Below are 57,671 nucleotides of genomic sequence, written 5' to 3' on the forward strand. Positions count from 1 at the left end.
TGGCGCAGGTCGACCTGCCCGGTCAGGTCGATGGTGGAGGTGAGCAGCCGCATCATGGTCGGCCAGGACAGGCCGGCCTCGTGGGCGACCCTGCTCACGGCCCGAGGTTCGGCCCGGCAGGCGCGGATCACCTGCCCTGCGAGGCGGGTGGTGACCCTGGCCCGGGCCGGCAGCTGGTCGGTCTGCTCGGTGAATGTTCCTCTGGGGCAGCCTTTTTCGGCGCAGACGTACCGGCGCTTGCGCACCAGGACGTCAGGCCGGTCCCCGCCGCAGGACACGTCCTTGACGTGCTGGACCGGCCGCGCCTGCACCCTCGCGGAGAGGACCCCGCAGGACGGGCAGGCCCCCTCGGCAGCGATCGTCTCGATGACCACCCGCCGCGGCTGGTCACCCGTAGCAGGGGTCGCCGAGACAACTCGGTAGTCGGGCAGGTTGAACAGGATCGACGCCGCATCGGCATCGAACGTAGGGTGGTGCACGCTCGCGGTCCTCGCTCTGGGATGTCTAGGCAACACCCATGCTGGCGTAGGGCCGCGAGCCCTCGTTCAGGGGCTCACCACGCTAAAGATCGAAGAGCCTGTAATGCTTGGCCCAGCCACGGGAACCGCTCGTGAGGAAATCCAGGAGGTCTCCAAGCGGGGTGTATTCACCGCCTTGCTGCCGCGCCACCTCGCTGAACCGGGACGACTTCAGTCCACTGAGCTGGGCGAGGACCTGGCGGCGCTTGGTGCGGATGGCGTCGGCCTGGTCCAGGATCGCCGCGATCCGCCGCTGCTCTCCTAGTGGCGGCAGGGGCACGGTAATGGCTTGCAGGGCAGCCTTGTTGAGGGTAGATCCCATCGCTGCTCGGTTTGACCCGCCAGTGAGGTCCTGAGCCTGAAGCGCGCGAAGCAGATATGCCGCGTCGACTTTCCCAGGGTCCCTGACAGGGAGAGCGGCAATCGCTTCGTTGGTGTAGAGCGGCATGCCGGCGCGCGCCACCTTGCCGATGCTCAGCTTGAAGCTGAGCAGCACCGTGCCCGCAGGAATGAGCCTTCCTTTGGCGGCCCCCGCAGTGCTGATGCGCTCCTTAGTGGAGGTGATACTCAGCCCCTGGTTCATATCTGCGATGGATACCCACGGGGCGTCGCCACCCCACGTGGACGGATCGGCGCGAGGAGGCGTGCGGCCAACAATGATGTCGCAGACTTCGCCGAGCTTGATATGCCTCATCCCAGCATCGCCTCCAGCTCGGTGAGGCCGGCGTCGATCTCGGCGTTGAGCTGCTTGATGTCGGCGATGATCTCGGCGGGTGAGCGGTGTTCGACCGCTTCGTACTCGATCTCCTTGTACCGGTTGAGCGACAGGTCGTAGCCCTGGTCGGCGATCTCGGACTTGGGGACGCAGAACGACTGTTCGGTGCGGGCGCGGTCCTTCTCAGCACCGTTCCGTTCGGCCCAGCGGGCGCGGACGTCGGGGAGGTCGTTCGCCTCGACGGGGTTGCGCTTGTCGTCGAGGGAGAATCCGTCGGCGCGGACGTCGTAGAACCACACGTCGTCGGTGCCGCCCGAGTCCGTCTTGGTGAACAACAGGATCGCCGTGGACACACCCGCGTACGGGCGGAACACACCCGACGGCAGCTTGATGACCGCGTCGAGCTTCTGCTCCTCCACGAGCTTTTTGCGCAGGTCCTTGTGGGCCTTGCTCGACCCGAACAGCACCCCGTCCGGCACGATGACCGCCGCGCGCCCACCCGGTTCGAGCAGGCGGAGGAACAGGGCGAGGAACAGCAGCTCCGTCTTCTTGGTCTTGACCACGCGCAGCAGGTCGCTGGAGGTGGTGTCGTAGTCGAGCGACCCCGCGAACGGCGGATTGGCGAGGATCAGCGTGTACCGGCTCTCCTCACCCGCCGCGCCCTCCGAGAGGGAGTCGCGGTAGGCGATCTCCGGGTTCTCCACGCCGTGGAGCAGCATGTTCATGCTGCCGATCCGCAGCATCGTGGAGTCGAAGTCGAACCCGCTGAACATCGAGGAGTGAAACGCCATGCGGTCGCTGGCATCGGTGAACAACTCCGCGTGGTGCTCCCGCAGGTACTCCGACGCCACGACGAGGAACCCCGCCGTGCCACACGCCGGGTCGACGATCCGATCCGCCGGCTTCGGCGCCATGAGATCGACCATGAGCGAGATGATGTGCCGCGGCGTGCGGAACTGCCCGTTCTGCCCCGACGTGGCGAGCTTGCTCAACATGTACTCGTAGAGGTCGCCGTTGGTGTCGCGCCGCTCCATCGGCACGTCGTCGAGCATGTCGACGACCTTCGTCAGCAGATCCGCCTTGGGGATCGTGAACCGCGCGTCCTTCATGTGGTGCGTGAACGTCGAGTCGTCCCCGCCGATCTGCGCCCCCAACCGCTGCAAGTACGGGAAGACCTCGTCCCGCATCCGGTCGTACATCTGATCGGGCGAGAGGTTCTTCAACCGGCTCCACCGCAGCTCCTGCTGATCCGGCAGGAACATCGGGTTCTCGACGACCCCACCGGTGAACCGCGCCTTGCTCTCCGCGTTCGTCTGGATGTCGTCCAGCCGCCGCAGGAACAACAGGTACGTGATCTGCTCGATCACCTCGATCGGATTACTGATCCCCCCGGACCAGAACGCATCCCACACCCGATCGATCCTGTTGCGCAGCTCACCGTTGATCACCTATCCAGGTTACGTGGGGCTCGGGCTGGAGCCGCGGGCGACGAGCATGAGCCACGGCCTCGGCGGACCCGATCAGTGGCGGCCACCACCTGGCAACGAGAACCCGCGTCGACCTCGCGGGCACCCTCCCCACCGACAGCCTGCTCACACGTGGCGCTGGGATGCGCTGGTCCTGAGACGACAGTTGCCGCGACATGCCGAGAGGGCCGACCTGTGCACCGGAGACCGAGAACTCGGGCCCTGACCCGGGGTTTTCGGTCATGGGGGGTGGTGTGCGCGGCCGGTGCCGGCGTCGGGGTGGCGACGGCCTCCTCGTCGGCGTCGGGGCTGAGGTCGCCGCACGTGAGTGACGGCGCTCGCGGTTGTGGCGAGTCAGCGATGCGAATGCGTGCCGGCGGCCATCAGCCTCGTCGGCGGAGCAGCGGTCGTCACGCAGCACCTCGCGTGTGAAGGTGGCATTGAACGACGCCGTCATCGCGTTGTCGGCGCTCGTGCCACCGCCCCCATCGACTGCGTGACCCCCAGGTCGGAATGGCCGGTGACGAACTCGACGCGACTCACCAGCGCGTCTCCCCGGCGACACACATGGCCGACAAGCCCAATGGGTCTCTCTCACAGGTGGTCCGGCGTCCAGCAGGCCCACCCAGCCTCCCGGCGGCGCGAGCAGTCGCCCACTCCTGGGCTGATGCGACGAAACTCCCGCCCGAGTAACCCCGGGCGGGAGTTTCGTCGTGATGGTCGGCACACTTTCGTCGACCGTCCCATGGTGCGCGAGGGGGGAGTTGAACCCCCACGCCCTTTCGGGCACACGGACCTGAACCGTGCGCGTCTGCCTATTCCGCCACTCGCGCGCGCCGACCAATCCTCCCAGACGCCGGCCCGAACTGCCAAACCCGTTCCTCTTCACCGCCCGAAACCCCCCACACCGTCCGGCGGCCCCGCCCGCCACACCCGAGATGGCAGATAGGATGGCAGCTCGGGTACTGCTGGGGCAGTAGTGGCGGTGCCATCCCATCTGCCGTCTCGGGGTCGCGGCGTCGCCCGAGGGGCTGGTGGGGCGGGGCGCTGCGACACTGACCCCATGGCCCGATTCACGGTGCGTCTCGACACCCCCGTCCCGCCCGCCGAGGCGTGGCGGCGGGTGTGGAACCTCGACGCCCACACCCGGCTCATCCCCCTCACCACGCTGCGTGAGGACGGCACCGGAGGGACGTCGCTCCAGGCCGGGTCCCGATTCGTCGCGCGCACGGCCCTCGGCCCTCTCCACGTCGACGACGTCATGGAGGTGCGACGGTTCGACGCACCGGGCGCCGATGAAGGCGGGACCGCCGCAGGAATCCGAGGATCGAGCGACGGTGCGGGAGCCGCCGGGAGCAGCAGCACCGCGGGAGGCGAGGGGCGGGCCGTGGTCGTCAAGACCGGACGCCTGATCGGTGGCCAGATCGACGCGACCGTCTCGCCGCTCACCGGGAGTGGAGATGGGGAGGCGGGGTCACGGCTCGAGTGGACCCAGGACCTCACCCTGCGCGGCGTGCCGGCCCTCGCGGATCCACTCGTCGCAGCGGTCGGCAGACTCGCCTACGGCACGGTGCTCCGGGCGCTGCTCCGCAGCGAGAACTGACCGGGGCGGTTTTCCCCCTGTGTCGGTGCCCCACCACGGGTCGACGGCTTCTGAGGTCGAGGCAGCGGTCGTAAGGATCGCGTCTGGCGTACGAAGTCACGCCGATGACCAGCTCGCACTCACACAGCCCGCGCCAAGACCGCCGACGGCACGCGGGTGAGGAGCACGGACCCGCTCACCCAGAACGAGGTGCCGGATGCGGCGGCGCGCGACGACTCCGCCACCAGGGACCCACACCCACCCCACATCAGTGCCGCACCCTCGGCGACGGATGACATCATCTCGATGACATCACCCGCGAGGGGGGCCGGTCCGATGTCGTCCGGGAGGGGGCGCGTTCCGACGTCGTCCGCGGGGTCGGATCCCTCTGTGAGGATGCAGGGGAGGATGTGGGCTCGTGGTCGTCGGGACGACGAGCGGGGTGCATCCTCGGCTGCGATCCCGGCCCGCACGACCGCTGATGCGCCGCTGCACGACACCAGGATCGGACGCATGTCGAGGTCACGTCCCGGCGACTGTCAGTCACGACCTATACCCTGGAACGGACTTGGGTGAGGAGGGGAAGACCATGGGCCTGTTCGATCGGGTCGAGCAGAGGCTCGAGCGCGTCGTCAACGGTGCGTTCGCGCGCGCATTCAAGGCCGAGGTGCAGCCCGTCGAGATCGCCTCCGCGATGCGCCGCGCGATGGACGACCGGGCCGCCGTCGTCGGCCGCGGGCGAACCGTCGTCCCCAACGCCTTCTGCATCGAGCTCGCCCCCACGGACTACCAGCGCCTCAGCTCCTACGAGGACGTGCTCCACACCGAGCTCATCGCCTCCGTCGAAGAGCACGCCGAATCGCAGGGGTACACCCCGGGAGGCCCGTTGTTCGTCGAGTTCGTCGACAGCGACGACCTCGACACCGGCGTCTTCCGAGTCCTGCCCACGAGCGCGCGCGATCCTCGCGGCACACCCCGTCGCTCCGCCGGAGCGCACCTGCCGCGCAACGAGATGCTGTTGCCGCAGGCGAGCTCCCCCGCGCAGGGCGAGGTCGGTCTCGCGGGCAGCGCCGCCGCGGCCGCCGCAGCCGCCGTCGCCGGCACGGCCGCCGCCGCCCGTGCCGGTGGCGTCCCCGTGGGCCACCCTCACGACGACCCCGAGGCCGACGGACGCGCTGGGCACGCTGGACGCGGAAGCGAGGACGAGCGCGCCTCGCTCGCGGGTGACGCGTCGGTCGAGCGCGGCGGACGCGACGCCCAACGCGCCCGCGACCTCGCCGCCTGGGGCGACGACGACGACGATCCCCGCGCCGGGTACGACGAGGCGGCCGACGATCCGTGGTTCGGGCAGACGCCCCACCGTCCCGAGGCCGCCACCTCCCGGAACGAGCAGGTCCCACCGGCGCCGACCCCCGTCGGGCGACGCCCCTGGCTCGAGCTCAACCACGACTCCTACCCGCTGCTCTCGGCCATCACAGTCATCGGCCGCGATCCCTCGGCCGACATCACGCTCGACGACACGGGGGTCAGCCGCCGCCACTGCGAGATCCGGGTGACCCACGACGGGCCGCACCTGCTCGCCAGCATCCGCGACCTCGGGTCCACCAACGGCACCTACCTCAACGGCGAACGCCTCACCACCGCCCGTCTTGCGGAGGGCGACCGCATCACCATCGGGCGCACGAGCCTCCTCGTGCGCCTCGGGGAACGCCGATGAGCGAACTCACCCTGGCGGTCGTGCGACTCGGCCTGCTCGCCCTCATGTGGCTGTTCGTCTTCAGCATCGTCGGCGTCATCCGCAGCGACCTCTACGGCACCCGCATCGTCCAACGCGGCGACGGCGGCCGGCGGCGTGTGCGGCCCACCGAGAACGCGCCCCGATTCCGCGGCCGTCGCACGTTCTCCGTGCTCGCCGTCGTCGACGGCGCGATGCGCGGCTCCACCGCGCCCCTCAAGGAGTCCGGCGTGCTGCTCGGCCGCAACCCCGAGTGCACCCTCGTCATCGACGACGACTACGCCTCCGGCCGCCACGCTCGCGTGTACGCCGAGGGGGGCTCCTGGTACGTCGAGGACCTCGACTCCACCAACGGCACGTTCGTCGACGGTCGACGCATCACCGAACCCACCCCGCTCAAGGAGGGCACGCAGCTGCGCATCGGAACCACGGTCCTCGAACTGGGCCGGTGACGATGACGCTCGCGATCGACTACGCGGCTCGCACCGACGTCGGACTCGTCCGCAGCCGCAACGAGGACTCCGGCTACGCCGGTCCGCACCTGCTCGCCGTCGCCGACGGCATGGGCGGGCACGCCGGCGGCAACGTCGCATCCTCCCTGGTCATCGCCCGTCTCGCGCCTCTCGACGGCGACAGCCACGGCGCCGACGACGCCCTCGAGATCCTCGCCCGCACCCTCGCCAAGGCCAACGCCTCACTCGCCGACGCGATGGACAGCGACCCCGAGCTCAAGGGCATGGGCACGACCCTCTCGGCCCTCATGCGGTGCGGCTCCACCGGCCTCGCCCTCGTGCACATCGGCGACTCCCGCGCCTTCCTCCTGCGCGACGGCGTCGTCACCCAGATCACCCGCGACCACTCCTTCGTGCAGAGCCTCGTCGACACCGGCCGCATCACCGAGGAGGAGGCCGAGCACCACCCGCAACGCTCCCTCGTCACCCGCGTCCTCACCGGCGCCCCCGAGGACGAGCCCGACCTGTCCATCCGGCAGGCCCGCCGCGGCGACCGCTACCTCATCTGCTCCGACGGCCTCTCGGACTACGTCGGCCGCGACACCATCACCGAGGTCCTCGGCTCGGGCATGAACCCCGACGACACCGCGGCCAAGCTCGTCGACCTCTCCCTGCGCGCCGGCGCGCCCGACAACGTCACCGTCGTCATCGGCGATGTCGTCGACGCCACCGCGACCCCCTCCAGCCAGCCGATCATCGTCGGCGCCGTCGCCGAACGACGCCCCGAGATCACCACGCAGAGTGCCTCCTCACCCGCCGCCAAGGCCGCCGCCCTGCGCAAGGAGGCCCTCGGGACCCCGGACGACGAGGACGACACCGACCCCGACCGCTCGCCCCGCGCCTGGTGGCGGTGGGTCGCCGTCGCCGCCGTCGTGCTCATCGCCCTCGCCGCCGCCCTCTTCGCCGCCTACGACTGGACCCGGGGGCAGTACTACATCGGCGACGACGGCGCGAACGTCGCCATCTACCGGGGCATCCCGCAGGATCTCGGCCCCATCCGCCTGTCCTCCGTCGACGAGGTGACCGCGATCCCCCTCTCGGACCTGCCGCCGTTCGAACGCAGCGCCGTCGACGGCACCATCACCGTCGCGGACGAGGCCGAGGCGCAGGCCCGTGTCGAGACCCTGCGCCAGACCGCCGCCGCCTGCCGGCTCCAACGCAGCCGGGGCACGGCCTGCGGATCGGGGGGACCGTGACCACCGTCAGCCAGTTCGTCCCCCGCACCCGACGAGGCGTCGAGCTCGCGCTCCTCGTCTTCGCCGTCGGTATCGTTCTGCTCGCGTACGTCTCCGTCGGGCTCGGCGTCAACCAGTCGCTGCCCCTCGACCTCGCCACCCACGGCGGCGCACTGCTCGCGATCGCCGTCGCCTTCCACCTCGTCCTGCGCTGGCGCGCGCCCTACGCCGACCCGCTCATGCTGCCCATCGCCGTGCTGCTCAATGGCCTCGGGCTCGTGATGATCCACCGCCTCGACCTCGCCAAGGGCCCCGACAGCGGCATGGCCGGCCGTCAGGTGATGTGGAGCGCCCTCGCCGTCGCCGTGTCGATCGGAGTGCTCGTCCTCCTGCGCGACCACCGCCGCCTGCGTCGCTACACGTACACGATCATGGCCGCCGGTCTCCTGTTCCTCCTGCTGCCCCTCGTGCCGTTCCTCGGCCGATCGGGGTACGGCGCCCGGATCTGGATCGGCATCGGCCCGTTCTCGTTCCAACCGGGCGAGGTCGCCAAGATCCTCCTCACGATCTTCTTCGCCGGCTACCTCGTGCAGACCCGTGACGCCCTCGCCCTCGTCGGCCGCAAGATCCTCGGGTTCCCCCTGCCACGGGCCCGCGACCTCGGCCCCATCCTCATCGCCTGGATCGCGAGCCTGCTCGTGCTCGTCCTCGAACGCGACCTCGGCTCCTCGCTGCTGTTCTTCGGTCTGTTCGTCGCGATGCTCTACGTCGCGACCGAACGGCTGAGCTGGATCGCCATCGGCCTCAGCCTCTTCGCCGGTGGCTGCTACCTCGCCTACCTCTTGTTCGGCCACGTGCAGCAGCGGGTGTTGTTCTGGCTCGACCCGTGGTCCCCCGAGGCACTCGCCCAGAGTGACCAGCTCGTCCGCGGACTCATGGGCATGGGTGCCGGTGGCCTGCTCGGCACCGGGCTCGGGCAGGGCCACCCGTACCTCACCTACTTCGCCGAATCCGACTTCATCATCCCGAGCTTCGCCGAGGAGCTCGGACTCGTCGGCCTCTTCGCGATCCTCGTGCTGTACGGCCTGCTCGTCGAGCGGGGGCTGCGCACCGCCCTGGGCACCCGCGACGGATTCGGCAAGCTGCTCGCCACCGGCCTCGCGTTCTCCATCGCGTTGCAGGTGTTCGTCGTCGTCGGCGGCGTCACCCGGGTCATCCCGCTCACCGGCCTCACGACGCCCTTCCTGAGCCAGGGCGGGTCCTCACTCCTCGCCAACTGGGCCATCGTCGCGATCCTCCTGCGCATCAGCGACCACGCGCGACGCCCCCTGCCCCCGCCCCGGCCGATGGCGCCCACCACGCCCCCGACCGGTGAGGAGGTGAGGCAGCCGTGAACAACCCCATCCGCCGCCTCGCGCTCGTCATCGCGATCATGTTCTGCTCGCTGCTCGTCGCCTCGACCTGGATCCAGTTCGTCAAGGCCGACGAGCTGCGCGACAAGCCCGGCAACCGCCGCACCCTGCTCGCCACCTACAGCCGCGAGCGGGGGCAGATCCTCGTCGGCAACCAGGCCATCGCCCGCAGCGAGAAGACCGACGACGAGTTCATCTACCAGCGCAGTTACCCCCAGGGCCCGACCTACAGCCACATCACCGGCTACCACTCGTTCATCTACGGCGCGGGCGGCGGCCTCGAGAGCGCCGCCGACACGCTGCTCACCGGTGACGACCCCCGCCTCTTCTTCCGGCGCCTCGGCGACATCCTCACCGGCCGTCAACCGAGCGGCATCAACCTCGAGCTCACCATCGACCCCCGCGCGCAGAAGGCCGCCGAGGAGGGCCTCGGCGATCAGCGCGGCGCCGTCGTCGCCCTCGACCCGCGCACCGGCGCGATCCTCGCACTCGTCAGCCACCCCGAGTACGACCCCAACAGCCTCGCCGGTCACAACAGCACCGAGGTCCAAGAGGCGTGGACGCGGCTCAACGACGCGAAGGGCCGCCCCCTCGTCAACCGTGCGATCAGCGGAGACACCTACCCGCCCGGGTCGGTGTTCAAGGTCGTCACCGCGGCCGCCGCGCTCGAATCCGGCCGTTGGACCGAGGAGTCCACACTCCCCGGCCCCGCCCGGCTGCGCCTGCCGCAGACGAACATCGACCTGCCCAACGCCGGTGGGGGCGCCTGCGACGGCGGCACCGTCACCCTGAAGCGGGCTCTCGCCAAGTCGTGCAACACCGCCTTCGCGAGCCTCGGCATGGACCTCGGCGCCCAGGCCCTTCGCGACGAGGCCGCGAAATTCGGCTTCGGCAGCCAGCTCGCCATCCCCATGCAGGTGACCCCCTCCACCGTCCCCGCGGAGATGAACAAACCGCAGGAGGCGCTCTCCGCCATCGGCCAGTACGACGTGCGCGTCACCCCGCTGCAGGTTGCGATGGTCGCCGCCGCGGTGGCCAACGACGGCAAGGTCATGCAGCCCTATCTCGTGCGGCAGACCAAGGGCGCCGACCTCTCCGTCCTCGACCAGACCCGCCCCGAGGAGATCGGGCGCGCCGTCTCACCCGGCACCGCCGCCTCCCTCACCCGCATGATGGAGGCGGTCGTCACCGAGGGGACGGGCACCCGGGCCCGGATCGACGGGGTGTCCGTCGCCGGGAAGTCCGGAACCGCCGAGCATGGCGAGGGCCGCGCGCCCCACGCCTGGTTCATGTCGTTCGCACCCGCGGACGACCCCAAGATCGCCGTGGCAGTCGTCGTCGAGGACGGTGGCAATGCCGGCAGTGAAGCGGCCGGAGGAAGGGTCTCCGCGCCGATCGCCCGCGACGTGATGAAGGCTGTGATCGCCCCATGAAGTTCCAGACGGGAGCCGTCCTCGGAAACCGCTACACGCTCGGCGAGCGCATCGCCGTCGGCGGGATGGGCGAGGTGTGGGAGGCCACCGATCAGGTCCTCGGCCGCATCGTCGCGATCAAGCTCCTCAGCCCGGGGCTCGCCGATCAGAGCGGGTTCGCCCAACGCTTCCGCGAGGAGGCGCGCAACACCGCCGCCCTGTCCCACCCCAACATCGCCGCCGTCTACGACTACGGCGAGGACGCCGGGGCGAACTGGCTCGTCATGGAGCTCGTCAAGGGTGAGCCGCTCTCGCAGACCATCTCCGAGCAGGGTGCCCTGAGTCCCGAACGCACGATCTCGGTGATCTCGCAGGCGGCGCATGCGCTGCAGGCCGCGCACGACCGCGGCGTGATCCACCGTGACGTCAAGCCGGCGAACATCCTGCTCAAGCCCGACGGCGAGGTGAAGCTCACCGACTTCGGCATCGCCCGCGCCACCGACGCCGCCCCCATCACCCGTACCGGCGAGGTCATGGGCACGGCCCAGTACATCTCGCCCGAGCAGGCCACCGGGCAGCCGGTCTCGCCCAAGAGCGACATCTACGCCCTCGGCTGCGTCGCCTACGAGATGCTCACCGGTCGGCGCCCCTTCGACGAGGGCAGCCCCGTCGCCACGGCCATGGCGCACGTGACGACCCCGCCGCCCGCGCTGCCCACCTCCGTCCCCCCTGCGCTCGCCCAGGTGGTCATGGCCTGCCTCGCCAAGGACCCGGCGGACCGCCCCGAGAGCGCCCGGGCTCTCGCCGACACTCTCCGCGGGGCCCCGACCGGCGGGTTTCCCGCCACGGCCCCGATGGCACGCACCGAACGTCTCGGTGCGGCGACACGCGTGGCGCCGGCCGCCGGTGCCGCGACCGCTCCGCCTCGACGTCCCGACCCGGCGACCGGAGCCGGCGCCCCCGTGCCGGCGAAGGAACAGCGTCGGCGCGTCAACCCGCTCCTGTGGATCGTGCCCTTGATCCTGGCCCTTGCGGCGATCGGGTTCGTCGTCGCGCGATCGTTGGGTGACGACGACGGAACGCCCGCACCGTCGCCGACGACCGCGACGCCCACGGCCACGGAGACGGCCACCGAGACCCCGACGCCGACGACCGAACCCGCCGACGAGACCGTGCAGGTCACGGCGTCGGACTACATCGGGACGTCCTTCGACGAGGCCCGCGCCCGACTGCGCGGCCTCGGTCTCGACGTCACGCGGGACGACGTGGAGAACTCGGCCCCCAAGGGTCAGGTCATCGCCGTCTCCCCGAGCGGCGCCGTCAAGAAGGGCGCGACGATCACCGTCCGCGTCTCGAGCGGGCCCGCCCAGACCCAGGAGCCGCAACCCACGCCCACGACCCCCGAGCCCACCCGGACACCGGATCAGCCGCAGACCAGCGAGCCGGCACCCGCCGAGACCCAGCCCGACACCCCGGCGACCGGCGCCGCGGGCCGGGAGAACACCCATCAGCACGGGCCCGCGGGGGCGGGCGCCGGCATCCCGACCGCCCCGGCACCCGCCGCGACCGGCGCCGCCCCGGGCGGTTCCGCCGACAGGCACGACACCTCTCAGGAGTGAGCGTGAACGACGAACGGCGCCTGCTGGCCGGGCGATACGAGGTGGGCGAACTCATCGGCCGCGGGGGCATGGCCGACGTCCACCTCGGCTTCGACACCCGCCTCGGACGCGAGGTCGCGATCAAGATCCTCCGCTCCGAACTCGCCCGGGACCGCTCGTTCCTCATGCGGTTCCGACGCGAGGCGCAGTCGGCGGCGAGCCTCAACCACCCCAACATCGTCGCGGTCTTCGACTCCGGGGAGGAGTCCGTCAGCGACCTCCGCGGCGCACCCGTCTCGGTGCCGTTCATCGTCATGGAGTACGTGCGGGGCCACACCCTGCGCGACGTGCTCTCCGAGGACGGCCCCCTCGACCCCTTCGAGACCGGACGCATCATGGCCCAGGTGCTGCGGGCCCTCGACTACAGCCATGACCACGGCATCATCCACCGTGACATCAAGCCCGCGAACGTCATGCTCGCCCAGAACGGGCAGCCCAAGGTCATGGACTTCGGCATCGCCCGCGCGATCGCCGACACCGCGGCGACGATGACGAACACGAGCGTCGTCGTCGGCACCGCCCAGTACCTCTCCCCGGAACAGGCCCAGGGGCACGAGGTCGACGCGCGCTCCGATCTGTATTCCGCCGGGTGCCTCCTCTACGAACTCCTCACCGGCCGACCCCCGTTCGTCGGCGACAGCCCCGTCGCCATCGCCTACCAACACGTGGGCGAGCCTCCGCAGCCGCCCTCGGTGCACGCCTCGAGCATCCCCGCCTCGCTCGACGTCGTCACCCTCCACGCCCTCGCCAAGGACCCCGCCGACCGCTACCAGAGCGGTGGCACGTTCGCCGACGACCTCGACGCCGTCATCACCGGCGGCACCACCCTCGCCGCCCGCGAGGCCGTCGCGGCCGGGCGCCTCTCCGAACCCTCCCGCGACCGGGGCCCCGAGGCCACGGGCGCCACCGCCGCGGTCCTGCCCGCCGACCCCGCTCCGGCGGAGTCGGCGGTCGTCGTCGACGAGGTCGTCGAGGACGAGAAGCCCCGCCGCAAGGTGCCGATCTGGGCCGTCGTGGCCTCGACCCTCGCCGTCCTCGGCCTCATCCTCGGCGTGCTGTGGAGCCAGGGGGTGTTCGACCGGGGACCCGACCTCGTCGCCGTCCCCGCCGTCGTCCAGAAGTCGCAGGAGGAGGCGACCAAGACCCTCGGCGACGCCGGATTCACGGTGCAGACCCAGGCGGTGCGCAACCGGGCCAAGCCCGGTCTCGTCGTCGAGCAACGCCCGGAGGCGCAGAGCATGCAGCCGGCCGGCTCGGCGGTGACGCTGATGGTCTCGAACGGCCCCGGCAGCGTCGCCGTGCCCAACCTCGCCAATTACGACCCGCAGTCGGCCTACACGAAACTCACGAGTCTCGGGCTCGTGCCCGGCGAGATGGAACCCGTCGACAGCGCCAACGTCGACCAAGGCAAGATCGTCTCCACCGAGCCGAAGGCCGGGGAGAAGATCACCGTCGGTTCCACCGTCAAGCTCAAGGTGAGTTCCGGACGAGTGGCGATGCCCGACGTCATCGGCCTCTCCCAGTCCGCCGCCGTCGAGGCCCTCGCCAAGGTCGGGCTCCCCGCGGAAGCGGTGAACGTGCGCAGCTCCCGTAAGTCCGGCACGGTCATCGCCCAGTCCTACCCCGAGGACATGCCGGTGCCCGTGGGCACGACGGTGCGGATCTCGATCGCGGTGCCGATCCCCAAACCGTCTCCCACCCGCACGCCGACGCCCACCCCGACGCCGACGACACCGAGGCCGACCACCACGCAGCCCGAGAACACCGAGACCTCGCCTCCGGAGAGCCCACCCACGTCTCCCACCGACACCGAGGCCCCGCCGAACGGATGAGGCCGGGCGCCCGGGGCGTGCGGGTGACGCCTCTCGTGGTCGTGCCCGGTGCCGTCGGGTCCCGTCGACCCCGATGCCGGTCAGGCGCGGGTGCCGAGCTGGTCAGCTGCGGGTGCCGACGAGCGGGCTGAGCCCCTCGGACGCGGCGACCGCGCCGGGCTCCCCACACATGGCAAGCCAGTTGGCGAGCATGCGGTGCCCACCCTGGGTGAGCACGCTCTCGGGATGGAACTGCACCCCGTGGAGGGGGCGGTCACGGTGCCGGACGCCCTGGACGATGCGTCCGTGCGGTGAATCGACCCAGGCGTTGGCGACGAGCTCGGCCGGCATCGTGCCGTCCTCGATCGCGAGGGAGTGGTAGCGGGTCGCGGTGAACGGATCCGGGAGCCCCGCGAGGACACCGGTGCCGTCGTGGGCGATCCGGGACGTCTTGCCGTGGAGGAGCTCGGGGGCGCGCCCGACGACCGCACCGCAGACGACCGCGAGCGCCTGATGCCCGAGGCAGACCCCCAGCATGGGGACTTCCCGGTCGCGGCACTCGCGGATGACGTCGATCGAGGACCCGGCCTCCTCCGGCGTGCCCGGCCCCGGCGAGACGAGGACACCGTCGTACTCCCGCACCCGGGCGACGTCGACGGCGTCGTTGCGCCGCACCTCGCACTCGGCGCCGAGGCGCCGTAGGTAACCGACGATCGTGAACACGAAGCTGTCGTAGTTGTCGACGACGAGGATGCGGGTCATGTGGTCTGTCCTCAGGGAGTGGTCTCGGGCATGGACGTGGGGTGGCCGGGCGTTCCCGGCGACGAACCGGTCGGGCCCGTCCCCCCCTCGGTGAGCGGACGGGCGTGGACGGGGCGGACGTTGCCGCTCTTGGCGCCGAACTGCGCGTGCAGCGACTCGACCTCGTAACCGAGCCCGAGCCTGTCGACGTACTCCCGGTACACGGCGACGGCGGGGTCGTTGTCGAGACCGGCGAGGAGGGCGTTCTGGTCACCGATGGCCGTGATGACGAACGGCGGTGAATACACCCGCCCGCCGAGGATGAGGGTGTTGCCGACGCACCGCACCGCGCTCGTGGCGACCACGCGCTGGTCCTGGATCGTCATCGCCTCGGCCCCGGCGGCCCACAGCGCGTTGACGACGGCCTGGACGTCCTGCTGATGGACGACGACGTCATCGACGCTCACCCCCTCGGGCAGCGAGGCCGCGTCGAGCTTGGCGTCCTCGAGACTCACCCGCACCGCGGGCCCCTCGACGGCGGTGAGCCCGGCCTGCCGTGCGAGCTCGGCCTCGCGCTCCCGGAGTCCGCGGAGAGTGGCGTCGGCGGGAACGGCGGCCTCTTTCTCGGCGATCTGCTGACGGAGCACGTCGTTGCGGTGACCCGCGCGGGCGACCTCGGCCTCCCGCGCCCGGATGAGCGCGGGCAGATCACCGCGATCGCCGCGGATGTCGGTGCCCTGGGCGGTCAGTGCGCTCGTCGCGAACAGCACACCGGCGCACGCCGTGACGATCGGCACGACCCACGTCCACACCGAGCGGGGACGGGGCGGTGTCATCGGGTTCTCCTCTCGCTCGGGTGCCGTGCCGGGTGGGGGTCGTGGTCGGGAGGATCGTCGTGGGTCGGTTCGAACGACCGCAGCGGTGCGGGGAGCACCCGTCGAGGTGCGGCCCGGCCGAGGCGCCGGTCGCGGCGGCATGGCGATGCCTGAGCCACCAGTATGAAGCCCTACCCTGGAACGAAGGCGAGGCCACCTCGCGCGCACCGGATGTCGAGACGCCAGGAGAAGCACGTGCCGTCCAGCAAGAAGCCCAAGAAGCCCTCCGACGCCACGGCCACCGACGCCACCCCCACCGGTCTGCCCCCCGCCAAGACGAGCCCGACGTGGTGGGCGCCGGTCATGGTCGCCTTCATGGTGATCGGGCTGCTGTGGATCGTCGTCTACTACCTCACCGACTACACCTTCCCCGTGAAGGCCTGGGGCAACTGGAACCTCGGCGCCGGTTTCGGACTCATGATGGTCGGCTTCCTCATGACGACCAACTGGCGCTGAGTCCGACCACGCCCCGGCGACGTCGTCACCCGGGAATCAACTCCTCACGCCGCACCGCACCCACGACCCGACCGGCCGCCCCTCTCGAGCGAGGGGCGGCCGGCGTCGTTCATCCACAGGTATCCCCACACCCCGGGAGTTATCCACAGGGTTTTCCCCACCTGGGGATGAATCACACCGCTGTAATCACACCTGTGGGGAACAAACACACCCCTGTGGGGAACGCGTGCGGGCCGCACCCCCGGGAGGTGGCCACGTCACCCCGAGCCGCCGGCGAGGGAGGTGAGGTACTGCAGCGCCTGGATGTTGGCGGCGTACTTCGCCACGGAGACGCCGACGAGCGCGACGGCCACGGCGGCGAGAGCCGGCCAGGTCCAGCGGGCGCGCACGGGACGGGCGGTGGCAAGGAAGATCGCGGTGACGACGAGGCCGACCACGGCCCCACCGAGGTGCGCCTGCCAGGCGATGTTGCGGTAGATGAACGGCAGTGCGGCGTTGATGCCGAGGAGGACGACCATCCCGGCGACGGAGGCCCCGGAACGCCGCAGGACGAGGAACACGGCGGTGAACAGACCGAACACCGCCCCCGAGGCCCCGACGACGCCGCGGAACCACGCCATGGTCGCGGCCTGGTCCCACACGTCGAGGGCGGGCACGAGCAGCAGGCAGCCCACCGAGCCGCCGAGGGCGCTGAGCAGGTACAACGCCGTGTACCGGGCCCTGCCCAGCGCCGGTTCGAGGAACTGGCCCATGGCCCACAGCGACATCATGTTGAACAGCAGGTGCGAGACGCTGTCGGGGCTGTGGAGGAACGCCGCCGTGAGGAACCGCCACGGCTCCACGTAGCCACTGATCGGCGAGAAGTCGCCGAGGTCGATGACGCGTGGGTCGATCCGCTGCCACAGGTACACGAGCAGGCAGAGCCCGGCGATGGTGTAGGTGACGACCGGGCGGGCGGGGCGCTCGGCGACCTCCGCACCCGTCGGCGTGGCAAGGGATGCGGAGGCACTCGACCCGGGAGTGGCGCCCGCGCCGGGACCGGTGGGATCGGTCGGTCCTGGCCACGGCGGGTTGACCCGCGGCGCCGCCGTGGGCGCGGCGGCGGGGGGTGACGCCGTCGGAGCCCCCTCGGACGCGAGCCGATCCGGGGCCGCCTCGGGCACGCAATCGGCGCAGTCGAAGCCGCCGACGACCGGGTGTTGGCATTCCGCGCACGCCGGTCGTCCACAGGAGCGGCATCGGAGGTAGCTCACGCGATCGGGGTGCCGCGGGCACACGGACCCCGCATCATGCCTGGGCCTGGTCGAGGGGTCCTCGGAGTGGTCGTCCACCCCTCCAGTGTCGGCGATCCCACCCGTGTTCGGCATCGGGCCCCCGCGAGCGCGCACACGTCGCTCCGCCCGGCGACGACAGCGCCCCCGGACATGGCGAACCCCGGCCGTGACTCGTCACGACCGGGGTTCGACGAGGATCACTTCTCGACGGTGACCCGTTCGATGACGACGTCGTCCTTGGGGCGGTCCATGCGGTCGGTGGCGACGTTGGCGATCGCGTCGACGACCTCACGACTCGGGCCGTCCGCGACCTCACCGAAGATCGTGTGCTTGCCCTGCAGGTGAGGGGTGGGCGCGACCGTGATGAAGAACTGGGACCCGTTCGTGCCGCGGCCGCCGCGCTTGCCCGCGTTGGCCATGGCGAGGAGGTAGGGCTTGGAGTAGTCGAGGTCGGGGGAGATCTCGTCGTCGAACATGTACCCCGGACCGCCGATGCCCTGACCGAGGGGGCAGCCGCCCTGGATCATGAAGCCGTTGATGACCCGGTGGAAGACGAGTCCGTCGTAGAACGGAGTCGGGTTGGTGCGTCCCGCGTCGTCCTTGTACTCCTTCTCGCCCGTGGCGAGGCCGACGAAGCTCTCGACGGTCTTGGGAGCGTGGTCCGGGAACAGCGTGATGGTGATGTCACCCTTGTTCGTGTGCAGCGTCACGTTCATGGGGGCCATCCTCGCAGATGCGGGTCCCTCGTTCTCCGGGCGGCCATGGGGCCTGGGGAACCGGGCCTGGGCAAACGAGGCGGCCGCGCCGGAGTCTCACCCCCTCGACGTGCGACGACACCCGGCCGCCGCGCTGCGCGGAACCCTGTGCGGGCGGTCACGCGTTCCTTTCTTGGGCCCACGTTGGGCAGCGACCCACCTCACGGGGCAGGATGGGTACGGACCGGTATTCACGCCTAGGAGGATCAGTGTTCGAGCGCAAGAAGAAGAAGATCGAGGTTCCCACCATCGAGACGCGCACGGTGACCGTGCCGACGGCACAGGGCCTGAAGGACATGATCACCCCGGCCGTCGCCAGTGCGGCCGCCGTCGCCAAGGAGTACACCCACGAGGCGGGCAAGAAGGCCGACGACGTCCTCGAGCAGGTCAAGCCCTACTTCGAGCAGGGTCGCGACATCGCCGAGAAGCAGGCCGCCAAGGCCAAGGAGTCGGCCGAGACCGCGAAGAAGCACGTCGGCAACCACGACGGCCTCTCCGAGTTCCTCGCCTCCGGTGCCGCGGCCCGCGAGGTCGCCTCGCAGCGCAGCCACGACGCCGCGCTCGTGCTCAGCGGCAAGGCCACGGCCAAGCCCGTCAAGAAGAAGGGCGGCTTCGCCAAGGTCGTCGTCAACCTCGGTGTGCTGACGGTGATCGGCGCGCTCGCCGCCGTCGTCGTGCAGAAGCTCCGCGCCCCCAAGGACGACCCGTGGGCGCGCCCCCTCACCGACCCCTACGTCGCTCCCCCCAAGGGCCGCGATGCCTCCGCCACCGGTGGCACGGGTGTGCAGACGACCGACGTCACCACCGATGCCACGGTCGCCGCGGGCACCGAGACCGCTGTGGGCACGGAGACCATCGAGGCCAAGGAGGGCGAGATCATCACTGCCGCCGGCCAGGTGCCGACCCAGGACGACAAGCAGAACTGACGACCCACCGGCTCACGCCGGCGACGTCACCCGACGGCCCCACCACCTCGTTCGAGGTGGTGGGGCCGTCGGCGTCGGTCGGGGTCGAGGCACGCCCAGTGCCCGACCCGTCACGGGCCGGGGCCTCGGTGCCCCGATCGGCGGCCGCCGCACTGCTCCAGCGACGGCCGCACCTCACTGCCCGTGCACCGTGACGTCGAGGGCGTACTGGTCGGCCCGGTAGCAGTGGTCGCCGAACTCGACGACGGCACCGGTGCCGTCGTGGGCGTGCCCGATCATCGTGAGGACCGGGTCGATCCGCCCCAGCCGCAGGAGACGACGCTCGACGGAGGTGGCGGCGCGGGCACCGATGGTCTGGTGGCCGACCTCGGGGGGGTGCCCGCGCGTGCGGAGGACGTCGTACAGGCCCGTGCGGGTGAGCTCGTCGACGGTGAGGTCGGCGAACTCCGGCGGGAGCCAGTTGCGCAGGACGGCGAGCGGACCCACCTCGGTCGAGCGCAGTCGGCGCACGAACACGAGGGGCGTGTCGGGGGCCCGGCCGAGCGCCTCGGCGGCGCGTTCGTCGATGACGTCGGTGCGCAGATCGAGCACGGAGGTCTGCGGGTGCCGGCCGGTGCGGAGGAGGTCGTCGTGCAGGCTGGTGAGTCGGTCGCGGCGATGCACCGGATGGGTCGCGACCGTCGTGCCGACGCCGCGGCGCCGGGTGAGCAGACCCTCGGCGACGAGCTCGGAGATCGCCCGGCGCACGGTGGGGCGGGAGAGTTCCAGGCGTTCGGCGAGGGAGATCTCGTTCTCGAACGGATCGCCGGGCTTGAGGACACCGTCGGTGATCATCGCCGTGAACTGCTCGGCGAGCTGGTGGTACAGCGGGGTGGGGCTCGTCCTGTCGATGACGACGGGAAGGTGGACGGCCATGGCCCCAAGGCTAGCCCGGCGGCCGGAGGGGTCCCCGCACCCGCCGCCGCCGGCCTCACCTGCCATCCGCTCGTGGGCCGCCGGCCGGAGAGCGGGGCGCGGCCTCGGTACGACGTCCCCGCGGTGAGGCCCACGACTCGACATGAGGCGACGCGTGGGCGGCGCGTCCTCGGCGCGTCCCCGGGCGAGGTGCGCCGTCTTGCCCTGCGCCCGGTCTGTGCGTGTCGGCGGGCGGCGTCGTACGCTCGTCCCGGATGGTGACAAAGTCACCGTTTGTCAGATCGCCCCGCCGTCGCACCCGCGGACGCCCCCGGCACCCTCCCCCGGCTCTACCCCCGAAAGGTCCACCCCCATGACGCGCCGCCACACCCTCTCCGCCACGGCCGCTCTCGCCACCTGCCTCGTCACGCTCACGGCCTGCTCCTCCGGCGGCGGGCGGCCTGCGGCGGAGGCCTCCGCCGCCCCGAACGCGGAGAAGCCGACGACGATGACCGTCGCCTTCATCACCCACGGCGCCCCCGGCGACACGTACTGGGACATCGTCAAGAAGGGTGCGGAGGACGCGGCGCGCAACGACGGCGTCGAGCTGCAGTACAGCAGCGACCCCGACGGCGCGGGCCAGGCGAACCTCGTCAAGCAGGCGGTGGACAAGAAGGTCGACGGCATCGCCGTCTCCCTCGCCAAGCCCGAGGCGATGAGCGCCAACGTCAAGGCCGCCGTGGCCGCGGGGGTCCCGGTCGTCGCGCTCAACGCGGGTGACCAGCAGTGGCGGAGCCTCGGGGCGCTCGCCTTCTTCGGCCAGGACGAGAAGATCGCCGGTCAGGAGGCCGGTGGTCGCCTGAAGAGCGAGGGCGCATCGAAGGTCTTGTGCGTCATCCATGAGCAGGGGAACGTCGGGCACGAGGCGCGCTGTGACGGCGTGTCGGCCGGGTTCCCCGGCACCGAGAAGCTCTACGTCAACGGCGCCGACATGGGCGACGTGCAGTCCAAGATCACCGCCAAACTGCAGCAGGACACGGGCATCTCCCACGTCATCACCCTCGGCGCGCCGTTCGCGATGACGGCGATCTCCTCCATCCAGACCTCGGGGAGCAAGGCCAAGCTCGTCACCTTCGACCTCAACAAGGAACTCGTCGACCAGATCAAGGCCGGCAAGGTCGAGTGGGCCGTCGATCAGCAGCCCTACCTGCAGGGTTACCTCTCCGTCGAGTCCCTCTACCTCACCAAGACGAACGGCAACGTCGTCGGCGGCGGACGTCCCGTCCTCACCGGCCCCGCGTTCGTCGACGCCGCGAACGTCGACAAGGTGGCCGAGTTCGCCGCCGCCGGCAAGCGATGAGCACGGCGCATCCCCTGGCCCGCAGGGCCGGCTCGTCCTCGGCCCGCCTCGGCGCGGGCGGGGCCGCCGACGTGGTGGGCTCGGTCGGTGACGGGGCCCGGGGCGCCTCGGGCACACCGGGCCGCACCCGTCCGGTCGACGGGCGCGTCGACCGCACCCGACGCTCGCCGTTCGCGCGCCTGTTCGCGCGTCCCGAGATCGGGGCGCTCGTCGGGGCCCTCGTCGTCGCCACGTTGTTCCTCGCCGTCGCCCCCGCGTTCCGCAACCTCGCCAACGTCGGCACGATCCTCTACGGTTCGGCGGTCATCGGGATCATGGCCGTCGGCGTCTCCCTGCTCATGATCGGCGGCGAGTTCGACCTCTCGACCGGCGTGGCCTCGACGACCTCCGGGCTCACCGCCGCGCTCGTCGCGTGGAACTTCGGTCTCAACGTGTGGGTCGGGGTCGTGGTCGCCCTCGTGATCTCGCTGCTCATCGGCGCGTTCAACGGGTGGCTGTTCGTGCGCACCGGGCTGCCGAGCTTCCTCGTCACCCTCGGCACGTTCTTCGTGCTGCGCGGGATCAACCTCGGGGTGACCCGCGCGGTCACCGGCAACGTCGCCTCACCCTCGGTCACCGACATGGACGGCTGGGACTCGGCCAGGGCGGTCTTCGCGACGACCCTGCGTCTCGGGGTCGTCGAGGTGAAGATGATCGTCGTCTTCTGGCTCGTGCTCACCGGGCTCGCCGCGTACGTGCTGCTGCGGACCTCCGTCGGCAACTGGATTCTCGCCGTCGGCGGCGACGCCGACGCGGCCCGCGCCTCCGGGGTCCCGGTGACGGCCGTCCGCATCGGCCTGTTCACCTTCGTCGGGTTCTGCGCCTGGATGCTCGGCATGCACCTGCTGTTCGAGTACCAGGTCGTGCAGTCCGGAGAGGGCGTGGGCAAGGAGTTCATCTTCATCATCGCCGCGGTCGTCGGTGGATGCCTGCTCACCGGCGGGTACGGCTCGGTGGTCGGCGCCGCCCTCGGCGCGCTCGTGTTCGGGATGACCCAGCTCGGCATCACCTATGCGGGCTGGAACCCCGACTGGTTCTACACCTTCCTCGGCGTGATGCTCCTGCTCGCCTGCCTCGTCAACCTCGCCGTCAAGAAGAGGGGGGAGTCCCGATGACCGCCGCGACCCCGCCGGCACCCGCATCCTCGCCGTCCTCGTCCTCGTCATCCCTGTCGCCGTCACCGTCCGCGCCGGTGACCTCGTCCACGGCCCAGACCTCGACGGGGTCGGCCGGTGCGCCGAGAGGCGGGACCGGCGACGAGACCCCCGTCCTCCGGATGCGGGGCGTCGGCAAGAGCTACGGCCGCATCTCGGCGCTGCGCGACATCGACATGACCGTGCGTCGTGGTGAGGTGACGTGCGTGCTCGGCGACAACGGCGCCGGCAAGTCCACGCTCATCAAGATCATGGCCGGGCTCCACGAGCACGACACCGGCGAGATGCTCCTCGAGGGAGACGCCCGGCATTTCGGCTCGCCCCGCGAGGCACTCGCCCGCGGCATCGCGACCGTCTACCAGGACCTCGCGCTCGCGCCGCTCATGAGCGTGTGGCGCAACTTCTTCCTCGGCAACGAGATCACCCGCGCCCCGTTCGGACGTCTCGACGTCGACGCGATGAAGCGCATCTGCGGGGAGGAGCTCGACAAGATCGGCATCCCGATCGCCGACCTCGACCGCCCCGTCGGGGCGCTGTCGGGCGGGCAGAAGCAGTGCATCGCGATCGCACGGGCGATCTACTTCGGTGCCAAGGTCATCATCCTCGACGAGCCCACCGCGGCCCTCGGGGTGACCCAGTCCGGGGTCGTGCTGCGGTACGTCGCGGCGGCGCGCGACGCCGGACTCGGCGTCGTGTTCATCACCCACAACCCCCACCACGCCTACCTCGTGGGGGATCACTTCGTCGTCCTCAAGCTCGGCGAGGTCGCGCTCGACGCCCGCCGCGACGAGATCGGCATCGACCGCCTCACCGCCGAGATGGCCGGGGGTCGGGAGCTGGAGGCTCTCTCGCACGAACTCGCCCGCGCCGGGTCGCCCGGCGCCCCTGACGCCGGATCCGTCGTAGCCGATCCTGTGGCTACCGAATCCGACACGGCCGGAGGGGACACCACCGGGAGGGAAGCCCAGGCGGGCGTGGCTCCCGATTCCGAGGTCACGCGTGAGGCAGCCGCCGGGCGCTGAAGATGGGGCGGGGCATCGGGTCGGAGAACGCCGGCAGGTGTCCCACGAGGAACAGGGCCCACCCCAGCGACCAGCACCACGACGAGGCGACCGTGAGGTCGACGAGGCGCAGGGCGGCGCTGAGCATCACCGCGACGAACCCCGCGAGCGCGGCCGGACGCACGTGCAGACGGCCCCGGCCGCGCCGCGCCGGTGCCCGTGAGGCGACCGCGATGACGAGTCCGGAGAGGGCCCCGATGGTGAGGGTGTGCGACACCGTCGGGGTCGAGATGTCCACCCAGCCGAGGCGTGCCGCGCCCCAGCAGACGAGTCCGACGGGGATCCACGCGTAGGCGAACAGCGTCATCGTCGCGAGCGCGTCGAGACGCACCGCCCGCCACGGCCACCGCGCCATGTGCGCGACGAGGACGGCCGCCGCGGCCAGACCCGCGAGCGCCGAGACCTCCCGCCACGGGGCGGCGACGATCGCGACGCCGATGAGGACGAAGACGACCCGCCGCCACCGGGCGTGCACGGGCGTCTGAGGCAGGCCGGCGCGGTCGGCGGCGGTGTTGAGGAACGCGGGCACCATGCGGCCGCCGACGCCGGTGAGGAGCATCGTGAACAGGAGGACGACGCCGTCCGAGAGGGTCGCGAACGGCTGCTGCGTCGTGAGCGCGACGGCGAACCAGCCCGACGCGACGCCTGCGACCAGGCAGAACACGACGAGAGACGGGGGGTAGCCGCCGACCTCGGCGCGTCCGCGACCGGACAGGTGCATCTCCCGGGCGGTGAGGAACGCGATCCACCAGAACACGGCACCCACGCCGGGGGCGAGCAGCCAGGGCGGCACCGTCCCCACGGGGACGACCATGAGCGCCCGCGCGAGGATCCACAGGGCGACGAGGACGACGACCGGTCGCCCGGACACCGGCGCCCGCCCGGTCCAACTCGTGCAGGCGGTGGGAAGGTAGCCGGCGAGCGCGCCCCCACCGATGCCGAACACCATCTCGTGCACGTGCCACCCGGGCGAGGCGCCCGCGAGACCGAACAGGTACCAGGCGGGGACGACGATCGCCGCCCACACGGCGAGCACCGCGAACATCACGCGGTACGACGCCGCCCAGGGTCCCGTCGCCGGCCACGTGTTCGCCGTGCTTCCCACCGGGCCACCTCCTCACTCCCTCCCGCACGGTAGTGTCCCCGCGCCACGTCCCCGTCCGGCACGCGCCGGAGCGGGACCATCGTCGCCGAGGACGATCAGGAGCGGACGTCTGCGGCCCGGGTGACCCGACGGGGCGCCCCGGCGGAGGGGCGCCCCGTGGGAGCCGACGACGGGAGCTGCGCGCGCAGGCTCAGAGGGCGGAGAGGATGACTCTGCCGGACCCCTTGTACGGGAGGGTTCCGGGTGCGGTGTAGAGCGGGGTCGCCCCGTGTCGCCGGTTGAGGGTGGCGGCCGACGTCGTGACCTCGAGGTTCTGCCCGGTGAGGCGCTGGACGATCTGCCCCTTGGGTCGTTTGGTGTTGAGCCAGGCCACCTCGAGTCCGGCCCGGACGTAGCTGTTGGGGGCGTACTCCTTGTAGGCCGGGCGGACGACGAGGGCCGAGGACCCGCGGGTGCCGATGGCCATCGCCTCGTCCTGTCCCTCGAACGTGGGCCACGTCGTCGGTCGCGTCGCCCTGTCGGCGCGGACGAGGTGCAGGTCGCTCTCGGAGCAGCAGCCCGTGCGCAGGGCGATCATCGACGACCCGACCCAGCCCTGGACCTGGCGGCCACCGGTCTCGTACAGCGGGGTACCGGTCTTCTTGTCCACCGGGAACGCGAAGGAGTCGAGGGTGCGCACGACCCGGCCGCTCGTCGAGAGCAGCCGCAGCGCCTCGAGTCCCTTGCCGTCGCCGTCTCCGTCGGGCGAGTCGACCGTGACGGCGAGAGTTCGACCGTCGGGCGAGGCCTCGACGCTGGTCACGTACTGAGCGAGGGTGGTGGCGCGGCCGGCGCGATAGCGCACGAGCGGCGACCCGAACCCCACCTGCGGTCGACGCGGGGAGGCCACGACGGCGTACACGCTGCCGTCGGCGGCGAGGTCGGCGTCGAGGAACGGCGACTCCCCGGCCACCGCCTTCGCGGAGGACAGCGTGCGGAGGACCGCACCCGACCTGCGGTCGACGAGCTGGAGCCGGAAGGTCGAGCCGCTGCGCGACACGGCGACGTACTGGCGGGAGACCGGCACGGCGGCGGTCGCGGAGGTCGTCGACGCGGCAGCGGATGTCGTCGTCGACGCGGTGGCCGACGCGGACGGAACGATTATGGCAAGGGGCGTCGCGGCGGCCACGAGAGCGGCGGCGGCAACCCGTCGGGAATCCCCCCGGACGTGACGAGTCATGCCGTCATCCTCGTCCCGGCACCGAGCGGCGTCGAGACACGTGCCGGTCACCATCGGATCGCGATCGGGTGACGCCGAGCGCCGAACCCCCTGTCGCTGAACCGCACCCGCGGCTCGGTGGACGCGCGGCCCCGCCGTGAGCGTGAGGGTCGGGGACTCAGGGCGCCTGACGACGTCCGGGAGCTGACGCCCGCGGGCGGACGGCCGGTCCCTCAGATGTTCGATCCATCGGGAGGGACGCCCTCGGGGGTCACCGGTGGCCCTCCCGCCGCCGAGTTCCCGGGACAGTCCGCCCCGAGGGTGTAGGCGGTCATGGACAGCGATCCGTAGGTGTACCCGTCGACGAGCACACGGGTCTCGCTGTCCCGACCGGCCGCACCGGCCAGGCCGGCCAGGTACAGGGCAGGGATGAAGTGGTCGGGGGTCGGGACGGCTCGCCGGTAGTCGGCGTGCGCGTCGAGGGAGGCGAAGCCTGACGGATCCGTGAGCATCCGTTCCCTCGCCGCCTCGTCGAACCGTTGCGCCCAGTCGTAGCCGCCGTCCGTGAGCCGCCAGTCCATCCCCGCGAGGTTGTGGACGACGTTGCCGCTCGTGAGGATCAGCACGCCACGACGGCGCAGCTCGTGAAGCCTGGCACCGAGGTCGAGGTGGTAGTCCAGGGGCTTGTCCGCGTTGATGCTCAGCTGGACCACCGGGATCGACGCGTCGGGGAACGCGTGCACGAGGACCGACCAGGTCCCGTGGTCGATCCCCCAACTGTCCACGTCGGCCCCCACCCAGGTGGGCGCGACGACATCGCTGATCTCGGCGGCGAGCTCGGGCATCCCGGGCGCGGGGTACTCGACGTCGAACAGCTCCGGCGGGAAACCGTAGAAGTCGTGGATGGTGCGTGGCCTCGGCATGGCCGTCACCGCCGTCGCGTTGATGTACCAGTGGGCACTCACCACGAGGATCGCCCGGGGCCGCGGCACCGACGCCCCGAAGGCACGCCACGCCGCCGTGTAGCGGTTCTCCGAGACGGCGTTCATCGGGTTGCCGTGGCCGACGAACGCCGCCGGCATCAGGCCGCCGGGGGCGGCGGTTCGCCCGCTCGCCTCGGACGGCCGGTCGGCTCCGGTCGGTGTCGTCATGGCTGCCCTCCCACGGACTGACCGCCATGGCGCTCGGACCGTGCTCCACGCGCTCATGTCGGTACGTCGGTGGCAGAGCCTACTTCGTTGAGGTGTCGAACGACACGCCCCGCCTCGGGGCCACGGCGTCCGCCCGCGAGTCACGGGTGGTACTTGTTCGGGCGAGGGTCGGCGCGAACACTCTGGCGGAGACCGTCACGACGTGGCACTACCGGACGGCGCGCTGTGTTGCGCTCGGAGCGCGTCCATGAGCCTCACCCAGGACTCCGGGGGTTGGTAGCGCAGTGCCCGTGCTGCTTCGCTCTTCTCCGGGTCCGCGTCGCAGTACTGTGAGCCCCAGATGCCAACGGTGACGAGCACTGGCACGAGGTCGATGCCCTTGTCGGTGAGGCTGTAGATCGCCTTCTGCTTGTGGCTCGGGTCGTCCGTGCGGGTGATGATGCCCGTCGCCAGGAGACGTTCGAGACGGTCGGCCAGGATACTCGTGGTGATCTTCTCATCGGAGCCACGGAGGAGTTCACGGAAATGTCTCCTGTCGGCGAAGATCATGTCGCGGAGGATCAGGAGCGTCCAGCGATCACCGAAAAGCTCGATCGCGAGGTTGATCGGGCACCCCGACCTGTCACGTGCGGCCACAGCTCAGTCGCCCTCGCCGCTGTAGAAGGTGATCTCTTCGGCGATGAGGTCGGTCGTCGCCTCGGGCGCGGAGGTCATGGGCCAGTGTCCGCTCTTCAGGTGCTTCCGCCGCCAGTTCGACGCGTCCTTGGCCACCTGGGGTGCCTGTTCCCATGCTTCTTCCTCTCCACCGTGCAATGAGAGGGCTACGTAGGTGCTTGGCTGCTCGCCCACCGGTGAGGCGAGTCTTACCGGGTCAGTGATCGTTCGGCCGGGATGCGGCGTGAACCGCTCCGCCAGGAAGTCCCGATCTGCGGGGGTGAGGTCTGACTCGAAATCGAGCATCTGACGCTCTGGCGGCAACCAGAGGTTACCGGCAGCGGTGACGTCTGCCCTTTCCTGCGCCCGGTCCTCGCTGGAATCTCCCCAATCGTCGAGCAACGAGCGGCCATCGATCGGCGGGAACCCGCCGATATGGATGAGCCCTCGGACCTGCCCTCCCAGTCGGTCAGCGGCCAGGGCGGTCGGCAGGGTCGAGTAGGAGTGCGACACCAGCACGACAGGCCGCGGCGCCAGGGATGAGACGTGCTCGACGAGTTGCCGGACATGGTCGGCGAGTCGCACCGCTGACACAGTGCTGTCGGATTGTGCGGGCTCGAGCCCCCGAAGCGTCACGGCCTCGGCGTCGATGTCGAGTTTCGTCAGGTTCTTGGCGGTGGGCTCCCAAATCCAGGCCCCCATCCATGCGCCCGGAACCAGGATCGTTTTCACGGTAGCGGTGTGCATGCCTGCCTCCACACTGATCTGTTTTTCAGATCAGTGTCCACGGTATCGACACCAGTCTGGAAACACAACCAGTCAGTGAGGGGTCACTGCGGGCGATCCGGCCCAGAGGGACAACAGCGTCACCACCAACCCACGGGAAGGCCAGCAGCGGTAAGGGCCTGCCATCCGACGTTCGAGTGCGCGGTGGGTCGAGCTGTCGTTGGCGCTCGGCCCATGCTCGGTCGGCGGCCTCGTGCCGCTCCTACTCCGTCGCGCGGGTCTACCGATCCGCTGGACTGCCTCGGCGCCCCACATCTTTCGATGTCGCGGTATCCCGTCAGGCAACGTGGGTGGAGCCAAGGGGACTCGAACCCCTAACCCCCTGCTTGCAAAGCAGGTGCGCTACCAATTGCGCCATGGCCCCGTCGTGGGCGAGGCCCACGGGGTGTCGTCAACTCGTGACGACGGACGTGCTGTCGTTCTCCTCGATCCGCGTCGGCCCCTGATCGGCCTGGGAGCGCGGAGCGGGGTCGGTGAGTTCGGCCCACAGGGCCTGCTCGGCCTGGCGCGCCTGCCACCGTTGCCCGACGACGGCCGCGCCTGCGGCGGCGACGACGAGCGCCACGATCCGCTTCATGCCTGCACCCCCTTCGATGAGACGTTCTCGATCCGAACTCGCCCCGGTGACGACCGGAGACGACCTCTCGATGATACCGGCCCGAGCCCCCTGCCCGAACCAGCCGCCGACGTCGGGCGATTCGCAGTGGCGGGCGCCCGAGCCAGGGGGCGAGCCGGTGTGCATCGTTGTTCCGGACGCAGCCCCCGCCGACGTCACGCCATGCAGAAGGCCGGCTCTCGGGAGGAGAACCGGCCTCGGTGCGGTGGGCCTAACAGGACTTGAACCTGTGGCCTCTTCCTTATCAGGGAAGCGCTCTAACCGTCTGAGCTATAGGCCCGCTGGGTGTCGCCGTCGACGTCACTGCCGCGGCGGCTTCCCCACATTAGCGCACCTGCGGAGCACCGCCAAAACGGCCACCACCGGCCGCCGGGAGGCGGCGCCGACGCCCGGTGCCGCCTCGCGCCACCGGCACGTCGATGCCCGTCAGATGCCCGTCAGATGTCGGTGAACGTCGAGGAGAACCCGCCGACGAGCGCCGCGCAGATGTTGTAGATCACCGCGGTGAGCGTCGCGATCGCCGTCATGAGGATGACGTTGGCGACGCCGAGCGCGATGGCGAGCGAGAGCACCCGACCGAAGCTGAGGATCTCGAGGACGTTGATCGAACTGCCCTGGTTGGCCGACTGGGCGAGTTCGTTGAGGGTCGTGTTGATCGTGGAGAACACACCCATGCCCTGCAGCATCATCCACAGCGCCGCGGTGACCACCACACCGGCGATGGCGATCGCCACCGACAGCATGAACGAGATCTTCATGACGGAGAACGGGTCCAGCCGGGAGAGGGTGAGCCGCACCTTGCGCGGTTCGTCGCCCCGGGACGTCGGACTCGGACGCGGCGCGGGACGCGTCTGCGTCGCCGTGGCGGTCCCGGAGCCTGCGGCCGCGGTCCCGGCGGTCGTCGAGGGGGACGTCGACCTCGGCGTCCCCGACGAGGTCACCCCGCTCGTGGCGCCCGTCCCGCTGCCACCCGTCGCGCCGCCGGTCCCGCGGGAGGACGTGCTCGACGAGGCGGAGCCTGCCGTGGCGGGTCGGGTGCGTGCCGACGTCTGCCCCGCGGACGACGGGCGAGACGTCCCCGACCCCGAGGGTCGACCTCCTGAGGTGCTCACTGATGACCCTCCTCGCTCGAACCGTCCCGATCGCCGAGACCCTCCGTTGACGACGGTACTTCATCGGCGACCGCGTCATCCTCCGCGACGCTGTCGTCGATGTCGGTGTTCATGCTGGTGGAGACGCCCTCGTCGGTGCCCTCCTTGGGCGCGCCGTCGGTCGCGTCGGAGATCGCGGGCACGGACTCGGGGTCCATGTCGGGGTCGATCTCGTCGTCGTCGGCGGGTTCGGGGTTGCGCGCGACCTTGACGATGGCGTCGCCGCGGTCGGGCTTGGCGAACTGCACGCCCATCGTGTTGCGCCCGGTGCGGCGCACCTCGTCGACGCGGGAACGGACGACCTTGCCCTTCTCCATGACGACCATGACCTCGTCGTTCTCCTCGACGGCCAGCGCGCCGACGAGGTCGCCGCCGCGGTCGCTCATCGCCGCGACGCGCACACCGAGGCCCGCGCGTCCCTTGACGGGGTAGTCCGAGGCGGGGGTGCGCTTGGCGAGGCCGTTCTCGAAGACGACGAAGATGTCGGGGTCGTGGCCCTCGCGGATGAGGCACATCGCGAGCAGGTCGTCGCGGTCGCGGAACTTCATGCCGGTGACGCCACTCGTCGCGCGACCCATCGGCCGCAGGATGTCGTCGCTCGCGTGGAAGCGCGCCGATTGACCCTTGCGCGAGACGAGCAGCAGGTCGTCGTCGGCCGCGCAGATGCGGGCGGCGACGAGCTCGTCGCCGTCGCGGAGGTTGATCGCGATGAGGCCACCACTGCGCGGGGAGTCGAAGTCAGCGAGGCGGGTCTTCTTGACGAGGCCGCTCCGGGTCGCGAGGACGAGGTAGGGCGCCGCGTCGTAATCCTCGATGGCGAGGACACCCGCGATGTGTTCGTCGGGCTGGAACGCCATGAGGTTCGCGACGTGCTGACCCCGGCTGTCGCGGCCGCCCTCGGGCAGCTCGTACCCCTTGGCCCGGTACACGCGCCCGAGGTTGGTGAAGAACAACAACCAGTGGTGCGTCGTCGTGACGAAGAACTGCTCGACGATGTCGTCGCCCCGCAGACTCGCGCCGCGCACACCCTTGCCGCCGCGCCGCTGGGAGCGGTACTCCTCGACGCGGGTGCGCTTGGCGTACCCGCTGCGGCTGATCGTCACGACGACCGGCTCCTTGGGGATGAGGTCCTCCATCGAGACCTCGCCGTCGTACGGCACGACCTCGGTCCGGCGGTCGTCGCCGTAGCGGTCGACGATGTCGGCCAGTTCCTCCCCGACGATCGCCCGCTGCCGCTCGGGCCGGGCGAGGATGTCCTGGTAGTCGAGGATCTGCGCCTCGAGGGCGTCGTGGTCGTCGATGATGCGCTGACGCTCGAGCGCCGCGAGGCGCCGCAGCTGCATGTCGAGGATCGCCGTCGCCTGGATCTCGTCGACCCCGAGGAGGTCCATGAGGCCGGTGCGGGCCTGCTCGGCCGAGGGGCTGCGCCGGATGAGCGCGATGACCTCGTCGAGGGCGTCGAGGGCCTTGAGCAGACCACGCAGCACGTGGATCTCGCGCTCGGCCCGCGCGAGGCGGAACTCCGTGCGCCGGTAGACGACCTCGACCTGGTGGTCGACCCAGTGCCGCACGAACGCGCTGATCGGCAGCGTGCGCGGCACGTCGTCGACGAGGGCGATCATGTTCGCGCCGAAGCTCGTCTGCAACGCCGTGTGCTTGTAGAGGTTGTTGAGGACGACCTTGGCCACCGCGTCGCGCTTGAGCACGATGACGAGTCGCTGGCCGGTGCGTCCGGAGGTCTCGTCGTTGATGTCGGCGATGCCGGCGAGGCGCCCCTCCTTCGCGAGCTCGGCGATCTTCTTCGCGAGGGTGTCGGGGTTGACCTGGTAGGGCAGCTCGGTGACGACGAGGCAGGTGCGGCCGCGGATCTCCTCGACCTCGACCCGCGCGCGCATGACGATCGACCCGCGCCCGGTGCGGTAGGCCTCCTCGATCCCCTTACGGCCCATGATGAGCCCGGCCGTGGGGAAGTCGGGGCCCTTGATGAGGCGCAGGCACGCCTCGAGACGCTCCTCCCGGGTCGCGTCGGGGTGATCGAGGCACCACTGCGCCGCCTCCGCGACCTCCCGCAGGTTGTGCGGCGGGATCTGCGTCGCCATCCCCACCGCGATCCCGGCCGAGCCGTTGACCAGCAGGTTCGGGAACCGCGACGGCAGGACGACCGGCTCCTGGTTCTTGCCGTCGTAGTTGTCCTTCATGTCGACGGTGCCCTCGCGGATGTCGCGCACCATCTCCATCGCAAGCGGCATCATCCGGCACTCGGTGTACCGACTCGCCGCCGCGCCGTCGTCGCCGGCGTTGCCGAAGTTGCCCTGGCCGTCGATGAGCGGGTACCGCATCGCCCACGGCTGCACGAGCCGCACGAGGGCGTCGTAGATCGCCGAGTCACCGTGCGGGTGGTACTGCGCCATGACGTCACCGACGACGCGGGCGCACTTGTTGTACCCCCGGTCGGGGCGGAACCCGCCGTCGTACATCGCGTAGACGATGCGCCGGTGCACCGGCTTGAGTCCGTCGCGCACGTCGGGCAGGGCCCGGCTCACGATGACGCTCATCGCGTACTCGATGTAGCTGCGCTGCATCTCCGCGTTGAGGTCGACCGGCTCGATCCGGTCGGTCATCGGGGTCATGTCGGTCACGAAAGAAGTCCTTCGTCGGAAAGGTGATCAGGGACGGGCTGGACCGTGAGAATCACGCGGCGCGTGAGTCCGGACGCATTCCTCGGTGCTCCGGGCCTCGCTGCCGCTCGTTTCCTCGCACACGTCGTCATGCCACGCGTCGGTCGGGACGCATTCCTCGGTGCTCCGGGCCTCGCTGCCGCTCGTTTCCTCGCACACGTCGTCATGCCACGCGTCGGTCGGGACGCATTCCTCGGTGCTCCGGGCCTCGCTGCCGCTCGTTTCCTCGCACACATCGTCATGCGTCCAGGAACCTCACATCGCGGGCATTCCGCTGGATGAAGCTCCGCCGCGAGGCGACGTCCTCACCCATGAGCACCGAGAAGATCTCGTCGGCGGCCGCCGCGTCGTCGAGGGTGACCTGCAACAGGACGCGGTGGTCGGGATCCATCGTCGTCTCCCACAGCTCGTTGGCGTTCATCTCGCCGAGACCCTTGTACCGCTGGACGGGGCTGTCCTTCGGCAACCGCCACCCCTGCGCCCGGCCGGCGGCGAGCTTCTCGTCGCGCTCCCGGTCGGAGAACACGAAGTCGTGCTCGTGGTTGCTCCACTTGATGCGGTAGAGCGGGGGCTGGGCGAGGTAGACGTAGCCGGCCTCGATGAGCGGCCGCATGAACCGGAACAGCAACGTGAGCAACAACGTGCGGATGTGCATGCCGTCGACGTCGGCGTCGGCCATGAGGATGATCTTGTGGTACCGGGCCTTGTCGAGGTCGAAGTCCTCGCCGACGCCGGTGCCGAAACCGCTGATGAGCGCCTGCACCTCGAGGTTGGCGAGCACCTTGTCGATGCGGGCCTTCTCGACGTTGAGGATCTTGCCTCGGATGGGCAGGATCGCCTGGTTGAACGGGTTGCGGCCGTCCTTGGCCGACCCGCCTGCCGAGTCGCCCTCGACGATGTAGATCTCACTGACGCTCGGGTCCTTGGACTGGCAGTCGCGCAGCTTGCCGGGCAGACCACCGGACTCCATGAGTCCCTTGCGGCGGGTCGCCTCGCGGGCCTTGCGGGCCGCCATGCGCGCCGCGGCCGCGTTGATCGCCTTGCGGACGATCTCCTTGCCGGAGGCCGGGTGGGCGTCGAGCCAGTCGCCGAGCTTCTCGGTGAGGGCGCCCTGCACGAAGCCCTTGACCTCGGAGTTGCCGAGCTTGGTCTTCGTCTGCCCCTCGAACTGCGGCTCACCGAGCTTGACCGAGATGACCGCGGTGAGACCCTCGCGGATGTCGTCGCCGGTGAGGTTCTCGTCCTTGTCCTTGAGGAGGTTCTGCTTGCGCGCGAACTCGTTGACGAGGCGCGTGAGCGCTGCCCGGAACCCCTCCTCGTGCGTGCCGCCCTCGTGGGTGTTGATCGTGTTCGCGTACGTGTGGACCGACTCGCTGTACGCCGTCGTCCACTGCATCGCGATCTCGAGGGAGAGCGCCCGCTTGGGGTCCTCGAGCTCGAAGTCGATGATCTCCTCGTGCACCTTCTCGTTGCGCTTGCTCGCGTTGAGGTGGGTGACGTAGTCGACGAGGCCGCCGTCGTAGCGGTAGACGACCCGACGGCCCTTGACCTTGCCGGTCTCGTCGGTCGCGACCGCTCCGGTACGGGCCTCGTCGGCGGCCGCGGCGTCGGCGTCGGCGCGCTCGGTGTCCGCACCCGTGGCCGGGGCGTCCCCCACGGCCTTCGCCGCATCGGCCTCGGCGGAGTCCTCGAGTTCGTCCTCGGCGTGCGCGACGGCCTGCTGACGCTCGTCGGTGAGGGCGATGGTGAGGCCCTTGTTGAGGAACGCCATCTGCTGGAAGCGCGCGCGGATCGTCTCGAAGTCGTAGTCGACGGTCTCGAAGATCTCGGGGTCGGCCCAGAACGTGATCGTCGTGCCGGTCTCCTCCGTGGGCTCCATGCGCTCCAGCGGCGCGACCGCCTCACCGTGATCGAACTCGATCCGCCACGCGTGGCCGAGCTGACGGATCTCGGCCGTGAGTCGCTGCGACAGGGCGTTGACCACGGAGGATCCCACGCCGTGCAGCCCACCGGAGACCTTGTACCCGCCGCCGCCGAACTTGCCGCCCGCGTGGAGCTGGGTGAGGACGAGTTCGACGGTGCTCATGCCGTACTGCTCGTTGAGACCCGTCGGGATGCCGCGGCCGTTGTCGCTGACCCGCACGCCGCCGTCGGCAAGGAGGGTCACCTCGACGTGCGTGGCGTACCCGGCGAGTGCCTCGTCGACGGAGTTGTCGACGATCTCCCACACGAGGTGGTGCAGGCCGCGCTCGCCGGTGGACCCGATGTACATGCCCGGACGCTTGCGCACCGCTTCGAGGCCCTCGAGGACCTGGATGGAGCTGGAGTCGTAGACCGGTGCGTCGTCGGCACCAGGAACGGGGGCGTCGATCGCGTCGGGTGTGGACTGCGGCTCCCCGTCGGCGGGCACGGGGACGTCCTCGTTCGAAGGGGGTGTCGACACGCTTCTCCTCGTCGCCGATGGCGGTCGCGCCACCCTGCCGACCGGGGGCGAACCGGTGGGAGTGTCGAGCAGGTGTGAGGTCGTGCGGCGCGACGTCTGGGATTGACGGTTCAGTCTACCGTCAACGGCGAGTGGACACGCCCAGGAGGCCCCCAGGGCGCCGCCGAGACGCGCGAACGCCCAGGGCCCGGTGACCCGGTACGTGATCCCGGTGTCCCAGGGCTCTGCGGGCGTGAGAGGAGACGGGGATCTCCCCGCCGTCCGCCGGCGCCCCGGGTGGGTGCCCGTTCACCCCGCCCCGACGCGGCCTCGCGCGGGAACGGATCGCTCATCCGTAGGTGTCGCGAGGTCCCTGCCCGCGGGCACGCCGGGGGCCCCGACTCCACGACGGCGCGGCGGGGCCCGTGATGCGCACCTCGGTGACGACGCCCGGACCGGCCTCGGCCTCACACCGCCCGAGGATCGTCGGCACCATGTGGCGCAGCTGCGTCGCCCACGCGGTCGAGTCGGCCCGCACGGTGAGGATGCCGTCCTCGAACGTCACCGGCCGGCAGTGGCGCGCGACGTCGAGCCCGACGATCACCTCCCACCGACCCATCACCGACCCGGCCGCCACGTCGACCTTCCACCCGCGGTCGAGCAGCAGCCGATCGAGCTGGTCACCGAGGGCCTGCGGATCCCGCGCATCGTCGGCCGAACCGGTGAAGACGGCCTCGGTCCGCCGACGACGTCGGGGCGCAGGACGTGAACCGGGGCGCAGACCCTTGGCCCGGGCGGCCTCGCGGGCCCGGGCCAGCGCACTCGCCGCGGCCTGCGCGAGGACGTCGTCGTCGAGGTCGGAGGCGACCGGCGGGGTGGTCGACGGGTCGTCGTCGACCGGTCCGCCGCGGGGCGATCCTCCGGTCATGGCGCGACCTCGGCGCGGGCAGGGGGCACGGCGGCGCCCTCGGGCTGGGCCTCGGGCTCGGGCTCGGTCACGAGATCGTCGGCCGGAACACGCGCGGTACCGGGCGCCGGGTCGTCGTCGGCCAGGGGGATCTCCTCGGCCGTCATGGGCGACGGGTCGTCCCCCCGGCCATGGTCGACCGCCTCGTCGGGCGCGTCGTCGTCGGGCGCGTCGGCGTCGGGCGCGTCGGCGTCGGGCGCGTCGTTGTCGGTCGCCCCGGCGGCGAGCTCGGCGGACGACCCGAGGTCGACGTGGCCGGGACGGACCCCGAACCGGACACCACGGAGGGCGTCGGGGACGTCCTCCTCGACCGCGGCGGTGATGAGGACCTGCTCCCCGTCCGCGACGAGCTCGGCGAGGCGGGTGCGGCGGCGGGCGTCGAGTTCGGCGAAGACGTCGTCGAGGATGAGGACGGGGTCGTCGCCGAGATCGTGTCGCAGCAGGTGGTAGGCGGCGAGCTTGAGTCCGAGCGCGAACGACCAGGACTCACCGTGGGAGGCGTAGCCCTTGGCCGGGAGCTCACCGAGCGAGAGGACGAGCTCGTCGCGGTGCGGACCGACCAGACTGACGCCCCGATCGAGTTCGGCGCCGCGTCGTTCGCGCATGGTGCCGAGCATCCGATCGCGCCACTCCTCGGGCGAGAACACCTCCCCGGCCTCGATCGCCGCGGCGCTCTCCTCGTCCAGGGACGAGCGGTACGTGAGCCGCGCCTCGTGGGCCGCCGCGCTGACCTGCTGATACGCCTCGGTGAGCAGCGGTGCGAGGTCACGCACGAGCCGCAGTCGGGCGTAGAGCAACTGGCCGCCGACGAGAGCGAGGTGGTCGTCCCACACGTCGAGGGTCTCGGGGGTGGGGGCCGGCTCGCTGCGTCGCCGCCCGCGGCGGCCGGGCGCAGCGGCCCGCAGCAGGGCGTTGCGCTGCTTGAGGATCTTGTCGTAGTCCGAGCACACCCCCGCCCACCGGGGCTGCCGCGAGACGAGCAACCCGTCGAGGAACCGGCGTCGATCGGAGGGGTCCCCCTTGACGAGGGCGAGGTCCTCCGGCGCGAACAGGACGGTCCGCAGGGTGCCGAGGACCTCCCGCGGGCGCATCGCCGTGCGGTTGAGGCGGGCCCGGTTGGCCCGGCCGGGGACGATCTCCAACTCGACGAGGCTCTCGCGTCCGTCTCGGACGACGGCGCCCCGCACGATCGCCCGCTCCGCGCCGTGCCGCACGAGCGGAGCATCCTGGGCCACCCGGTGGGAGGACAGGGACGCGAGATACCCGACCGCCTCGACGAGGTTGGTCTTGCCGACGCCGTTGAGGCCGACGAGCGTGCTCACGCCCGGCTCCAGCGCCACCTCCGCGGTGGGGTAGCTGCGAAAGTCGCCGAGGCTGAGATGGCGCAGGTACACGGATCCTCCGGCGCCGCGGACCGAGCCCGCGACGCGTCGTCGGCGCCGGTCAGCTGGGGAGTCTGACCGGCATGAGCACGTAACGGTAGGACAGGTCGGCCTCGCCGTCGAGCTCGGACTGGCCCGAGATCACCGAGGGACGGCTGCTCTGGGTGAACGCCAGGCGCGCGAACCGGGTACCGAGTGCGTGCAGCCCGTCGAGGAGGTAGTGCGGGTTGAACGCGATCTCGATCTCCGGGCCGGTGAGACGGCACTCGACGGCCTCGCTCGCCTGGGCGTCGTCGCCGGTGCCGGCGTCGATGGCGACCTGACCGTCGATGAACCGCAGCCGCACCGGGGTGTTCCGTTCGGCGACGAGGGAGACGCGCTTGACGGCCTCGACGAGGGCGGCGGTCTCGACGACGGCCTCGGAGTCCACCGAGCTCGGCGGGATCGAGGACACCTTGGGGTACTCCCCGTCGAGCAGCCGGGTGGTCGTGCGTCGCTGACCGGCCTCGAAGCCGATGAGCCCGTCGCCACCGGCCGCCCCGCCGAGGGCGACCTCGACCGAGGCCGAGGCGCCGAGCGCCTTGGCCGTGTCCGAAAGCGTGCGGGCCGGCACGAGGACGACGGTCTCGATCGACGGATCCGCCGGACTCCACGTGAGGTCGCGCATGGCGAGGCGGTACCGGTCGGTGGCGAGCAGCGAGATGCGCTCCCCGGAGACCTCCATGCGCACGCCGGTGAGGATCGGCAGGGTGTCGCTGCGGTCGGCCGCGACGCTCACCTGCGCGACGGCCTGGGTGAACACGTCACCGGCGATCGTGCCGCTCGGCTCGGGCGAGACGGGCAACGTCGGGTACTCCTCACCGGGCATCTGCAGCAGGCTGAACCGGCTGGACCCGCAGGTGAGCTGGACCTTGTTGCCGTCGGTGGCGACGTCGATGGGCCGGTTGGGCAGGTTGCGGGAGATGTCGGCGAGCAACCGACCCAGCACGAGCACCCGGCCGCCCTCGGCGACGTCGGCCGCGACGGTGATGCGGGCCGAGACCTCGTAGTCGAACGCCGAGAGGGTGAGCGTGCCCGCCTCGTCGGCCTCGATGAGGACGCCGGCGAGCACCGGAACCGGCGGCCGCGCCGGCAGGCCACGGGCCGTCCAAGTCACAGCCTCGGCCAGCACGTCACGTTCGACTCGGAACTTCACGCCCCACCGCCTTGTCGTCGTGGGGTGGCACCGCTGGTCACCCTCGGGATCTCGTCACACGCATGTCTGTCGGCGACCGTCCGTGGCGGACGAACGGGGCCCAGGGGCACTCCGGTTCGTCCCCGAGCCTCTCGCGCACGAGCCTCTCGCGAAGGGATGGACAGTCGCGCCCGACTCTAGTCGCCAGCTCGGACAGGACCAATCCGATCGCGCCCGACACGCGCGTCGGTGCGTCCGGCATGGACGGCCGCGGCCGGTCGCCCGGTGCCGATAGGTCGGTGAGTCGGTCTGTCGAGGCGAGCGCCGCCATCCGGACCGGAGTGATGCCGAGCGCAGTGCTCTCGCGTGGGGGTGCCGGGGTGCCGGAGCGTTGTATCCATCCACCTCGACTCACCGAGGCGTCTCGCTCAGGTTCGGTCCTCTCGAGCCGATGAAGCAACGACGACACCCTCGTGTGGATCCACACCGTACTCGGGGCGGAATGGCAGAGGGAGATGGACTCATCGTTGTCATAGGTCCTGTGGATCCTGTGGACGACGGCTGTTCTCCCTGGCCAGAGCCGTTGTCGTCGTGTGGAGATGTCGTGGACGCGAGCCGTGGACGACCGGGCTCCGGTGTGGAGGAGGACGCGCTGTTCACAAGCGTCCACCGTTCTCCACCGCCCATCCACAACCCAGGGCGGTCCGAACGCCGCAGGACGCCCGGTGCTGCCCACAACGGGGTGTGGACAACCGTTCTCCACAGACTTTTCCCCAACTGTGGAGACATCGCTGCACGTCAGTGACATGTGGTGAGTCCCTCGTCCGGGTCGGACCTCCTTTCTCCACAGGTGTGGACAGAAATGTGGACAGCCGTCTTGAACAGCGTTGGGGCCGTAGCGACCCCGGCATCGACGCAGGTCGATGGCACCCCGCCGACCAGGCCCGTACAGGGCGACGCACGGCGCTCCGTGCGTCATCTGGGCAGGCGGGGACGTCGAACGGCGTGGGCGACCGCCGGGGAGCCGTGGAGAGACGGCGGGCCTCCCGGCTCGGTCCGGCCCGCGCGGGCTCAGGAGGCCTGCGAGCGGATCCGCGTCGTGAGCTCGGTGACCTGGTTGTAGACCGAGCGTCGCTCGGCCATGAGCTGGCGGATCTTGCGGTCCGCATGCATGACCGTCGTGTGGTCGCGTCCGCCGAACTGCTGGCCGATCTTGGGCAGGGACAGCTCGGTGAGTTCCCGGCACAGGTACATCGCGATCTGCCGCGCCGTGACGAGCCCGCGCGAGCGGGAGGAGCCGCAGAGGTCGTCGATCGACAGCCCGAAGTAGGCGGCCGTCTGCCCCATGATCGTGCTCGCGGTGATCTGACTGCTCTCGCGGTCGGGGATGAGGTCCTTGAGCACGATCTCCGCGAGGCTGAGTTCGACGGGTTGCCGATTGAGGTTCGCGAACGCCGTCACGCGGATGAGGGCGCCCTCGAGTTCGCGGATGTTCGTCGAGATGCGACTGGCGATGAACTCCATCACCTCGTCAGGCAGTGAGAGCTGCTCCTGTACGGCCTTCTTGCGCAGGATCGCGATGCGCGTCTCGAGGTCCGGCGGCTGCACGTCGGTGAGCAGGCCCCACTCGAACCGACTCCGCATCCGCTCCTCGAACCCCGAGAGCTGCTTGGGCGGCACGTCCGAGGTGATGACCACCTGCTTGTTGCTGTTGTGCAGGGTGTTGAAGGTGTGGAAGAACTCCTCCTGGGTCTGCATCTTGCCCTGGAGGAACTGGATGTCGTCGATGAGCAGGACGTCCATGTCGCGGTAACGGCGCTGGAAACCGGCGGCCTTGTCGTCGCGGATGCTGTTGATGAAGTCGTTGGTGAACTCCTCGGAGTTCACGTACTTGACCTTGACGTGGGGGTACAGGTTGCGGGCGTAGTGCCCGATCGCATGGAGCAGGTGCGTCTTGCCCAGTCCGGAGTCCCCGTAGACGAACAGCGGGTTGTAGGCCTTGGCCGGGGCCTCGGCGACGGCGACCGCGGCCGCATGGGCGAAGCGGTTGCTCGCCCCGATGACGAACGTGTCGAACGTGTACTTCGGGTTGAGCTGCGAGGACTCCTCCCGCCGGCCGGTCGGCGCGGGTCGGGGCAGTCGCTCCCCGGTCGGCGTCGCCGTCGCGGGGTTGACCTCCTCCTCGGCCGCGGCCGAGGGCCCCTCGCCGGCGAGTTCGCCCGGCATCGACTCCTGGTAGCCCTCGAGAACCGGCTGCTCGGCGCCCGCGAACTGCTCCCGCAGCGAGGCGTCGACCGTGACGGCGAGGCGGACCTCGTGCCCGACCTGCTCGGTGAGTGCGCGGACGAGGCGGTCTCGTGCCCGCGACTCGACGATCTCCTTGGTGAAGTCGTCGGGGACGGCGATGAGGGCCGTGGTGTCGAGGACCCCGACGAGGGTGGCCTGGCGGAGGAAGGCGCGCTGCGGCGCGGGGATGCCGGCCTGGTCGAGGGCCCGAAGGGTGGCGCCCCAGATGCGACCCGGTTCGGAGGGGCTGGTCGAGGAGTCACCGGAGACGGACATGGGCCCCACACTACGCATCGCGACCGCCCGGAAAAATGGTCGGGAACGCCCTTGTCCACAGAGTTGTGCACAGGATGTGGAAAGACGCCGGTGCGTCACGGGACGACCCTGGGGGGTCGCCGGTGGAAACCGGTATGTCGGGCCTGTGCGGTCCGATCTCCCGAAAGTCGAGAGGTGCGCCGACCCTCACGGGCCTTCGGCGTGACGTCGTCGGCGATGCCGAGTACCCACGCCCGCGGTCCTTCCGCGCCTGGACGGGCGCACTGGACGTACATCTGACCAACAGGTGTCAGCACCGTAACAACCGCGCTCGGCGGGTCGCAACCACATGCTCGAAAACCGTTGACAGAAGGGGACTTCCGTCCCGACTGGCCGGTGTTCGCGCCGGGGACCGGTGGTGCCCGGGGTGAACGGCGGATGACGCCGGGAGCGCGAGCTGGCCGCGCGGCACCGGCCGACGCGTCACGCCGACCCGCGGCGTGGTGACGTGACCAGGTGGGTCGTCATCGGGTAGGGCCGGTTTGACCACGGCCAGGCCCGCTGCGTACCGTTGATCCCTGGCCCGTCCACGGGCCCTTCCTCATGCCCTCGCGTCCGCGCGCGGGGCTGTGCGAAGGGGTTCCGTGGCCACTCCCTCATCTGCTTCGGTGCTGCATCGATCCCCCGTGATCGGTTCGCCGGAGTCGACGATGACGGACTTCCTGCCCACCGCGCGAGCCCTCGCGCAGTAACGGAGAGCATCGTGAGCAAGCGCACCTTCCAGCCGAACAACCGCCGTCGTGCCAAGACGCACGGCTTCCGCCTGCGTATGTCGACCCGCGCCGGTCGCTCCATCATCGCCTCGCGTCGCCTCAAGGGCCGCAAGAAGCTCACGGCCTGACGTCGGCGATGCTGCCGGCCCGACACCGCCTCCGGCGCCGCGAGGACTTCGCACGCGCCGTCCGCGGACGTCGGAGCGGCAGCCGGCTCGTCGTCGTCCACGTGCGCGCCTCGCAGCCCACCGTGCCGTCGTGCAGGGTGGGCTTCGTCGTGTCCAAGGCCGTCGGCAACGCCGTCACCCGCAACCGCGTCAAGCGGCGCCTGCGGGCCGTCGTCGCCTCCCTGCTGCCGGAACTGCCCGACGGCCACGACCTCGTCGTGCGGGCCAACCCGGCGGCGGCCGACGCCGACTACGCGACCCTCGAGGCGGAGCTCACGCGCCTCGTGCGCAAGGCGTGTGGGCGCGCGGTCGACCCCGTCTCCGCGGCAGGATCGTGATGTCCGATCAGCCGGGGAGAACCGACCACACCGCCACGACGACCCCGCCGCGCGGCGACGGCCGCCGGTGGGTCTCCGCGCCGTTCCTCGCGGCCGTGCGCTTCTACCAGCTGTTCATCTCCCCGCTCATCCCGCCGAGCTGCCGCTTCTACCCGAGTTGCTCGGCCTACACGTTCACCGCCATCCAACGGTTCGGACCGCTGCGGGGGACATGGCTCGGGTGCCGCCGTCTGCTGCGGTGCCACCCGTGGAACCCCGGAGGCGTCGACCACGTTCCAGAGCGGGGCGAGGACGGTCGTCCCGTACGGAAGAATGAGGGCGCCGGCACGGGCGGACCACGCTCACGTCACGACGTGACCGTCCCCCACACGCCCCCCGATCACCAGAGCGGGCAGTGAACGCTCACCCGCGGCGACGCCGCGCCTGAGGAAGGAAGACATGGAACGAGGTTTCTGGGGCACCCTGCTGTGGCCGCTCGAATGGGCGGTCGAATGGGTCCTCGTCGCATTCCACAGCCTGAACACGGCGATCGGGATGCCCGCGGCCTCCGGCTGGAACTGGGCGCTCGCCATCGCGGGACTCGTCGTCGTCGTCCGGATCCTGCTCATCCCGCTGTTCGTCAAGCAGATCCAGTCCTCGCGGCGCATGCAGCTCATCCAGCCCGAACTGCAGAAGATCCAGAAGAAGTACAAGGGCAAGAAGGACCCCGAGTCCCAGCAGGCCATGACGGCCGAGACGATGGACCTGTACAAGCGCACGGGCACCAACCCGTTCAGTTCGTGCCTGCCGATCCTGCTGCAGATGCCGATCTTCTTCGCACTGTTCAAGGTCCTCAACGGGCTCGGCAAGGTGGCCGCCGGTCAGGCCGACCCGGCCGGCCCCCTCGGCCGTGAGATCGCCCACCAGGCGAACAGCTCGACCCTCTTCGGTGCCCCGCTGTCGGCGACCTTCATCTCCTCCGGTGACGTCAACACCAAGGTGCTCACGTTCGTCCTCATCGCGCTCATGTCGATCACGACGTTCACGACGCAGCACCAGCTCATGCGCAAGAACATGCCGTCTGCGGCGCTGGACAACCCGTTCGCGCAGCAACAGAAGATGATGCTGTACCTGTTCCCCATCATCTTCGCGGTCTCCGGCGTCAACTTCCCCATCGGTGTGCTCATCTACTGGTTCGTCACGAACGTGTGGACGATGGGACAGCAGTTCTACGTCATCAACCGCATGCCGGCCCCGGGCTCGCCCGCCGAGAAGGCGCTCGAGGAGCGCCGCCTGCGTCGCGGCAAGGAGCACAAGGCCTTCACCGTTCCCGGTCTCCACCACGACCACAAGGACGGCGACGACGGGGCGCGCACCGGCTCGACCGCCGCCGGGGCGGTGGCGGCGGAGGAGGCCGACGTCGTCTCAGCCCCCGTGCGGGAGTCCGGTCAGCGCCAGCAGCCCAAGCGCCGCAAACGCAAACGCTGACACCGGCCCCTCCCTCTCCCTCCGACGAACAGGAGTCCTGACATGACCGACAGCGACGTCTCCACCCCCGCCTCCGAGGCATCAGCCTCCGAGGCATCCGCTCCCGACACCGGGTCGTCCACCGAGAAGGCGTCCACGACGCGCCCCTCCCGCACCGCCCAGCTGGAGCGTGAGGGCGAGGTCGCCGCCGACTTCCTCGAGCGACTCCTCGACATCGCCGACCTCGACGGAGACCTCGACGTCGACATCGACGGCGACCGCGCGGTCGTCGCGATCGTCGACTCCGAGGAGGGCCGGGTTCCGCGCCGTCTCGTCGGCACCGACGGGCGGGTGCTGGAGGCCCTGCAGGAGGTCACGCGCCTCGCGGTCCAGACCGCCACGGGCGAGCACTCCCGCCTCATGCTCGACGTCGCCGGACACCGCGCCGAGCGGCGACGGGCCGTCGTCGAGATCGCCCGTACCGCGGTGGAGGCCTGCCAGGAGACCGGTGAACCGCAGCCGCTCGAGCCGATGTCGGCGTTCGAGCGGAAGGTGGCGCACGACGAGGTCCTGCGCCTCGGTCTTCGGTCGGAGTCCGAGGGCGTGGAGCCCCGGCGCCACGTCGTCGTCCACCCCGCGTGACGCGAGGCTGACGGCGGATGGCGAAGGACGTCGGCGAGGCCCCGCGCACCCCACCTCCGCCCCCGCCGGCGGCCGAGGAGGTCTTCGAGGACCTCCTCCCTCTGGCCGAGCGCTTTGTCGAGCTGCTCGCCGACACCGGGGTCTCGCACGGCCTCATCGGACCACGCGAGGTCGATCGCCTCTGGGAGAGGCATGTCCTCAACTGTGCCGTCGTCGCCGAGTTCATCCCTGAGGATGCCGAGGTGGTGGACGTGGGCTCGGGTGCCGGACTGCCTGGCCTCGCGCTCGCCATCGCCCGACCCGACGTCACCATGCATCTCGTCGAGCCCATGGCCCGGCGCACCGACTGGCTCTCCCTCGCCGCGGAGGACCTCGGGCTGCCGCACGTCCACGTGCACCGCGGTAGGGCGGAGGAGGTGGACCTCCAGGGGGATGTCGTCACCGCCCGCGCGGTCTCCAAGCTCTCGACGCTCGGACGGTGGATGGCCCCCCTCGCTCGCGACGGCGCGGTGATGCTCGCCCTCAAGGGTGCTTCGGCGGAGGACGAACTCGCCCGCGACCGGCAGGCCACGATGCGCGCCGGGTGGCGCGACCTCGAGGTCGTCCACGCGGGGGTCGGGCTGCTCGATCCCGTGACGACCGTCATCCGGGGCGTCCGGGCCCCCGACCGCCGACCTGCGACCGGTCGACGGGCTCGTCGTCGCTGACCCGGCATCGTCATCGGGCCCACTTCTGCCTCAGGCGAACTCGGGCCGATCCCAGCGGAGGGCGGCCGCGACCTCGCGGGGTCGATCATTCGCTGACCAGGGATCACCTCCGCGGGCTTCACCGGGTCTGTGCTCCTCGACGCGCGGCTGTGGACCGATGCCACGGACGGACGACTGAGCGACTACCGTGGGACGGCAGTCCGACGACCCGAAAGGATGACGGGTGCCCCACGGAACGAACGCCCTCGGCTGGCCGCGCGAGACCCCGTCGCAGCCCACGTCCCCCCTGGGGTGGCCACGAGACGGCGCCGGGCCGGCTCGGGTCGAGGCGGCGAGAGAACCGGCGCGCGTTTCACGTGAAACACGGCGCGAGGAACCCGCAACGGTCGAGATCCCGCACGGCAGTGGTGCCGGTGACCGTGCCGCTGCCGGCTCCACGAAGGCGAGCCAGGACGCGGGCTCGGTACTGCACGCGGAGCGCACGCCGGGCGACGGGGCTGGTAGGCCCCCTCGAGGTCCCTCCGGGGCCGACGACACCGTCTGCCCCCCGGCGAGGGCGACGCCCACACCTCCCTCCCCCGCGGGACCCACGGACGACCACGGCGCGGTTCGGGAGTCCGTGATGACGGCTGAGAGGGTGGCCCGCGACGTCGGGGCCACCCCTGACGCACCGGCCGAGCCCCCGTCCGCCGCCGGCTCCGATGCGGTTGCCGGGTCCGATGCGGTCGCCGGGTCCGGTGAGAGTGACGACCTCCGACGCCCGACGGCGGAGGCCGCGACGACGACCGGCGATGCCCGCACCGACGACACCGACACCGACGATGTCGTGAGGCTCGCCGCCGACGCGGCCGTCCATGCCGGCGCCCCCGTGGCTGAGGGCGCGACCACCGATGTCGACCTCCCCTCCGACGACGAGGGCCCTTCGGTCCCGGGACGGATCTCGGTTCCGGCGCCCCCCGGTGCCCCGTTCCCGCGCCCGCCCCACACCCGGGTGTTCACCATCGCCAACCAGAAGGGCGGCGTCGGGAAGACGACCACGGCGGTCAATCTCGCTGCGGCTCTCGCGGCGGGGGGCTCGCGGGTGCTCGTCGTTGACACCGACCCACAGGGAAACGCCAGCACCGCGCTCGGCATCGATCACCACGCCGGGGTGGCCAGTGTGTACGACGTGCTCGTCGAGGACGTCCCCCTCGTCGACGTCGTGCATGAGTGCCCCGACATCCCGGGTCTCACCTGCGTTCCTGCCACGATCGACCTCGCGGGTGCGGAGATCGAGCTCGTCTCGTTCGTCGCGCGGGAGATGCGTCTCAAGCGGGCCGTCGACGCCTACCTGGCCGAGACCTCGGACCCGCCGGATTACATCCTCATCGATTGTCCGCCCAGCCTCGGGTTGCTCACGATCAATGCGTTCGTCGCCGGTCACGAGGTGCTCATCCCGATCCAGTGCGAGTACTACGCCCTCGAGGGGCTCTCGATGCTCCTCCGCAACATCGAGATGATCCGGCGGCACCTCAATCCGGACCTGCGTCTGTCGACGATCCTTCTCACGATGTATGACGCGCGGACCCGGTTGTCCTCCCAGGTGGCCGACGAGGTGCGCAGTCACTTCTCCGAGGAGGTGCTCACCGCGACGGTCCCACGGTCGGTGCGGGTCTCCGAGGCCCCGAGCCACGGGCAGACCGTCATCTCCTACGACCCGGCCAGCACAGGCGCCCTCGCCTACTGTCGTGCCGCTGCAGAACTGGCGACGCGCGGCGCGAACGCCATCGACGAGAGGACAGCAGGATGACGGAACGCAGGCGTGGCCTCGGCCGAGGTCTAGGGGCGCTCATCCCCGACGGGCCGTCCCTGGGCCGTCCGAGCGACATGTTCTTCGCCGACACGGTTTCACGTGAAACGCCCAACGCATCGCCCGCGGTGGACGTGCCGAGACCAATCCCACCCACCGATGCAGGGCCGGGCTCACCGAGCACCGGCGACGTGACTTCGGCTCTCGGCGACGACGGCCTCGATCCCGTCCCCGGGGCGCGGTTCGCGCACGTCCCCGTCGAGAGGATCGTGCCCAACGCGCGTCAACCTCGTGAGGTCTTCGACGAGGACGACCTCGCCGAGCTCGTCGACAGCATCCGTGAGATCGGCGTGCTGCAGCCGGTCGTCGTGCGGCCGGTCGCGGTCGACGGTGAGGAGCGGTACGAGCTCGTCATGGGCGAGCGCCGGTGGCGCGCAAGCCGCGAAGCCGGGTTGCAGGCGGTGCCGGCGATCATCCGGTCGACCGACGACACCGACATGCTGCGCAATGCCCTGCTCGAGAACCTCCACCGCAGCCAGCTCAATCCTCTCGAGGAGGCCGCGGCCTACCAGCAGCTCCTCGAGGACTTCGGCTGCACCCACGAAGACCTCGCTACGCGGCTGGCCCGATCCAGACCGCAGATCACCAACACGCTGCGCCTCCTGCGCCTCCCTCCGCTCGTGGCCCGGCGGCTCGCCGCAGGCGTGCTCACCGCCGGACACGCCCGTGCCCTGCTCGGGCTCGACGACCCTGCGGCCATGGAACGCCTGGCCCAGCGCATCGTCGCCGAGTGTCTCTCCGTCCGGAGTGTCGAGGAGATCGTGGCGCTCGGCGAGGGCGAGGCACCGGCCAAGCGCCGGACGGCGCGCCCGGCCCCCTCCTACCCCGAACTCACCCAGGTGGCCGAGTCGCTGTCGGACCGGCTCGACACGCGCGTCTCGATCAACATGGGGCGCAAGAGGGGAAAGCTGACGGTGGAGTTCGCGTCCGTGGACGATCTGCACCGCATCCTCGACGTCATGGGCGCGGACGACGCGGCGGCGGGCTGATCGACCACCGCGGCGCCGCGGTCTGACCGCGATCCTGTTTCACGTGAAACACGACGAAGCCCGGCTCCATCCATCGGTGGGGCCGGGCTTCGTCGCTGGGAGAGGTCAGCCGATGAACGGCTCGAGCTCACGAAGCAGCTTGGGCTTGGGCTGAGCGCCCACGACACTCTTGACGAGCTCACCCCCGCTGTAGACGTTCAGCGCGGGGATGCCCGTGATGCCGTAGCGCGCCGTGATCGCGGGGTTCTCGTCGGTGTTGAGCTTGACGATCTTGAGCTTGTCGCCGTGCTCGGCGGCGATCTCCTCGAGAATGGGCGCGATCGCCTTGCACGGGCCGCACCAGGGGGCCCAGAAGTCGACGAGCACAGGCCCGTCGTGCTTGAGGACGTCGGCGTCGAAGGTGGAATCGGTCGTGGCAGCAATGGAGGCCATGGGGGGTCCTTTCACGAGGTCTGGTCGATGGTACGCAACGAGGCGCTCGTCCGAGCCGAAGGCGACGAGGTCGAACTCCGGTCGGCTCGCGCCCGAGGTCACGGGGTGGGAGCGAGGCTCCTGGCGTCGAGGTCGGCGAGGTGGCGCTCCGCGTCGAGGGCGGCGGCGCATCCGCTGCCGGCGGCCGTGATCGCCTGGCGGTAGCGGTGGTCGACGAGATCCCCACAGGCGAAGACACCCGGGAGGTTGGTCGCGGAGGTGCGACCGTCGACGAGGACGTAGCCCTCGGCGTCGAGGCGGACCTGGTCGGCGACGAGCTCACTGCGCGGGTCGTGGCCGATGGCGACGAAGACCCCGGTCGCGTCGAGCGTGCGCTCCTCGCCGGTGACGGTGTCGGTGAGCGTCACGCCGGTGACCTTGGCGTCGCCGTGGATGGCGCTGACGGCGGAGTTCCAGGCGAAGGAGATCTTGGGGTCGTCGATGGCGCGCTGGGCCATGATCCGGCTCGCCCGCAGTTCGTCGCGGCGGTGCACGATCGTCACCGAGCGGGCGAAGCGGGAGAGGAAGGTGGCCTCCTCCATCGCGGAGTCCCCGCCGCCGACGACGACGATGTCCTGGTCCCGGAAGAAGAACCCGTCGCACGTGGCACACCACGAGACGCCGTGACCGGAGAGACGCTTCTCGTTGTCGATGCCGAGCTCGCGATAGGCCGAACCCATCGCGAGGATGGCGGTGCGGCTGCGGTAGGTGCGCCCAGAGCCGTCCACGAAGACCTTGATCTCACCGTCGAGCGTCATCTCCACGACGTCGTCGGCGACGAGCGTCGCACCGAAGCGTGCGGCCTGGGAACGCATGTTCTCCATGAGGTCCGGACCCATGATGCCCTCGGGGAACCCGGGGAAGTTCTCGACGTCTGTCGTATTGATGAGGGCTCCGCCGGCGGTGATCGAGCCGGTGATGACCACGGGCGCCAGGCCGGCCCGGGCCGCGTAGATCGCCGCCGTGTACCCGGCGGGACCGGAGCCGACGATGACGACCTCGTGGAGCTCACGGTCGGTGGCGGAGGGCGTCGGGGCGGAGGTGGACTCGGTGGTCACGAATGGATCCTTCTGTCGGAGACGCACGGCACGCGCGTCGAAACGCGCTGCTCAGTCAACCATTCCTGCCGCCCGCTTGTTCCAGCCGGCCGAGGCGTGGCCGACGGAGGTGACGACACGCGGGCGGCGATGCCACCGACGACGTGCGGGTCGCCCGGGCGGGCCGAGGGCGCGCAGGTCCGCCCGCTCAGGGCACGCTCACCGGTCCCACCAGGGGCTTCACGCTGCCCCGGGCGCAACCCGGCGCGAGGACGAGGGCGACCCTGCCCTCGGGGGCGCTCGGCGATGCACCGGCCATCTCGCGGTCCGCCCCCTCCCGACGGTCGGCGAGCACCACGAGAGCCGGCCGGCCCTCGAAGGTGGCGACGTCGAGCACCCCCTGCTGAGCCTGCAGGTCGGCGTGCCCGAGGCACGTTGCGATCGCCTCGCGACTGGGTACCTCTCGGGTCGGCGCCTCTCGAACCGGCCCCCGGGCCTGGACATCGCTCGCGGGGCGCCCGTGGGCCACCGCCTCGATCTGGGCCGCGAAGTGCGCGCGCTCGTAGTCCGTCCCGCTCGTGAGGATGGTGAGTCCGGTGAGGGCGTCCTGCGTGGTGGGCGTGGGTGCTTCCACGGGCTCCGTCTCGTCGAGCTCGAGCATCGCGGCCGGGGCGGCGAGGTCGGGAGCCCGGTCATCGGCCCCGACGGCCGCCCAGGCCTGCTGCGCCTCACGGACGACCACCTCGTCGTCGAGGTGGAGCGCCAGCGCGGCACCAACGACCCCCACGAGGGCCGCGGCGCCGAGCGTCAGGACGACACGGCGGCGCCGGGGCGTGGTGGCGGAGTCGAAGTGGTGGGGGCGTCCGACTGCGGGACGGGGCTCGTCGGCGAGGCTGCGTGAGATGCGAGCGACGAGGTCGTCCGGCGGAGGCCCGGGTTCGGACAACCCGGAGAGGAGGCGTCGGAGTTCGGGGTCGTCCTGGTCACGGTCCCGGCGTCGAGCGCTCACGCGTCCCTCCCATCGGTCGATCGGGCATCCGTCGCGGGAGGCACGGATGGTCCGCGCCTCCCTGCGACCGACGAACGGGACCGCGTCGGAGTTCCCGCCGTGCGGCTCCTGAAGGCCTGGGAGGCCGCGACGCCCGTCCCGCACCCCACCTCGGCGGCCCCCTGACCTTCTTCGTGCCCTCGATGGGCGGGCGGTCTGCCCGCCCGCGACCTCGGCGCTTCGTCGCCTCGTCGTCCCGCGCCCCGCGGCGCTCGGGCACGGGCCGGGTGACGTCCCGGGCGGGCGGTGTCGCCGCCGGGATCAGCTCGCGGCGACCTCGGCGATGATGGCCCGGTAGCGGCCGTCCTCCTGCTCCATCGCCTTGGTCACCCACACGATGACGTAGCGGGCGTCGGCACGGGCGTCCTCGGGCACGTCGACCTGCTGGTCGCCGGTGGCGTCGGAGAACTCGCCGATCTTGGTGCCGGAGTCGATCGATCGGGTCTTGGAGACGTACACCTCGGCGTCCTGGGGCGCGTCGCCGAGGGTGACGGAGACCTGACTCGGCGAGGCGTCGGTGGGCAGCCGGAACGCCAGACCCACGCCACTCTTCTGCGACTGATAGGTCGGGCTCTTGTACCCCTCGGACTGCCAGAACGTCGACGGGTCGCCGTCGGCGGCCCGTCGGGCACCGCCGTCGTTCTCCTTGCCGTCGCCCTGAGGATCGAGGGCCCGGACACCGGTGAAGGTGATACCCGACGTCGTGGGCGAACTCGTGCTCGTCGGCGAGGAGGTCGTGCGGTCGGACGTGGGCGAGGAGGTGCGTCCGGGGGTTGCGGTGGGCGTGTGCGTGGGGGACACCGCCTGTTCCATCTCCTTGACGGCACCCCGGAGCGAGGTCGCCGCGAAGACGACCGCGACGATCAACACCGCGGCGACGACACCGATGACGACCTTGGCGTACCGACCCTCGCTCTCGATGGGTGTGGCGACCAGCGGCGTCGGTGCCTCGAGCGGACCGGTCGAGCTCTCGAGGGCCTCCGGCACGTCGAGGAACCCGGGGTCGCGGCGGCGGGCCGCGATCTCGCGGCGGGCCTCGGCCGCCTGCGCAGCCTTGTCGTGAGCTCGCTGTTCGCGGTGGCTCGGTTTGTGTGCCGTGGGGCGGGGGGGACGCGGTGGGCGCACGGTGGCCGCCTCACCGGCGCCACGAGTGCCGGCGGCTCCGGCGGCGGCACCCGCCGCTGCGGCCGCCGCCCCTGCGGCAGGAGCGCCCATGGCGCCGGGCGCGGCGGCCCCCGTCGCGCCCGCGATCGGACCTCCGACACCGCCACCACGCACCCGGGGAATCTGCTCGGTGGGCGCGGCCAGGCCGGGCCGTGGTGCCACGTGCCGGACGAGGGTGTGCGACCAGGGTCCGAGCCGACGGGCGAGTTCCTCGGGGGTGCGGGGAGCGGCGGAGCGCGTGAACGCGTCCCGGCACAGGTCGTCGAGGTCCGCGGGCACGGCGACGGCGATCTCGGACGGCGGGGCGACGGAGCCGCCGACCCGGGGGGCGGCCTCGAGGCCGGGCACCGGCGTGCGCATCGGCCAGCGGGTCGTCATCGCCGCGTACAGCAGTGCGATGGTGCCGAGGGCGTCGATCCGTTCGGCCTCGGCGTGATCGGGTACCGGTGTGCCCTCGACGGCGGCCGCGGTGGCGAGGCCGGCGATCTTCACGAGGCCGGCCTTGGTGCGACGCACCGCGTGGGGGGTGAGGTGCAGGTGGTGCAGCCCCGCGCGGGCCGCGACGTCGAGCGCGCTCGCGACCTCACCGGCGATGCGGCGTCCCTCCTCCGGGGGCAGCGGCCCCTGGGTGAGCAGGTCGGCGACGCTCGTGGACTCCGACAACGACTCCTCGACGACCCACGCGATCTCGCCGCGCGACCCCACGTCGAGGACCCGGACGAGGCGATGGTCGTTGACGGAGGCGGTGGAGCGGGCCGCCTCGAGCAGGGGTTCGGCGTGGGAGTCGGAGACGGGGAGGACCGTGACGGAGACCTCCCGGCCCAGGGTGCTGTCGGTGGCGGCCCACACCTCGATCGCGCCGAGCGTCGCCCGCCGCTGGCGTAGGGCATACCGGCTCGCCAGGAGACGTCCGGTTCCTACCCCCTGCACGCGCACTCCCCTCGTCGAAGGCTCGCGCCACGGTGACTCCTCCGGGCGAGTTCGGTCTCACGACCGGCGAACTCGCCCGAGGCCCCCGGGCACACGTCTGAGGAAAGTCTAGGCGCCCCGGCTGCGTGCGGGTGACACGCCGCGCAGGCGACGCAGGATCGGCCCGGTGAACTCCTCGACCTCGTCGATGTGCATCCGCTTGGCCGCCGCGAGGTAGAGGGCGACGAATACGGCCCCGCCGAGCAGGAGCGCGAGGACCGAGGAGAGCCACCACCCGTTCGTCGGACCGGGCAGGTAGGGGTGGAGGAGATGACGTGTCGGCCAGGCGATCATCCCGGCGAGAAGACCTGCGGGGACGCAGGCGACGAGGCTGCGGATCCACGTGCGGACGGTGACGTGCAGGTCCATCCCGCCCAGTCGCCGGCTCAGCCACGTGATCCCGACGACCGCGGCGACGACGTTGCTCAGCGCCTGGCCGCCCGCCACGGCCACGGCGCGGTACTCCGAGCTCACCGAGTAGCACAGCAGGCCGGCGAGGACGAACACGCCGGAGTTGACGACCTGCAGCCAGAACGGGGTGCGGGCGTCCTCGTACGCGTAGAAGGCTCGCTGCACGACGTAGAACGCCCCGAAGGCGGGCAGGCCGAGGAGCATCGCCATCGTGATGTATCCGATCGCGTTCGCGGCCTCGATGTAGGCGCCGACGAAGATCGTCGTCGTGAGCGAGGTGGCGAGCACCAGTCCGCCGACCATGACGGGGATGACCGTGGCCCCGACGACGCCGAGTCCGTGGGCCACGTCGCGCCGCACCTCGGGGGTGTCTCCCGCGGCGGCGGCCCGCGACATCGTGGTGAACAAGGCCGTGACGACCGAGACCGTGATGAGACCGTGCGGCGTCATGAACAGCATGAACGCGCTGTCGTAGGGCAGTTTTCCGCTGTCGCCGTTGGCGGCCGAGGTGAGCACGCGGGACTGGACGACGAGGGCGAGCTGGGAGACGACGAGGGCGGCGAACGTCCACATCGCGACGCGGCTGGCGCTGCCGAGGCCGACGCCCCGGAACCCGAACGTCGGGCGGTAGCGGAATCCACTGCGCCACAGCGGGACGACGAGGACGAGGGCCTGCAACGCGACGCCGACGGTGAGCGACCCGGCAAGGAGGGCGATCATCGGCGGCGTGTACTGCTCGGGGTGGCCGAGGTGGCTGCCGTACACGCCGATGAAGGAGCCGAGGCCCACGATCCACACGATGTTGCACAGCACCGGCGCCCAGGAGAACCACCCGAACTGCTCGCGCGCGTTCAGCACCTGACCGAGCACGGCGTAGAGGCCGTAGAAGAACACCGCCGGCATCGCGATGAAGGCGAAGGCGACCGCGAGGTCGTGGCCGGACTGCGGGAAGCCCGCGTCGGAGAACAGGCGGACCAGCGCCGGGACGAGCGGGATGCACACGAGGGTGACGACCCCGAGGCCGACGAAGGCCAGGGTGAGGAGCCGGTCGATGAAGGCCTGACCACCGTCCTCGTGGCGCATCGCCTTGCTGATCTGCGGGACGAGCACCGCGTTGATCGCTCCGCCCGCGAGCAGGAGGAACACCGTGTTCGGCAGGGTGTTCGCGATGCTCCACGCGTCGCCGGCGAGGGTCCGACCGAAGATCAGGACGATGAGGGCCTGGCGTACGACGCCGAGGATCCGGGAGACGAGGCTTCCGGCGGCCATGATCGCGCTGTTGCGCGCCAGGCTGCTCGTGGTGGTCATCGGGTGTCCGTCTCTGCTGGAGGGGCAGGTCGTCGCCGAGTCCCGCGGTGCGTGCCGACCGCCGACGGCGGTACGGTCGCCGGGGCCCGGCGCTGGCCATGGTAGTCGGGCCGGTGGACGCTCGTTCGGCTCCGTGTCCACCTCGGGACGGCGGACCTGTGCCCCGGAGGTCGGGCGCGCCACGGCGATGGTGGGCCGGGCCGGGCTCAGCGGAGGTCGAGACCCTCGAGATCGGCGGCGGCGACTCGCCGTTCGCCGGCGCGGATGGCCCGGAACAGCCCGAACACGAACACGATTCCCACGACCCCGCCGGCGGCGAGCAGCAGCCAACCATTGGTCGGCTGGACCCGCACCCGTACGGTGGCGTCCTCGCCGAGCGGGGTGCCGGCCTGGGTCCGCAGCGAGGCGGTGACGGGCACGACCCCCGCCGCGACGGCTTCGGTGTCGAGCCGGACGGTGGCACGGCTGCGCGGCCGGATCGTGAGCTGCTGCGGCGCGCTGTGGACGATGAGCCTCGGGGGCCTGCCCTGGACGTCGGTGGTGAGCCGCACGTCGCGGACCTCGACGTCGAGGTCGTTGACGACGGTGACCTGAAGCGCGCCGTGTTCGGCGAAGAAGTTGATGGCGCTCGGCACGACCCGGACACCGTCGGACAGTGTCGCCACCCGCGCCGCGAGCTGCTGCCGCGCCTGGGACCAGGCCGCCGGGTGGCCACGCCACCGGGTGGAGACGAGGACCTCGCCCGCGTCGTCCGGCAGGAGGTTGCCGTCGCCGAAGGAGGGTCGCAACCCCTCGGTCGTGTGGGACAACTCCCGGACGTCGTCGAGATTGCGGGCGTCGATGGGCGAGGCCGAACCCTGCGGTGGCGTCGTCGCGTCGATGATGCGCCCCGCCGAGGGCAGGGCGAGCAGGTCGCCGCCGCTGACAGGGGTCACCCACGGCGCCGTGCGCAGCGCCTGGATGGCCCGCGCCAGGGAATCGGGATCGGGATCGAGGGAGCGGTCGGGCAGGAGCATCACGGAGCGCGTGAGCCCGGGCGATTCGGCGAGGAGCGCGACGCTGTCCGCGAGGACACGTTGGGTCACGCTCGAGGTCTGCGCCGGGCCGGAAGCACCGCCGAGCAGCGCCGACATGCGGTCGTCCACGGCGAGGATGCGTCGACCCGCCCCGTCCTCGCGGGCCGCGGAGCCGGTCCGTCCCGCATCGGCGTCGGTGCGGGTGCCTTGCATGATCACGGCCGCGGGGGGCTGGGGCGATGAGGCGGCGATCGCGCCCCTGACCTGGGACGATGCCGTCCCGGCCGGCCAGTCGACGGTCGGGGTCGCGAGCTGTGTCCCGGGCAGTGTCGCGGGTGCCTCGGGCAGGCGCGGAAGCGTGGCGTCGCTCGTCGCGCTCGCGAGGGCCGACACGTCGGGGTCTCCGGGAGGGACGAACCACACGTCCGCGCCGGCGGTGGCCAGGCGCCGCGCGAGGCGGACACCCGGGTCGTGGGGGTCCGTCGCGTCGAGGTCGGCATCGGAGTCGCCGCTGCTCTCGGGGGGACTCGCGGTGGCGCCCGACGGAGTGGTCGTCGGGGTGGTGGTGCCGGAGGGACTGGGCGTCGCGCCCGAGGTCGCCCGTGCCCGAGCCGGGCGCCCGAGATCTCCCAGCAGCGTGGGGTCGACGACGAGCGTCGCGTCCGTGAGTATGCCGGCGGTGAGGATGCGGTCCAGTCGGGAGCCCTCCGCGACCATCCGGGTGCGGGCCTCGAGGCGTTCGGCGGGGTCGGGAGCGAGCACTGCGGGTTGCGGATCGGCCGTGACGGGCAGGGCGACGCCGACACGGAGGGGTTGGTATTCCTTGACCACCTGGTAAGGCAGGAAGCTCGCGACAGGCCGCGCGTCGGGCAGACCGCTCACCGACACGGTGATGGGGAGGACGCCGTACGGTCGCGGCAACCCGAGGCGGTTCGCAGGGATGCGGAGCGCGATCGTGCGCTCCTCCCCCGGCTCGAGGGCGGCGACGGTGGCCCCGGCGGCGCGGGGCAGGCTCGTCGAGGGTTCGGCCGCGTGGTCGGCGACGTCCGCTCGCGTGCGCAGGCGGGAACCGATCCCGACCCGTACGGAGGGATCGACCCGCCGCTGCGTCGTGTTGCGCAGGGTGACGTCCACGGTGACGTCGACACCGGGGGTGGCGATCGTCGGGTCGACGCCGGTGACCGCGATGGCCGGGTCTGCCGCCCGCGGGGCGGCAGGGAGGCTCGCGGACCCGGGACGGGTCGTGGCGGAGCCGCCGTTCCCGTGGGCGGCGGGCGTCGCCGGGGCGGCCGCGACCGTGCCGGGTGCGGCGGGAACGCCCGACATGCCCGGTGTCCCCGGCGCCCCGAGCGAGCCCGGCGGCCCGCCGAGTGCGCCGCCGACGGCGAGGGCGCCCGCCGCGACCGCCGAGGCGAGCGCGCGGGCCGGGACCGCGTGGCGACGCAGCGCGTCGATCGGGTGCCGGTTCATTCCGTCCCGGCCAACCTCTCCCAGGCCAGGCGGGCGATGCGTCGCTCGTTGGGGAACGTGAGGTGCTGATGCACTTCGTGCAGATCGATCCACGCGACGTCGATCGCCTCGTGGTCGGGGTCGTTCTCGACGGTGAGGTCGCCGCCCGTCGCCTCGAGCAGGTAGTGGTGGACGATCTTGTGCACGCGGCGGTCGTGCGTGGAGAACCAGTAGTCGATGGTCCCGAGCGTGACGAGAGCGCGGCCGATGATGCCGGTCTCCTCCGCGACCTCGCGTTCGGCGGTCTCGACGAGGGTCTCGTCGGCCTCCTGGTGCCCCTTGGGGAGACACCACTCGATGCGCCCGGCCCGGTTGCGTCGGGCGATGACGGCGATCCGTGCCCGGCCCTCGACGACGTCGACGACGATCCCCCCGGCGGAGGTCTCCAACACCGCAGGCAGCCGCCGCGTGGGGCGGCCGGGGCGCGGTGGAGTCGTCATCACGCCACTGTAATCAAGGGTGCTGAGTGGA

49 protein-coding genes and 3 tRNA genes are annotated in these 57,671 nt (G+C 71.1%); 21 read left to right on the plus strand and 31 right to left on the minus strand.

Translation table 11 applies throughout. From position 1 onward, the window contains the following. The 4 genes from RT054_RS12270 to RT054_RS12290 all read right to left on the minus strand — a co-directional run. Positions 1-479: transposase family protein (locus RT054_RS12270; protein WP_313023938.1), on the minus strand; the 479-nt coding region annotated here is incomplete at its 3' end. An 82-nt stretch (positions 480-561) separates the two neighbouring features. Then, a complete protein-coding gene (locus RT054_RS12275) occupies positions 562-1,212 on the minus strand; it encodes a restriction endonuclease subunit S (RefSeq protein WP_313023941.1) in 651 nt (216 codons plus the stop codon). After that, entirely contained in the window at positions 1,209-2,681 is a 1,473-nt protein-coding gene (locus tag RT054_RS12280) for a class I SAM-dependent DNA methyltransferase (protein ID WP_313023943.1), read from the minus strand. The genes RT054_RS12275 and RT054_RS12280 overlap by 4 nt, the downstream gene beginning before the upstream one ends. A gap of 764 nt (positions 2,682-3,445) precedes the next feature. Then, positions 3,446-3,532, minus strand: a tRNA-Leu gene (locus RT054_RS12290). Between the two features lie 230 nt (positions 3,533-3,762). On the opposite strand from RT054_RS12290, the gene RT054_RS12295 reads away from it, so the two are divergent. The 8 genes from RT054_RS12295 to pknB all read left to right on the plus strand — a co-directional run bounded on the left by RT054_RS12295 (position 3,763) and on the right by pknB (position 14,017). Continuing rightward, positions 3,763-4,302 carry a hypothetical protein gene (locus RT054_RS12295; protein ID WP_313023947.1) on the plus strand — a complete coding sequence of 180 codons (540 nt, stop codon included), beginning with the start codon at positions 3,763-3,765 and terminating at the stop codon, positions 4,300-4,302. A 568-nt stretch (positions 4,303-4,870) separates the two neighbouring features. Then, entirely contained in the window at positions 4,871-5,998 is a 1,128-nt protein-coding gene (locus RT054_RS12300; RefSeq protein ID WP_313023950.1) for a DUF3662 and FHA domain-containing protein, read from the plus strand. After that, entirely contained in the window at positions 5,995-6,468 is a 474-nt protein-coding gene (locus tag RT054_RS12305; protein WP_312721320.1) for an FHA domain-containing protein, read from the plus strand. Before RT054_RS12300 ends, RT054_RS12305 begins: the two co-directional genes overlap by 4 nt. A 2-nt stretch (positions 6,469-6,470) precedes the next feature. Further along, the gene (locus RT054_RS12310) at positions 6,471-7,724 is read left to right on the plus strand and encodes a protein phosphatase 2C domain-containing protein (RefSeq protein ID WP_312721326.1); all 1,254 of its coding nucleotides are present in this window, start codon (positions 6,471-6,473) and stop codon (positions 7,722-7,724) included. Beyond that, complete coding sequence (locus RT054_RS12315; protein WP_313023954.1) at positions 7,721-9,097, plus strand: FtsW/RodA/SpoVE family cell cycle protein; 1,377 nt, start codon at positions 7,721-7,723, stop codon at positions 9,095-9,097. Before RT054_RS12310 ends, RT054_RS12315 begins: the two co-directional genes overlap by 4 nt. Continuing rightward, the gene (locus RT054_RS12320) at positions 9,094-10,548 is read left to right on the plus strand and encodes a penicillin-binding transpeptidase domain-containing protein (RefSeq protein WP_312721316.1); all 1,455 of its coding nucleotides are present in this window, start codon (positions 9,094-9,096) and stop codon (positions 10,546-10,548) included. The genes RT054_RS12315 and RT054_RS12320 overlap by 4 nt, the downstream gene beginning before the upstream one ends. Beyond that, the gene (locus RT054_RS12325; protein WP_312721315.1) at positions 10,545-12,146 is read left to right on the plus strand and encodes a protein kinase domain-containing protein; all 1,602 of its coding nucleotides are present in this window, start codon (positions 10,545-10,547) and stop codon (positions 12,144-12,146) included. Before RT054_RS12320 ends, RT054_RS12325 begins: the two co-directional genes overlap by 4 nt. 2 nt (positions 12,147-12,148) lie before the next feature. Further along, positions 12,149-14,017 carry a Stk1 family PASTA domain-containing Ser/Thr kinase gene (pknB, locus tag RT054_RS12330; protein WP_312721314.1) on the plus strand — a complete coding sequence of 623 codons (1,869 nt, stop codon included), beginning with the start codon at positions 12,149-12,151 and terminating at the stop codon, positions 14,015-14,017. A gap of 102 nt (positions 14,018-14,119) precedes the next feature. Here the strand turns inward: pknB and RT054_RS12335 are convergent, their stop codons facing one another. Both RT054_RS12335 and RT054_RS12340 read right to left on the minus strand, forming a co-directional pair. Further along, positions 14,120-14,758 (minus strand): aminodeoxychorismate/anthranilate synthase component II, encoded by a 639-nt coding sequence (locus RT054_RS12335; RefSeq protein ID WP_313023963.1) that lies wholly within the window; start codon positions 14,756-14,758, stop codon positions 14,120-14,122. Positions 14,759-14,769: 11 nt separating this feature from the next. Next, entirely contained in the window at positions 14,770-15,573 is an 804-nt protein-coding gene (locus RT054_RS12340) for a DUF881 domain-containing protein (protein ID WP_312721312.1), read from the minus strand. Between the two features lie 234 nt (positions 15,574-15,807). Here RT054_RS12340 and RT054_RS12345 point away from each other — a divergent pair, with 234 nt between their 5' ends. Further along, positions 15,808-16,068: a cell division protein CrgA gene (locus tag RT054_RS12345; RefSeq protein WP_313023967.1), complete on the plus strand. Its 261-nt coding sequence runs from the start codon at positions 15,808-15,810 to the stop codon at positions 16,066-16,068. Positions 16,069-16,325: 257 nt separating this feature from the next. Here RT054_RS12345 and RT054_RS12350 read toward each other — a convergent pair whose 3' ends face one another. Both RT054_RS12350 and RT054_RS12355 read right to left on the minus strand, forming a co-directional pair. Beyond that, a complete protein-coding gene (locus RT054_RS12350) occupies positions 16,326-17,321 on the minus strand; it encodes a rhomboid family intramembrane serine protease (protein ID WP_313023971.1) in 996 nt (331 codons plus the stop codon). 218 nt (positions 17,322-17,539) lie between these two features. Then, on the minus strand, positions 17,540-18,058 hold the full coding sequence (locus tag RT054_RS12355; RefSeq protein ID WP_312721308.1) for a peptidylprolyl isomerase: 519 nt from the start codon (positions 18,056-18,058) through the stop codon (positions 17,540-17,542). Positions 18,059-18,306: 248 nt separating this feature from the next. Here RT054_RS12355 and RT054_RS12360 point away from each other — a divergent pair, with 248 nt between their 5' ends. Continuing rightward, positions 18,307-19,023 carry a hypothetical protein gene (locus RT054_RS12360; RefSeq protein ID WP_312721307.1) on the plus strand — a complete coding sequence of 239 codons (717 nt, stop codon included), beginning with the start codon at positions 18,307-18,309 and terminating at the stop codon, positions 19,021-19,023. A gap of 174 nt (positions 19,024-19,197) precedes the next feature. Here the strand turns inward: RT054_RS12360 and RT054_RS12365 are convergent, their stop codons facing one another. Then, positions 19,198-19,938: a GntR family transcriptional regulator gene (locus RT054_RS12365; RefSeq protein WP_313023974.1), complete on the minus strand. Its 741-nt coding sequence runs from the start codon at positions 19,936-19,938 to the stop codon at positions 19,198-19,200. A gap of 352 nt (positions 19,939-20,290) precedes the next feature. On the opposite strand from RT054_RS12365, the gene RT054_RS12370 reads away from it, so the two are divergent. The 3 genes from RT054_RS12370 to RT054_RS12380 all read left to right on the plus strand — a co-directional run bounded on the left by RT054_RS12370 (position 20,291) and on the right by RT054_RS12380 (position 23,492). Next, positions 20,291-21,277, plus strand: a complete 987-nt coding sequence (locus RT054_RS12370) for a substrate-binding domain-containing protein (RefSeq protein ID WP_313023976.1) — start codon at positions 20,291-20,293, stop codon at positions 21,275-21,277. After that, positions 21,274-22,431 (plus strand): ABC transporter permease, encoded by a 1,158-nt coding sequence (locus tag RT054_RS12375; RefSeq protein ID WP_312721302.1) that lies wholly within the window; start codon positions 21,274-21,276, stop codon positions 22,429-22,431. The genes RT054_RS12370 and RT054_RS12375 overlap by 4 nt, the downstream gene beginning before the upstream one ends. Before the next feature lie 161 nt (positions 22,432-22,592). After that, on the plus strand, positions 22,593-23,492 hold the full coding sequence (locus RT054_RS12380) for an ATP-binding cassette domain-containing protein (protein ID WP_313024117.1): 900 nt from the start codon (positions 22,593-22,595) through the stop codon (positions 23,490-23,492). Here the strand turns inward: RT054_RS12380 and RT054_RS12385 are convergent. The 15 genes from RT054_RS12385 to dnaA all read right to left on the minus strand — a co-directional run bounded on the left by RT054_RS12385 (position 23,464) and on the right by dnaA (position 41,377). Next, the gene (locus tag RT054_RS12385; protein ID WP_313023979.1) at positions 23,464-24,636 is read right to left on the minus strand and encodes an NnrS family protein; all 1,173 of its coding nucleotides are present in this window, start codon (positions 24,634-24,636) and stop codon (positions 23,464-23,466) included. The genes RT054_RS12380 and RT054_RS12385 overlap by 29 nt on opposite strands. A gap of 190 nt (positions 24,637-24,826) precedes the next feature. Next, complete coding sequence (locus tag RT054_RS12390) at positions 24,827-25,855, minus strand: hypothetical protein (RefSeq protein WP_313023981.1); 1,029 nt, start codon at positions 25,853-25,855, stop codon at positions 24,827-24,829. A 212-nt stretch (positions 25,856-26,067) separates the two neighbouring features. Continuing rightward, positions 26,068-26,985 (minus strand): 4,5-DOPA dioxygenase extradiol, encoded by a 918-nt coding sequence (ygiD, locus tag RT054_RS12395; RefSeq protein ID WP_313023984.1) that lies wholly within the window; start codon positions 26,983-26,985, stop codon positions 26,068-26,070. Between the two features lie 195 nt (positions 26,986-27,180). After that, a complete protein-coding gene (locus tag RT054_RS12400) occupies positions 27,181-27,621 on the minus strand; it encodes a helix-turn-helix domain-containing protein (RefSeq protein ID WP_313023987.1) in 441 nt (146 codons plus the stop codon). A 3-nt stretch (positions 27,622-27,624) separates the two neighbouring features. Next, a complete protein-coding gene (locus RT054_RS12405) occupies positions 27,625-28,386 on the minus strand; it encodes an alpha/beta hydrolase (RefSeq protein WP_313023990.1) in 762 nt (253 codons plus the stop codon). 330 nt (positions 28,387-28,716) lie between these two features. Then, positions 28,717-28,789 (minus strand) — tRNA-Ala (locus RT054_RS12410). 27 nt (positions 28,790-28,816) lie between these two features. After that, positions 28,817-29,002, minus strand: coding sequence for a DLW-39 family protein (locus tag RT054_RS12415; RefSeq protein ID WP_312721258.1), 186 nt, complete (start codon positions 29,000-29,002; stop codon positions 28,817-28,819). A gap of 245 nt (positions 29,003-29,247) precedes the next feature. Further along, positions 29,248-29,321 (minus strand) — tRNA-Ile (locus RT054_RS12420). 157 nt (positions 29,322-29,478) lie between these two features. Next, complete coding sequence (locus RT054_RS12425; protein WP_312721256.1) at positions 29,479-29,838, minus strand: DUF3566 domain-containing protein; 360 nt, start codon at positions 29,836-29,838, stop codon at positions 29,479-29,481. A 311-nt stretch (positions 29,839-30,149) separates the two neighbouring features. Next, positions 30,150-32,822, minus strand: coding sequence for a DNA gyrase subunit A (gene gyrA, locus RT054_RS12430; RefSeq protein WP_313024120.1), 2,673 nt, complete (start codon positions 32,820-32,822; stop codon positions 30,150-30,152). A 286-nt stretch (positions 32,823-33,108) separates the two neighbouring features. After that, the gene (gene gyrB / locus RT054_RS12435; protein ID WP_313024124.1) at positions 33,109-35,241 is read right to left on the minus strand and encodes a DNA topoisomerase (ATP-hydrolyzing) subunit B; all 2,133 of its coding nucleotides are present in this window, start codon (positions 35,239-35,241) and stop codon (positions 33,109-33,111) included. Between the two features lie 400 nt (positions 35,242-35,641). Next, positions 35,642-36,220, minus strand: a complete 579-nt coding sequence (locus RT054_RS12440; RefSeq protein ID WP_313023994.1) for a DciA family protein — start codon at positions 36,218-36,220, stop codon at positions 35,642-35,644. Continuing rightward, entirely contained in the window at positions 36,217-37,653 is a 1,437-nt protein-coding gene (recF, locus tag RT054_RS12445; RefSeq protein ID WP_313023996.1) for a DNA replication/repair protein RecF, read from the minus strand. Before recF ends, RT054_RS12440 begins: the two co-directional genes overlap by 4 nt. A 49-nt stretch (positions 37,654-37,702) precedes the next feature. Then, positions 37,703-38,836, minus strand: coding sequence for a DNA polymerase III subunit beta (gene dnaN, locus RT054_RS12450; RefSeq protein ID WP_313023999.1), 1,134 nt, complete (start codon positions 38,834-38,836; stop codon positions 37,703-37,705). Between the two features lie 1,050 nt (positions 38,837-39,886). Next, positions 39,887-41,377 carry a chromosomal replication initiator protein DnaA gene (gene dnaA / locus RT054_RS12455; protein WP_313024001.1) on the minus strand — a complete coding sequence of 497 codons (1,491 nt, stop codon included), beginning with the start codon at positions 41,375-41,377 and terminating at the stop codon, positions 39,887-39,889. Positions 41,378-42,119: 742 nt separating this feature from the next. Between dnaA and rpmH the strand changes: the two genes are divergently transcribed. From rpmH to RT054_RS12495, 8 genes are all read left to right on the plus strand, one after another. Beyond that, positions 42,120-42,257, plus strand: a complete 138-nt coding sequence (rpmH, locus tag RT054_RS12460; protein WP_009482735.1) for a 50S ribosomal protein L34 — start codon at positions 42,120-42,122, stop codon at positions 42,255-42,257. 8 nt (positions 42,258-42,265) lie between these two features. Next, on the plus strand, positions 42,266-42,634 hold the full coding sequence (gene rnpA, locus RT054_RS12465) for a ribonuclease P protein component (protein ID WP_312721245.1): 369 nt from the start codon (positions 42,266-42,268) through the stop codon (positions 42,632-42,634). Next, positions 42,634-43,032: a membrane protein insertion efficiency factor YidD gene (yidD, locus tag RT054_RS12470; protein ID WP_312721243.1), complete on the plus strand. Its 399-nt coding sequence runs from the start codon at positions 42,634-42,636 to the stop codon at positions 43,030-43,032. The genes rnpA and yidD overlap by 1 nt, the downstream gene beginning before the upstream one ends. A 40-nt stretch (positions 43,033-43,072) precedes the next feature. Then, positions 43,073-44,101, plus strand: a complete 1,029-nt coding sequence (gene yidC, locus RT054_RS12475) for a membrane protein insertase YidC (protein WP_312721241.1) — start codon at positions 43,073-43,075, stop codon at positions 44,099-44,101. Between the two features lie 42 nt (positions 44,102-44,143). Then, entirely contained in the window at positions 44,144-44,722 is a 579-nt protein-coding gene (locus tag RT054_RS12480; protein WP_312721239.1) for a R3H domain-containing nucleic acid-binding protein, read from the plus strand. 17 nt (positions 44,723-44,739) lie between these two features. Then, entirely contained in the window at positions 44,740-45,429 is a 690-nt protein-coding gene (gene rsmG, locus RT054_RS12485; RefSeq protein WP_313024011.1) for a 16S rRNA (guanine(527)-N(7))-methyltransferase RsmG, read from the plus strand. 622 nt (positions 45,430-46,051) lie between these two features. Then, positions 46,052-47,218 (plus strand): ParA family protein, encoded by a 1,167-nt coding sequence (locus tag RT054_RS12490; protein ID WP_313024015.1) that lies wholly within the window; start codon positions 46,052-46,054, stop codon positions 47,216-47,218. Next, complete coding sequence (locus RT054_RS12495) at positions 47,215-48,267, plus strand: ParB/RepB/Spo0J family partition protein (protein WP_313024017.1); 1,053 nt, start codon at positions 47,215-47,217, stop codon at positions 48,265-48,267. The genes RT054_RS12490 and RT054_RS12495 overlap by 4 nt, the downstream gene beginning before the upstream one ends. 105 nt (positions 48,268-48,372) lie before the next feature. Here RT054_RS12495 and trxA read toward each other — a convergent pair whose 3' ends face one another. The 7 genes from trxA to RT054_RS12530 form a co-directional block, all read right to left on the minus strand. Next, positions 48,373-48,699, minus strand: a complete 327-nt coding sequence (trxA, locus tag RT054_RS12500; RefSeq protein WP_312721231.1) for a thioredoxin — start codon at positions 48,697-48,699, stop codon at positions 48,373-48,375. Between the two features lie 98 nt (positions 48,700-48,797). Beyond that, on the minus strand, positions 48,798-49,796 hold the full coding sequence (gene trxB, locus RT054_RS12505; RefSeq protein ID WP_313024021.1) for a thioredoxin-disulfide reductase: 999 nt from the start codon (positions 49,794-49,796) through the stop codon (positions 48,798-48,800). A 187-nt stretch (positions 49,797-49,983) separates the two neighbouring features. Continuing rightward, positions 49,984-50,784 (minus strand): hypothetical protein, encoded by an 801-nt coding sequence (locus RT054_RS12510; RefSeq protein ID WP_312720793.1) that lies wholly within the window; start codon positions 50,782-50,784, stop codon positions 49,984-49,986. Between the two features lie 300 nt (positions 50,785-51,084). Further along, the gene (locus tag RT054_RS12515; protein WP_313024023.1) at positions 51,085-52,917 is read right to left on the minus strand and encodes a protein kinase family protein; all 1,833 of its coding nucleotides are present in this window, start codon (positions 52,915-52,917) and stop codon (positions 51,085-51,087) included. 108 nt (positions 52,918-53,025) lie between these two features. Then, positions 53,026-54,675 carry a murein biosynthesis integral membrane protein MurJ gene (gene murJ / locus RT054_RS12520; RefSeq protein WP_313024024.1) on the minus strand — a complete coding sequence of 550 codons (1,650 nt, stop codon included), beginning with the start codon at positions 54,673-54,675 and terminating at the stop codon, positions 53,026-53,028. Between the two features lie 206 nt (positions 54,676-54,881). After that, a complete protein-coding gene (locus RT054_RS12525) occupies positions 54,882-57,161 on the minus strand; it encodes a DUF6049 family protein (RefSeq protein WP_312720796.1) in 2,280 nt (759 codons plus the stop codon). Continuing rightward, positions 57,158-57,640 (minus strand): NUDIX hydrolase, encoded by a 483-nt coding sequence (locus tag RT054_RS12530; RefSeq protein ID WP_312720798.1) that lies wholly within the window; start codon positions 57,638-57,640, stop codon positions 57,158-57,160. The genes RT054_RS12525 and RT054_RS12530 overlap by 4 nt, the downstream gene beginning before the upstream one ends. Positions 57,641-57,671 lie beyond the last annotated feature (31 nt).

Origin of the sequence: Mobilicoccus sp. (genome assembly GCF_032060985.1) — a bacterium.
GTDB lineage: Bacteria > Actinomycetota > Actinomycetes > Actinomycetales > Dermatophilaceae > Mobilicoccus.

What these genes read in the sequence shown, in the direction of transcription:
- RT054_RS12275 (WP_313023941.1), bottom strand. Translation starts at nt 1,212, where the DNA reads ATGAGGCATATCAAGCTCGGCGAAGTCTGCGACATCATTGTTGGCCGC.
- RT054_RS12295 (WP_313023947.1), top strand. Translation starts at nt 3,763, where the DNA reads ATGGCCCGATTCACGGTGCGTCTCGACACCCCCGTCCCGCCCGCCGAG.
- RT054_RS12300 (WP_313023950.1), top strand. Translation starts at nt 4,871, where the DNA reads ATGGGCCTGTTCGATCGGGTCGAGCAGAGGCTCGAGCGCGTCGTCAAC.
- RT054_RS12305 (WP_312721320.1), top strand. Translation starts at nt 5,995, where the DNA reads ATGAGCGAACTCACCCTGGCGGTCGTGCGACTCGGCCTGCTCGCCCTC.
- RT054_RS12310 (WP_312721326.1), top strand. Translation starts at nt 6,471, where the DNA reads ATGACGCTCGCGATCGACTACGCGGCTCGCACCGACGTCGGACTCGTC.
- RT054_RS12325 (WP_312721315.1), top strand. Translation starts at nt 10,545, where the DNA reads ATGAAGTTCCAGACGGGAGCCGTCCTCGGAAACCGCTACACGCTCGGC.
- RT054_RS12335 (WP_313023963.1), bottom strand. Translation starts at nt 14,758, where the DNA reads ATGACCCGCATCCTCGTCGTCGACAACTACGACAGCTTCGTGTTCACG.
- RT054_RS12340 (WP_312721312.1), bottom strand. Translation starts at nt 15,573, where the DNA reads ATGACACCGCCCCGTCCCCGCTCGGTGTGGACGTGGGTCGTGCCGATC.
- RT054_RS12355 (WP_312721308.1), bottom strand. Translation starts at nt 18,058, where the DNA reads ATGAACGTGACGCTGCACACGAACAAGGGTGACATCACCATCACGCTG.
- RT054_RS12365 (WP_313023974.1), bottom strand. Translation starts at nt 19,938, where the DNA reads ATGGCCGTCCACCTTCCCGTCGTCATCGACAGGACGAGCCCCACCCCG.
- RT054_RS12370 (WP_313023976.1), top strand. Translation starts at nt 20,291, where the DNA reads ATGACGCGCCGCCACACCCTCTCCGCCACGGCCGCTCTCGCCACCTGC.
- RT054_RS12375 (WP_312721302.1), top strand. Translation starts at nt 21,274, where the DNA reads ATGAGCACGGCGCATCCCCTGGCCCGCAGGGCCGGCTCGTCCTCGGCC.
- RT054_RS12380 (WP_313024117.1), top strand. Translation starts at nt 22,593, where the DNA reads ATGCGGGGCGTCGGCAAGAGCTACGGCCGCATCTCGGCGCTGCGCGAC.
- RT054_RS12390 (WP_313023981.1), bottom strand. Translation starts at nt 25,855, where the DNA reads ATGACTCGTCACGTCCGGGGGGATTCCCGACGGGTTGCCGCCGCCGCT.
- ygiD (WP_313023984.1), bottom strand. Translation starts at nt 26,985, where the DNA reads ATGACGACACCGACCGGAGCCGACCGGCCGTCCGAGGCGAGCGGGCGA.
- RT054_RS12405 (WP_313023990.1), bottom strand. Translation starts at nt 28,386, where the DNA reads ATGCACACCGCTACCGTGAAAACGATCCTGGTTCCGGGCGCATGGATG.
- RT054_RS12415 (WP_312721258.1), bottom strand. Translation starts at nt 29,002, where the DNA reads ATGAAGCGGATCGTGGCGCTCGTCGTCGCCGCCGCAGGCGCGGCCGTC.
- gyrA (WP_313024120.1), bottom strand. Translation starts at nt 32,822, where the DNA reads ATGACCCCGATGACCGACCGGATCGAGCCGGTCGACCTCAACGCGGAG.
- RT054_RS12440 (WP_313023994.1), bottom strand. Translation starts at nt 36,220, where the DNA reads ATGACCGGAGGATCGCCCCGCGGCGGACCGGTCGACGACGACCCGTCG.
- dnaA (WP_313024001.1), bottom strand. Translation starts at nt 41,377, where the DNA reads ATGTCCGTCTCCGGTGACTCCTCGACCAGCCCCTCCGAACCGGGTCGC.
- rnpA (WP_312721245.1), top strand. Translation starts at nt 42,266, where the DNA reads ATGCTGCCGGCCCGACACCGCCTCCGGCGCCGCGAGGACTTCGCACGC.
- yidD (WP_312721243.1), top strand. Translation starts at nt 42,634, where the DNA reads ATGTCCGATCAGCCGGGGAGAACCGACCACACCGCCACGACGACCCCG.
- yidC (WP_312721241.1), top strand. Translation starts at nt 43,073, where the DNA reads ATGGAACGAGGTTTCTGGGGCACCCTGCTGTGGCCGCTCGAATGGGCG.
- RT054_RS12480 (WP_312721239.1), top strand. Translation starts at nt 44,144, where the DNA reads ATGACCGACAGCGACGTCTCCACCCCCGCCTCCGAGGCATCAGCCTCC.
- rsmG (WP_313024011.1), top strand. Translation starts at nt 44,740, where the DNA reads ATGGCGAAGGACGTCGGCGAGGCCCCGCGCACCCCACCTCCGCCCCCG.
- RT054_RS12490 (WP_313024015.1), top strand. Translation starts at nt 46,052, where the DNA reads ATGACGGCTGAGAGGGTGGCCCGCGACGTCGGGGCCACCCCTGACGCA.
- RT054_RS12495 (WP_313024017.1), top strand. Translation starts at nt 47,215, where the DNA reads ATGACGGAACGCAGGCGTGGCCTCGGCCGAGGTCTAGGGGCGCTCATC.
- trxA (WP_312721231.1), bottom strand. Translation starts at nt 48,699, where the DNA reads ATGGCCTCCATTGCTGCCACGACCGATTCCACCTTCGACGCCGACGTC.
- murJ (WP_313024024.1), bottom strand. Translation starts at nt 54,675, where the DNA reads ATGACCACCACGAGCAGCCTGGCGCGCAACAGCGCGATCATGGCCGCC.
- RT054_RS12525 (WP_312720796.1), bottom strand. Translation starts at nt 57,161, where the DNA reads ATGAACCGGCACCCGATCGACGCGCTGCGTCGCCACGCGGTCCCGGCC.
- RT054_RS12530 (WP_312720798.1), bottom strand. Translation starts at nt 57,640, where the DNA reads ATGACGACTCCACCGCGCCCCGGCCGCCCCACGCGGCGGCTGCCTGCG.